Source organism: Amycolatopsis sp. lyj-346, from assembly GCF_046548975.1.
Lineage (GTDB): Bacteria > Actinomycetota > Actinomycetes > Mycobacteriales > Pseudonocardiaceae > Amycolatopsis.
Genome location: NZ_JAJPWT010000027.1, coordinates 1 through 56,076 on the forward strand (window position 1 = coordinate 1; position 56,076 = coordinate 56,076).

Consider the following 56,076-nt stretch of genomic DNA (forward strand, 5'->3'; position numbering starts at 1 on the left):
TCCCCAAGAAGGCCGGCGCGCTGATCAACCAGGCGTACCAGGCCGCGGCCGAGGTGTTCCGGCCGATCTCGCGGAAGTACGACCGCGCGGAGCACACGTACCCGGCCGAGCTGGACATGTTCGCGGCACTGCTGGACGGCCTCAACTCCTCCGGCGAGGGCGGCGCGGGCGCGGCCGGTGTCCGCCGCTCGAAGGACGAGAACGAGAAGGGAAACCGCAACGGCGCCAACCTGAACGTCGTCCTCGGCACGATCGAGATGTGCTGGGGCGACGTCGGCCTGCTGCTGTCGATGCCGCGCCAGGGCCTCGGCAACGCGGCGATCGGCTCGGTGGCGACGGACGAACAGCTCGAGCGCTTCTCCGGCATGTGGGCGGCGATGGCGATCACCGAGCCGGCCTTCGGTTCGGACTCGGCGGCGGTCAGCACGACGGCGAAGCTGGATGGCGACCACTACGTCATCAACGGCGAGAAGATCTTCGTGACGTCGGGCGAGCGCGCGGACGCGGTGGTCGTGTGGGCGACGCTGGACAAGTCCAAGGGCCGCGCGGCGATCAAGTCGTTCGTGGTGGAGAAGGGCACGCCGGGCTTCGAGGTGGTGCGCGTCGAGCACAAGCTCGGCATCCGCGCCTCCGACACGGCGGTCCTGCGCTTCGAGAACTGCCGCGTTCCCAAGGAGAACCTCCTGGGCACACCGGAAATCGACACCGCCAAGGGATTCGCGGGCGTCATGCAGACGTTCGACAACACCCGCCCACTGGTGGCGGCAATGGCGATCGGCGTGGCCCGCGCGGCACTGGACGAGACACGCCGCATCCTCACGGAGGCGGGCGTCGAGATCGACTACGACCGCCCGGCCCACACCCAGCACGCGGCGGCGGCGGAGTTCCTGCGCCTGGAGGCGGACTACGAGTCGGCGTACCTGCTGACGCTGGAATCGGCGTGGATGGCGGACAACCGCAAGCCGAACTCGCTGCAGGCGTCGATGGCGAAGGCCAAGGCGGGCCGGTCGGTGGTGGAGATCGCGCTGAAGTGCGTCGAGCTGACCGGGGCTTACGGCGAGGAGTCGCTGCTCGAGAAGTGGGCGCGGGACGCGAAGATCCTCGACATCTTCGAAGGCACTCAGCAGATCCAGCAGCTCATCGTGGCTCGCCGCGTGCTCGGGAAGTCGAGCGCCGAACTCAAGTGAGACCGCTGAAGGCCACCCCGGCCGGGGTGGCCTTCAGCGTGTTCAAGAGATCTGGTCGTCCAGGAACTCGTCCAGGTAGCGCCACGTCGTGCCGCGGGCCTTCCGGCCGGTCAGCACACCCAGGTGCCCGCCAGGGGCCGTCTTGAAGCGGACCTCCGGGGCCTTGTCCAGCAGCTGCACCACGCGCTCCACCGACGGACTTGGCGCGATCGTGTCGTTCTCGCCCGCCACCACCAGCGTCGGCACGCGGACCGCTGACAGCGAAATGATGCGGCCGTTCAGGTCCACCTTGCCCTCCGCCAGGTCGTTCGTGCGGAACAGGCGGTGGTACAGCTGGCCGAACGTGCGGCCCGGGTACGCGTACATGTTGCTCATGAAGTGGTCGACCGCCTCGATCTGGGCGAGGTAGTCGCGGTCGTCCAGGTTCTTCAGGATCGCGATCGGCTTCGTGATTTCCTTGCTGATGCCCGTCGCGCGGAAGACGCGGCTGACCAAATAGGACGGTGCGCCGCCGAAGGCGCGGTAGATCGGGGTCAGCAGGTGGCCGTTCGTGAGGTCGACCAGGGGGCGGAACGGCGCCACGATCGGGATGGCTGTGAAGTCCACCGGTGAGCCGATCGCGGTGATCGACGCGATCGGGAGGTCGGGCCGGTCGGCGTTCACCAGCAGTGAGAAGATCCCGCCCAGCGACCAGGACACCAGGTGGACGGCCTGGCCGCCCGCATCGGCACTCACCTTGCGGATCGCGCGCGGCAGCACCTCGTCGATCCAGTGCTCGATGCCCAGGCGCCGGTCGGAGAACGCCACCATGCCGTAGTCGACGAGGTAGGTGTTGCGGCCGCCCTCGATCAGGTGCTCGATGAGGCTGCAGCCGCGGCGCAGGTCGAAGCAGATCGCCGGCGCGGCCAGCGGTGGCACCAGCAGGATCGGCGGCCCGGACACCGTCCCGCCGCTGTGCGTCATCCGGTACAGCGAGCGGTTGGGGCCCTGGTCGATCAGCACCCGGGGCATCGGGCGCAGGTCGGCGACGCCGCCGTGCAGCAGCTTGCCGACCACGTTCGACGCCGCGGCGGCCAGCCGTGCGGGTGGTGAAACCATTTTGCTCGAGCCTCCCAAAAGCGGATCCGGAGGCAATCTTGCCGGGCCGGGCGGGCGGACTCAACATCAGCACACCCGCGGGCACCCGGCAAGCACGTCCAATTCGGACAGTCACTGGTCCGTCCGGGTTACCCCGGGCCCGCTCTCCGCGGCCCGTGCTTCGTACGCCGCGCGGGCCGGGGAATGGGCTGCCGAAGCCAAAAGCCGGTCCGCCTTCAACGCTCGCGCGAGCGTCTCGCCCGCCCGTCGCGGCAGCAGCCGCGTGAGCTTGCCCATAGTGCCCAGCGACCGGGGTACGAAAACGTCGAAACGGGGTTTGCGCAACGTGGCCACGATGGCGTCCGCCACCTCTTCCGGCCGCACGGACTTGAACATCTTCGCCTCGCCGAGGCCGCTCGCGAGTTCCGTCCGCACGATGCCCGGCATCACGCACGAGACGTGGACGCCGGTGCCGTGCAGTTCCAGGTGCACCGCCTCGGACAGCCCGACGACGGCGTGCTTGGTGGCGCAGTAGGTCGCGGCGCCGGGGAAGCCGGCCTTGCCCGCGAACGACGCGACGTTGACGATGTGCCCGCTGCCCCGCGGCCGCATCCGTTTCACCGCCTCGCGCGTGCCGTGGATGACGGCGTGCACGTTGATCTCCAGCTGACGCCGGGTCGTCGCGTCACTCTCGGTCTCCAGGTCGCCGAGCGGCATGATGCCGGCGTTGTTGATCAGCACGTCGATCCGGCCGTGGCGGCGTTCGACCTCGTCGAGGAACCCGGTGAACCCGCGGATGTCGGTGACGTCCAGCGGCAGCGCGTCGGCCCCCAGTTCGCCGGCGGTCTTCTCGGCCCGGACCTGGTCGAGGTCGCCGATCACCACCTTCGCGTGCAGGCGGGACAGCGCCGACGCGGTCGCCGCGCCGATTCCCTGCCCGCCGCCGGTGATGACGACGACCTTGCCCGCGAGTTCCTCGGCCACGGCGACTCCTTCGTCTGTTGGCACGACGTCAACAGTGTCGCCCGTCCTGCCGCGTCGCGCTACCCCACGCGCTGCTCCAGCACCTGCCCGACCCACTCGTCGACGGCGAACCGCACCGTCGGCTTGAAGCCGTGGTTCTCGTAGTACCGCTGCAGCTCGCCGTCACCGCCGGCCCAGCAGTCGACGCGCACGAGGTCGATGCCGCGCCGCCGCGCCTCGTCGAGGGCGTACTCGATCAGTCGCCCGCCGACGCGCCGCCCGGTGAACCGCCGCGACGTGATCAGCAGCCGGATGTATAGCTCACGCTCGTCGACCGGCGGCACGTGCGGGTCGTGTTCCTCCGAGACGATCAGCGCGCCGGCAGGCTCGCCGTCGACCACCGCGATGCGCAGGCCCGGGTCCGCGGCCATGCCCTTGACGCGCTCGATGCGCTTCGGGACGCGGCTCCACGGCTCGGTCCCCCACTGCTTCGCACTGCCGCGGGCCACCAGCCATTCGACGGCTTCGTCGAAGAAGCCCAACAGCGTGTCCCCATCCCCAGAATCACCCGATCGGATGACGGTGTTGTCCATGCTTCCTGTCTACCGCACAGTGAGCACGCGCGGGCCGTCTTCGGTGATCGCGATGGTGTGCTCGACGTGCGCGGCCCGGCTGCCGTCGGCGGTCAGGATCGACCAGCCGTCCTCGGCGTACCGGTAGGCGTCGCCACCCCGGGTGAGCATCGGCTCGATCGCCAGCGCGAGGCCCGGCTTGAGCCGCATTCCGCGCCCCGCGCGACCTTCGTTCGGCAGGTGCGGGTCCTCGTGCATCGCCCGGCCGATGCCGTGCCCGCCGTGGTCGTCGAGCATGCCGTGGCCCGCCGCCCGCCCGGCGACGCCGAGGGCGTGTGAGATGTCGCCGAGCTTCGCACCGGGCTGCGCGGCGGCGATCCCGGCGGCCAGCGCCCGCTCGGTCGCCTCGATGAGCGCGAGGTCGGCGGGATCGGCGTTGCCGACGACGAAGCTGATCGCGGCGTCCCCGTTCCAGCCGTCGAGGATGGCGCCGCAGTCGATGCTGACGAGGTCGCCGTCCTGGATGCGGTACGCCGTCGGGATCCCGTGCACGACGACATCGTTGACACTGGCGCAGAGGACGTTCGGGTAGGGCGTCGGCGCGGACCGCGGCTGGTAGTGCAGGAACGACGGTTTCGCCCCGGCTTCGCCGATGACCTGGGCGGCGACTTCGTCCAGCTCACGCAGCGAGACGCCGATCGCGGCCGCCTCCTTGACCGCGTGCAGGGTGTTCGCCACCACCCGGCCGGCTTCGCGCATCATCGCCAGCTCGGACTCGGTTTTGATCTCGACCATGACGATAACTATACCGGTATAGTTATCGCTGTCCAGTGAGGCCCCGGGGCTCAAGCCACCCCGAGGTGGCGCGAAATCAGCATCTTCTGGACCTCGCTGGTGCCCTCGCCGATCTCCAGGATCTTCGCGTCGCGGTAGAAGCGGCTCACCGGGAACTCGTTCATGAACCCGTACCCGCCGAAGATCTGCGTCGCGTCGCGGGCGTTGTCCATGGCCGCGTTCGACGCCACCAGCTTGGCGATCGACGCCTCCTTCTTGAACGGCTCGCCGCGCAGCATCTTCGACGCCGCCTGGTAGTACGCCAGGCGGGCCGTGTGGGTGCGGACCTCCATGTCCGCGATCTTGAACTGGATGGCCTGGTACTCGCCGATCCGCTTGCCGAACGCCACGCGGTCCTTCACGTACTTGAGGCTCTCGTCCACACAGCCCTGCGCGAGACCGACCGACAACGCGGCGATCGCGACGCGGCCTTCGTCCAAAATGGACAGGAACTGCGCGTACCCGCGGCCACGGACGCCGATCAGGTTCTCCGCCGGTACCCGGACGTCCGAAAAGGACAGCTCGTGGGTGTCCGAGCAGTTCCAGCCGACCTTGGAGTACTTCGGCGCCACCGCGAAGCCCGGCGTGCCGGACGGGATGAGGATCGCCGAGATCTCCTTGCGGCCGTTCTCCATCACGTCGGTGACCGCGGTGGCCGTGACGAACCGGGTGATGTCCGTGCCCGAGTTCGTGATGAACGCCTTGCTGCCGTTGACCACCCACTCGTCACCGTCCAAAGAGGCGCGCGTGCGCGTCGCCCCGGCGTCCGAGCCGCCGCCCGGCTCGGTCAGGCCGAAGCCACCCAGCGCCGTTCCTTCGCACAGCGAAGGCAGCCACTTCTCCTTCTGCGCCTGGGAACCGAAGCGGTAGATCGGCATCGCGCCGAGGGAGACGCCGGCTTCCAGGGTGATCGCGACCGACGAATCGACCCGCGCCAGCTCCTCCAACGCCAGGCACAGTGCGAAGTAGTCGCCACCCATGCCGCCGAACTCCTCGGGGAAGGGCAGGCCGAACAGGCCCATCTCCCCCATCTTCGCGACGATCGCGTACGGGAATTCTTCCTTCTCGTACAGGTCGCCGATCACCGGCGCGACCTCCGCGTGCGCGAAGTCCTCGACGGTCTTGCGGAGGGACTCGTACTCCTCGTCCAGGCGGAAGTCGATCACTGCTGCTCCTCTTGGGGCGTAACGACGGCAAGGGTTTCGTCCAGTGCGACTTGTTGGCCGGCCCGGACGGGGAGTTCGCCGACCACGCCGTCGATCGGCGCGGTGACCGTGTGCTCCATCTTCATCGCTTCGACGACCAGCAACGGCATCCCGGCCTGCACGACGTCACCCGCGGCGACCTTCACCACGAGCACCGTGCCCGGCATCGGGCTTTTGACCGGACCGGCCCCGGCGGCCTCGCCGCGCGATGCCAGCACGAATTCCTGCTCCCCGAACGGGAAGCTGAACCCGTTGCGCGCCAGCCAGACCGTCCGGTCCGGACCGCAGGCCTGGCGGTAGCGGTGGAACCCGCCGGCGTGCCGGATCTCGAGGACGTCGCCGTCGCGCCGGGCCGAAACGTGGACCGGAGCCTCGTCGTCCAGGAAAACCGTCGCGGCGGAAGGCGTGCCCTGGACCCGGACCACGGCGCGGGCGGCACCGGACTTCAGCCGGAACGTCACCCCGCCGGAACCACCCATCCGCCAGCCGTCCGGCACGTCCCACGGGTCCACCACCGGCCCCGCGGGCTGCAGCTCCAGGAACCGGTCCAGCGCGGCCGCGACGAAGAACTCGGCGGGCACGTCGGAGGAGACCAGGGTGGACAGCCGCCGGTCGACCAGCTCGGTGTCGAGCCGGCCGGCGCGGACGTCGGCGTCGGCCAGCAGCCCGCGCAGGAACGCCGTGTTCGTGCCGATGCCCAGCAGCGCCGTGTCGGCCAGCGCCAGGTCGAGCCGGTGCAGTGCCGCCGCGCGGTCCGGACCCCAGGCGATGACCTTGGCCAGCATCGGGTCGTAGTTCGAGCCGACCACCGCACCCGGCGTCATCCAGGAGTCGACGCGGACGCCGTCACCGGACGGCTCGTGCACCGCCAGCACCGTGCCGCCGGTCGGGATGAAGCCGCGCGCCGGGTCCTCGGCGTACACGCGGGCCTCGACGGCGTGTCCGTTGAGGACGACGTCTTCCTGGGCCACCGAAAGCTCTTCACCCGCCGCCACCCGGACCTGCCACTCGACCAGGTCGAGGCCGGTGACCAGCTCGGTGACCGGGTGCTCGACCTGCAGCCGGGTGTTCATCTCCATGAAGAAGAACTCGTCCGGATCGTGGGCCGACAGGATGAACTCGACGGTTCCGGCGCCGACGTACCCCACCGAGCGCGCGGCCTCGACCGCCGCCGAACCCATCTTCTCGCGGGTCGCGGCGTCCAGCAGCACCGACGGCGCTTCCTCGATGATCTTCTGGTGCCGCCGCTGCAGGCTGCACTCGCGCTCGCCGAGGTGGATGACGTTGCCGTGCGTGTCGGCCAGTACCTGGATCTCGATGTGCCGCGGGGTCGTGACGAACCGCTCCATCAGCAGCGTGTCGTCGCCGAAGGACCCCTTGGCCTCGCGCCGCGCGGACTCGATCGCGGCGGCCAGCTCCTCGGGTGCGTGCACCAGCCGCATGCCCTTGCCGCCACCACCGGCGGACGGCTTGAGCAGCAGCGGGTAGCCGACTTTCGCGGCGGCGGCGGCGAAATCGCCGTCGGGGATGTCCACATCGGATGCGCCGGGGACGACCGGGACGCCGGCCTCCGACACCGTCGCCTTGGCCCGGATCTTGTCGCCCATGGCGTCGATCGCCGCGACCGGCGGACCGATGAACACCAGCCCGGCGGCCTCGCAGGCCCGCGCGAACTCGGCGTTCTCCGCCAGGAAGCCGTAACCCGGGTGCACGGCCTGCGCACCCGACGACACGGCGGCGTCCACAATGGCCGGAATCGAGAGGTAGCTCTTCGCAGCTTCCGCGGGTCCGATGCGCACCGCCGCGTGCGCCTCGCGGACGTGCCGGGCGTCGGCGTCCGCGTCGCTGTACACGGCGACCGCCCGGATGCCGAGGGCCCGCAGCGTGCGGATGACCCGGACCGCGATCTCGCCCCGGTTCGCGACCAAAACTGAGTCGAACATGACCCTCACATCCGGAAGACGCCGTAGTTGACCTCGGACAGCGGCGCGTTGGCCGCGGCCGAGAGGGCGAGGCCGAGCACCGTGCGGGTGTCCGCCGGGTCGATCACGCCGTCGTCCCACAGCCGCGCGGTGGAGTAGTACGGGCTGCCCTGCGCCTCGTACTGCTCCCGGATCGGATCCTTGAACGCCTCTTCGTCCTCTGCAGACCATTCGCCGCCACGGGCTTCGATCGAGTCTCGGCGGACCGTCGAGAGCACCGACGCCGCCTGCTCGCCACCCATCACCGAGATCCGCGCGTTCGGCCACATCCACAGGAACCGAGGGGAGTACGCCCGGCCGCACATCGAGTAGTTGCCCGCGCCGAACGAGCCGCCGATCACGATGGTCAGCTTCGGCACCCGCGCGCACGCCACCGCCGTGACCATCTTCGCGCCGTGCTTGGCGATGCCACCGGCCTCGTACGCGCGCCCGACCATGAAGCCGGTGATGTTCTGCAGGAACAGCAGCGGGATCGAGCGCTTGTCGCACAGCTCGATGAAGTGCGCGCCCTTCATGGCCGACTCGGCGAACAGCACGCCGTTGTTCGCGATGATGCCGACCGGGTGGCCGTGGATCCGGGCGAAGCCGGTGACCAGCGTGGCCCCGTACTCCTTCTTGAACTCGCCGAACCGGCTGCCGTCGACGATCCGGGCGATCACCTCGCGGACGTCGTAGGGCACGCGCGGGTCGGTCGGCACGACGCCGTACAGCTCGGCCGGGTCGACCGCGGGCGCTTCGGTCGGCAGGACATCCCAGGGACGCGGCGCGCGCGGCCCGAGCGTCGACACGATCGAGCGAACGATCCGCAAGGCGTGCGCGTCGTCGTCGGCGAGGTGGTCGGTGACGCCGGACTGGCGCGCGTGGACGTCGCCGCCGCCCAGGTCTTCGGCCGTCACGACCTCGCCGGTCGCCGCCTTCACCAGCGGCGGGCCGCCGAGGAAGATCGTGCCCTGGTTCCGGACGATCACGGCCTCGTCGCTCATCGCCGGGACGTACGCGCCGCCGGCGGTGCAGGAGCCGAGCACGGCGGCGATCTGCGGGATGCCGCGCGCGGACATCGTCGCCTGGTTGTAGAAGATCCGGCCGAAGTGTTCACGATCCGGGAAGACCTCGTCTTGTCTGGGCAGGAACGCGCCGCCGGAGTCCACCAGGTAGACGCACGGCAGGTTGTTGTGCAGCGCGACCTCTTGGGCGCGCAGGTGCTTCTTCACCGTCATCGGGTAGTACGTGCCGCCCTTGACGGTGGCGTCGTTGGCGACGACCACGCACTCCCGGCCCGAGACCCGCCCGACGCCGGTGATGATGCCCGCCGACGGCGCTTCGTCGTCGTAGAGGCCGGTCGCCGCCAGCGGGGACAGCTCGAGGAAGGGCGAACCCGGGTCCAGCAGCGTGTCGACGCGGTCGCGGGGCAGCAGCTTGCCGCGCTCGACGTGCCGCGTGCGGGCCTTCTCCGGCCCGCCGAGCCGGGCGGCCGACAGGCGTTTGCGGAGGTCTTCCACCAGCTCCGCGTGGGAGGTGGCGTTGCGGGCGTAGGCCTCGCTGTCCGGGGCAGCCGTAGTCCCCAGTGCCGGCGTGTCCATGGGCTCCCTCGAAGTTAGCGGGCGTTAACCTCCGCTCCGATGTTAGCGACCGCTAACGTGGGTGTCCAGTCGCCGGAACGCGAACGGCCACCCCGGCGGACCGGGGTGGCCGTCACGGGGCCGATCAGCCGATCGCCGCCCGCAGCGGGGCGTAGTAGCCGCCCGACTGCCCGGCCGCGGTCGGGTGGTAGGACTCGATCACCGGCCAGGCCAGGCTGTGCAGGTAATCGCCGGCCGACGAGCAGATGTTGTGCCCGGCGAACGACGGCCGGACGTCGACGAACGTGGCGCCCGCCGAGCCCGCCCGCGACTGGATCACCGACGCCAGCGCGTCCGCGCCGGAGTTGATCGCCGTGCGCTTCGTGTCGCTCAGCCCCACCCAGCAGGAGCCGGGCACGGTGTAGAAGCGCGGGTAGGACAGGACGACGAGCTTGGCGCCCGGCGCCTTGGCCTTGATCGCGTTGTAGGTGTTGGTCAGCAACGGCGGCAGCGTGTTGTTGACGTAGGTCTTGGCCGTGTTGACCCGGTTCACGCAGTCGGAATCACTGCCCAGCGTGCAGGCCTGGATCACGTCCGCGAAGCCGGCGTCGTTCCCGCCGACGGTCACCGTGACAAGCGTGGCCGACGAGGGGATCGAGTTCGCCTGGTTGATCACGTCGCCCGTGCGGGCCCCGGAACAGGCCAGGAACGTGAACGAGGTTCCGCTGTGGGCGTTGGCCCACAGCTGCGGATAGGCCTTGGAGCTGCGGTAACAGCTCCCGGAACTGCCGTAGCTGCCGGCCCCGACCCCGGAGGAGTAGGAGTCGCCGAGCGCGGCGTAGACGGTCCCGGCGGCGTGGGCGAGGCCCGTGACGCCGAGCGTGGAAAGGACAACGGCCCCCAGGGCCGTGCTCAACCGTAGGAGGGATCGCCGGAAATTACGGGTGGGAACAGCCATGGGTCACTCCTTTGTGACAGGGCCGACCCGAATAGGACAGCAGGTAAAAGCCTGACAAGGAAGCCTTCGTTACCGGTAGGTACCCACTCGGCCCACACCGGAAGTGTGAAACGTCAGCGATCGGTCAGCCGCCGTTCCCCGCGCCGCAAGGCCGGCGGGACGTTAGCGCTCGCTAACCTGCCGCTCTAAACTGACCGGATGCCGGCCAACCCCACCCCTCTCGTGAACGGCGAGAAGGCGAGCAGGCGCGAACAGATCCTGTCCGCGGCCGCCGAGCTGTTCGCCCACCACGGCTTCCACGGCGTCGGCATCGACGACATCGGCGCCGCGGTCGGCATCTCCGGCCCGGCCCTCTACCGGCACTTCCGCAGCAAGGACGCGATCCTCGGCGAGATGCTGAACTCGATTAGCCGCTACCTGCTCGACGGCGGCACGGCACGGGCCGCCCGGCCGGGTGAGCCCGACGACACGCTGACCGGCCTCGTGCGGTTCCACGTCGATTTCGCGCTCGCGCACCCGGCCTTGATCACCGTTCAGGAGCGCAACCTCGCCAACCTCACCGACGCCGACCGCAAGCAGGTGCGCGCGCTCCAGCGCCAGTACGTCGAGGTGTGGGTGCGCGTGATTCGCGAAGCCGTCCCGGACCTGGGGGAACGGCAGGCGCGGTCGGCGGCACACGCCGTGTTCGGATTGATCAACTCGACCCCGTACAACCGCCATCTCGGTGACGACGAGCTCGCCGAACTGCTTTGCCGGCTCGCGCTGGGTGCCCTTCGCGCGGCCGGATGACCCTCCGCGGATCAAGGTATCCCGCCGAGCGCCCGCGTGGTGTTTGATGGGGCACGTGGACCCGGATTGGAGCGAGCAGGAGCGCCGGCTCGTCGAGAAGGCTCAGCGCGCGTTGACCGCGCTGAGCCTCGGCGACGACGCCGAAGCGCTGGGCGAGGTCGCCCCCTCGGCCGCCGAGCCGCAGGCTCGCGCGGACGAGACGAAGGCCCTCATGCTGCTGCTCTTCGGAGAGTGCAGCGCGATGGTGTCCACCCTCGGTGACGGGGGCAGCGCCCCGGTGAAGGTCCAGGTGTTCGACGAGGACGGTGAAGAGGTCTCGATCGACCAGGCCGACCCGCCGGTGCGGACCGCGGTCCGGACATTGCTCGCCGAGGTCCACGGCAACACCGAAGCCGCACAGGAGCAGGTCGAGATCGCCCTCGCCAACGCGGCCCCGGACGAGGTCGACAGCCTCGTCCTGCAGGCGCTGCGCTGGACCATCCGGCTGTCGGTGGAGTGCCTGGACCGCGACCTGCCGGTGGCCCCCTGGATCTCCGAGGCCGTCTCCGACTAGAGCCCCCATACGCCCCAATGTGGCCTTGGGTGCGTTGAACGCACCGAAGGCCACCTTGGGTGCGCTCAACGCACCGAAGGCCACATTGGGGCGCTTGGGCGCTAGCCGAGCAGGTGCTTCACCAGGGCCGCGATCTGGCCGGTTTCGATGAGGAACGAATCGTGCCCGTAGGGCGACGACACGACCGACGGCTCCGGTGCCCCGGCGATCCCGGCCGCGATCTCCGCCGACTGGTACAGCGGGTAGAGCCGGTCGCTGTCGACGCCGCCGATCACCGCCCTGGCCGTCACCCGGCCCAGCGCCGCCGCCACGCCGCCGCGGCCGCGGCCGACGTCGTGGGTGTTCATCGACTCCGTCAGCACCAGGTAGCTGTTCGCGTCGAAGCGGCGGGCGAGCTTGGCCGCGTGGTGGTCCAAATAGGACTCGACGGCGAACCGGCCGCCGTGCAGCGGGTCCTCCGCGTCCTGGTACCCCCGGCCGAACCGCTGGGCCAGTTCGGGTTCGCTGCGGTAGGTGACGTGCGCGATCCGCCGCGCGATGCCGAGTCCGCGGGACGGCCCTTCCGGCGCCGAGTAGTAGTCGCCGCCGTGGAAGAACGGGTCGCTGCGGATCGCGTGCAGTTGCGGGGCCGCCCAGGCGATCTGCTCGGCCGACGCCCGCGCGGTCGACGCCAGCACCAGCACCGAAGCCACCCGCGAGGGCCGCGACACCGCCCACTCGAGCGCGCGCATCCCGCCCATCGAGCCGCCGACGACGGCCGCCCAGCGGTCGATTCCGAGGTGGTCGGCCAGTGCCGCCTCGGAAGCCACCTGGTCCCGCACCGTCACCACCGGGAACCGGCTGCCCCACGGTCGCCCGTCGGGCGAAGGCGACGACGGCCCGGTCGAGCCCTGGCAGCCGCCCAGCACGTTCGGGACCACGACGAAGAACTCGTTCGTGTCCACGGCCTTCCCCGGCCCGATCAGCCCGTCCCACCAGCCCGCGCCGGGGTGCCCCGGTCCGGCGGGCCCGGCCGCGTGGCTGTCCCCCGTCAACGCGTGCTCGACGAGGATCGCGTTGGACGCGTCGGAGTTCAGCGTCCCCCACGTCTCGTACGCGAGCGAGAAGGCAGGCAGCACGCCCCCGGCCTCCAGCGCGAGCGCGCCGGGGCCGGTGACGAACTCCCGGCGGCCCGGCAGATCACCGATCCGCCAGGCGCCGGTGACGGGCTCAGCCGTCACAGTTCCGCCTTGGCCGCCCGGAATCCGGCCTCGAGGTCGGCCTTGAGGTCCTCGATGCCCTCCAGCCCGACGGCGAGCCGGACCAGCCCGGGCGTGACGCCGCTGGAGAGCTGCTCTTCCGGGTTGAGCTGGCTGTGCGTGGTCGACGCCGGGTGCACGATCAGGCTGCGGACGTCACCGATGTTCACCAGCTGGCTGTGCAGTTCGGTGCCGTCGACGAACTTCCGGCCCGCCTCGACCCCGCCGCGCAGGTCGAAGGAGAGGACCGCGCCGGCGCCGCGCGGGAGGTACTTCTGCGCGTTGGCGTGGTGCGGGCTCGACGGCAGGCCGGCGTAGTAGACCTTTTCGACCTCGTCGCGCTGCTCCAGCCACTCGGCCAGCGCCTGCGCGTTCGAGACGTGCCGCTCGAGGCGCAGCGACAGGGTTTCGATGCCCTGCAGGATCAGGAAGCTGTTCAACGGCGCGATCGCCGCGCCGGTGTCGCGAAGGATCTGTACGCGCGCCTTCGCCGCGTACGCGCCCGGGCCGAGCGCTTCCCAGTACTTCAGGCCGTGGTAGCTGGGGTCCGGCTCGTTGAAGCCGGGGAACTTCGCCGGGTCCTTGCCGAAGTCGAAGGTGCCGCCGTCGACCAGCACGCCGGCCACCGTCGTCCCGTGGCCGCCGAGGTACTTCGTCGCGGAGTGCACGACGACGTCGGCGCCGTGCTCGATCGGGCGCAGCAGGTACGGCGTCGGCACGGTGTTGTCGACGACGAGCGGAACGCCGGCTTCGTGCGCGACGTCGGCGACGCCCCGGATGTCGAGGACGTTGCTGCCCGGGTTGGCCAGCGTCTCGGCGAAGAACAGCTTGGTGTTCGGCCGGACGGCGGCGCGCCACTGCTCCAGGTCGTCCTGGTCCTCGATGAACGTGACCTCGACGCCGAGCTTCGGCAGCGTGTAGTGGAAGAGGTTGTAGGTGCCGCCGTAGAGCGACGGGCTCGAGACGAAGTGGTCGCCCGCGCCCGCGAGGTTGAGGATCGCCGCCGTGGTCGCGGCCGAGCCGGACGCGAACGCCAGCGCCGCGACGCCGCCTTCGAGCGCGGCGAGCCGCTGCTCCAGCACGTCCTGGGTCGGGTTCATGATCCGCGTGTAGATGTTGCCGGGCTCGGCGAGGCTGAACAGGTCGGCACCGTGCTGGCTGTCGCGGAAGACGTACGACGTCGTCTGGTAGATCGGCGTGGCCCGCGCCCCGGTGGCCGGGTCCGGCGCGGCACCCGCGTGGATCTGCTTGGTCTCGAAGGACCACGCCGAAGTCTCGGCCATCGGTTTTCTCCTTGCGGTTCAAGGGTTCGCGGAGGGGGCTGCCGGGCCGAAACTACTTGCGCCGAACGGCCCACCCAACCCTTCCCACCTCCTGGGAGACACGTTGCCCTGTCCCGCTAACCGCGCTGCTGCAGCGCGAAGCGGTTCCCCTCGGAGTCGGCGAACATCGACCACCAGCCCCACGGCTGCTTCTCCGGCTTCGCGGGAAACTCCACGCCCTTCGCCGACAACTCCTCGTACGTCTTCTCGACGTCGTCGGCGTACAGGAAGAAGTTCGACGTCGGCAACTGGTCGCCGGCGCCGCGGGGGCGGTCCTCGGGGTTCTCGCTGAGCACGAGGATCGTCCCGTCCGGCGCGGTCACCTCGACCCAGCGGCGGCCCTGGTCGTCGTAGGGCACATCGGTCGTCACCGCGAAGCCGATCACCTCGGACCAGAACCGCTTGGCGCGTGCCTGGTCTTCGACCCCGACCACGACCTTGCCGACTCCCCGGATGGGCATGATCCCGCCTCTCTATATCCACCATGGATATAACCAGGCTGGAGTGTAGGCTCGGTCCATGGCCGACGGCAACCCGCTGACCCCCGCGGCGTTCCAGGTGCTGCTGGCCCTGGCCACCGGGCCGGGCGGGCGCGCGCACGGCTACGGGATCATGGGGTTCGTCGCCGAGGTCACCGGCGGCGCCGTCCAGCTGGGGCCCGGGACGCTCTACCGGACGCTGGCCCGGCTGGCCGCCGACGGCCTGGCCGAGGAGCTCCCGGGCGAGGACTCGCGCCGCCGCTACTACCGGATCACCCCGGCGGGCCGGGCCGCGGCCGCGCGGGAGACGGCCCTGCTGGCCCGGCTGGTCGCCGCGGCCGGGGACGCGGGGCTGACCGCCCGCCCGGAGTCGGCGTGAGCCGCCCGCTCGGCCTGGTGCCGCACCTGTTCGTGCGCGATGTGGACCTCGCCCTTTCCTTCTACACCAAGGCGTTCGGCGCGGTGGAGCTGTTCCGCACGGTGCTGCCGGACGGCACGGTGCTGTTCGTCGAGCTGGCCGTCGGTGACGCGCGGCTGCTGGTCAGCCAGGAGATCGCCGCGCTCGACGCACTGGCGCCGTCGACGATCGGCGGCACCCCGATGCTGCTCACGCTGGAGACGGCCGACCCGGACGACCTCGCCCGCCGCGCGGTCTTCGCGGGCGCGACGGTCGAAGCACCGGTCTCCGAAATGTTCTTCGGCGAGCGTTACGGCCGCGTCGTCGATCCCGACGGGCACCGCTGGGCCCTGACGACCAAGCGCGAGCAGTACACCCCGGAGGACATCGACGCGCGCAAGCCGGCTTTCGGAGGTCCGGGTGGCGAGGCCCCCGGCTCGGGGCGGAGCCCCGGCTGACACCGGCCTGATCACCCGGCTCACCCCTGGCTTCCCGGTGACGGGCCGCCTGCCGGCCCCGGGGAACCGCTCGCGCACGTGCTGCGCCCAGAACAGCCCCTGTCGTAGCCGTTTCCACGATCCGCCGGGCATCGCCCACCCCGCCGACCCTAGCGAGCCTTCCAGGGGTTTCTCGGCAAGAATGCTGTCGTGGTTTCGGTGCGCAGCGTGGTCGACCGGGTGGGGCCGACGCTGCTCCATGCGCTCCAGGTACCCGACGACTCGCCCGCGGTCGCCGACGTCGTCATCGCCGAACCCGGCGGGGCGCTCACGCTGTCCGCCGGCGACCTGGTGCTCGGCGTCGCCACCACCGGGCCCGAAGACGCCGCCGAGCTGGTGAAGCAGAGTGCCGGGCAGGGCGCCGCCGCCGTACTGCTGAAGCCGCCGCTGGCCGCGAAACCGGCGGTGAAGCGGGCCGCGAAGGCCAGCGGGATCGCGTTGGTCCAGGTGCACGCCGCGACGTCGTGGGCGCAGCTCGTCTGGCTGCTCCGGACCGTCCTGGACGCCCTCGCCGACGAGTCCGAGGACCTCGACCCCGGTTCCGGCGACCTGTTCCGGCTGGCCGACGCCGTGGCCAGCGTCGTCGACGCGCCGGTGACCATCGAGGACACCAACTCGCGCGTGCTCGCCTACTCCGCGCGCCAGGACCTGACCGACCCCGCCCGCGTCGCCACCATCATGGGCCGCCGCATCCCCGACGACGTCCTCGCGCGGTTCCGGTCGCGCGGGGTGTTCCGCGAACTGTCGCGCGGCCGGCAGACGATCTTCGTCCCCGCCCAGCGCGACGGCACGCTGCCGCGGCTGATCGTGCCGATCCGGATGGGCGGCGAGCTGCTGGGCTCGATGTGGGCGGTGGTCTCCGGGCCGGTGTCCGACGAGCGCGCGGCCGCGTTCGCCGACGCCGCCCCGGTCGTCGCGCTGCACCTGCTGCGCCGCCGCGCGCACACCGACGCGCAGCGGCGCGCGTCGGCCGAACTGCTGCGCGCGGTGCTCGAAGGGCGGGCGAACCCGCGGAAGGCGATGGCGGAGCTGGACCTGTCCGACGAGCCGCACCGCGTGGTCGTCATCGAGGTCACCGGCGGCGACGGGCGCGACGCCGAGGGCCTGCGGCTCGCCCTGCTCGAACGGATCTCCCAGGGCATCGGCAGCCGCCCGGTGGCGACCGAGCTCGCCGGGCTGCTCTACGCCGTGGTGCCCGACCGGCCGGGCCCGGGTGGCTGGGCCGAGCTGCGGCAGGCACTGGCCGCGCAACCGGCGTCCCGGCGCGGCGGTGCGCCGCGAGCGGCGGCGGGCTCCCCCAGCGGGATCGGCGACCTCGCGGCCTCACGCGCCCAGGCCGACGAAGCCCTCGGCCTGCTGCGCGCCGAAATCCTCGCCGAGCGCGTGATCGCCTTCGACGAGGCCTGGACGGCGCTGACGCTGCACCGCGGCGCGACGGCGGCGGCCGCGGCGCGGGTCGCCGACCTCGGACCCCTGCACACCCTGCGCGCGCACGACGAAGCGGGCAAGGCCGGCTACGTCGAGACGCTTTACGAGTGGCTGCGGCACCCCGGCGACCCGCGGGCGGCGGCGCGGGAGCTGCGGATCCACCCGAACACCCTGCGGTACCGGATGCGGAAGCTGCTCGAACTGGTGCCGCTGGACCTCGACGACCCCGACGTCCGGCTGGCGCTGCTGACCCAGCTCGTCGCCGTGCGCTGGAGCTGATGGGCCGTTCGGCCCAACGCCCGGCTTATGCACTACTCCGCATGGATGGCGCCGATCGTTCCGATTGTCTTTTTCAGCCGAAAGACGGTGGATTTCCAAGATCGCTTGCCGCATTTTCTCCTGACCACCCGGAGTAGCCGGGTCGTGGCAAGAGGAGTTCGTCCATGAGCAGTTCGGAGCGGTTCGGTCGGGCCGTCAAGCTGGGTGCGGTGTCCGCGCTCTCCCTGGTCGCCCTGGTCGTCCCGGCCGCAGGAGCCGGGGGCGCCGTCGCGGCGCCGGGCAGCGACTGCTTCACCCCCACGCACGCCGCGGACCGCAGCCGGGACGGCCACGCCGGCACGGTGTCCCCGGCCGAGGCGGCCCGCATCGAGGCCGACATGCAGAGCAAGCTCGCCGGCAAGCGCACGGCGTTCTCCGCCCAGGCGGCCGCGGTGTCGATCCCGGTGTACTTCCACGTGATCACCAGCGGCTCGACCGGCAACCTGCCGTCGTCGACGATCAGCAAGCAGATCTCGGTCCTGAACAGCGCATACGCGTCGAGCGGCTTCAGCTTCTCGCTCGTCAGCACCGACTACACGAACAACTCGACCTGGTACAACGGCATCACCGACGGCACTTCGGCCGAGCGCGCCATGAAGAACACGCTGCGCAAGGGCGGCAAGAACGCGCTGAACATCTACACCGCCAGCCTCGGCGACGACCTGCTCGGCTGGGCGACGTTCCCGTCGAACTACAGCAGCCAGCCGAAGCTGGACGGCGTGGTGCTGCTCGACGAGTCCCTCCCGGGCCGTTCGGCCACGAACTTCAACGAGGGCGACACGGCCACCCACGAGGTCGGCCACTGGATGGGGCTGTACCACACGTTCCAGGGCGGCTGCTCGGGATCGGGCGACTACGTGTCCGACACCCCGGCCGAAGCCACGGCCACGTCGGGTTGCCCGGCGGACAAGGACACCTGCACGTCGACGGGCAAGGACCCGGTGCACAACTTCATGGACTACAGCCACGACAGCTGCATGAACGAGTTCACGGCGGGCCAGACCACGCGGATGAAGAACGCTTGGTCGGCCTACCGCGCCTGAGTGTCCGCGTCCCGCGGCGGAAACCGTGAAGGCCTCCTCGAGCTCATCGAGGAGGCCTTCACGGCACTCGGTAGCTGAGGTCGTTCATCACCAGCCGTGAAGGCCGCAGGTACACCCAAACCGCGCCGACCTCCCCGTGCAGGTACTCGCGGAACCGCGGATCCCACCGCTCCTCGTCCACCCCCAGGTATCGCACCAGCTTCCGCCGGCCACGCGCGACGTCGAACGGCCGCAACTCCGCATCGCCGCTCGCCAGAACCTGCTGAACGACCCCCGTGCCGAGTTCGCACACGTCCACGGTCAGCGCGATCCGTGGCCGCTCGCGAAGCCGCGACGGCAAGCGGGACCACGGGCCGCTGAGGATCCAGAACGCGCCGTCCTCCCAGAGGTACCAAGTCGGCCGGACCGTCGGCCCGTCCGTGGCCACCCGGGCCGTCAACGGCCGCGCGAGGAAGTCGTCGATCATGCGACCAGCAACGTCTTCCCCACCGCGGTGCGCGACTCGATCGCCGCGTGGGCGTCGGCCGCCTTCTCCAGCGGGAAGCGCTGCCCGATCACCGGCACCAGCTTTCCCGCCGCCGCCGAGGCCAGTGCCGATTCCGTGAAGGCCCGCAGCTCCGCCGGGTCCCCGATCGACCGCACCAGCGAAACTCCCCGCGCCGCGGCGTCCTCTTCGGACACTTCGGCCCACGATCCGCCCGCCAGCCCGTACACCGCCATCCGGCCGCCCGGGCGCACCAGGCCGAACGCCGCCGTGCCGATCTCGCCGCCCACGCCGTCGAAGACGACGTCCACCGGGCCGGCCGCGGACGTCCAGTCCGGCCGCAGGTAGTCGACCACCGCGTCGGCTCCGCGCACGTGCGCCACCTTCGCCGGCCCGCCCGCCGCGCCGATCACGGTGGCGCCCGCCGCCTTCGCCAGCTGGACGAGCAGGCCGCCGACGCCACCCGCCGCCGCCTCGACCAGGACTCGATCGCCCGGGCGGACCCTGGTCGCCTGCACCAAGCCGGTTGCCGTCCGGCCGTCCGCGAGGAGTGCCACCGCCGCGTCGAGCGGCAGCGTGGGCGGCACCTCGAACACCGCCGCCGCGTCCACCGCGACGCGCTCGGCGTACCCGCCCGAGCCGCCGGTCGACGTGACGACCCGCCGCCCCACCAGCCCTGGGTCCACCCCCGCGCCGACCGCGCCGATCACCCCGCCGACGCCGTTGCCGGGGATCACCGGCAGCGAAGCCCGGAACGGCCCCGGAGCGCCCGCCCGGAACTGCGTCTCGACGAACGTGATGTTCGCGAACGCCACCTCCACCAGCACCTGCCCCGGCCCGGGGACCGGATCCGGCGCCTCCCCCGGTACGAGGACTTCCGGACTGCCGAACTCTCTCAACCACACCGCACGCATGCCGCAACGGTGCAACTTCAAGTGAAGTCGAGGTCAAGACCCTTGTCGCGGCAGCACCATGAATACCGTCCAGATCTGTCGGGACAGCACGATGACACCGCCGTCCGGGTGGTTCACCGTGAGTGGCAACACCGCACCGATTCCGGACGCAGACCGACCCAGGAGGCCGACCGTGCGTATCGCCGTTCCCCGTGAGATCAAGAAGCACGAATACCGGGTCGCGCTGACCCCGGCCGGGGTGCACGAGCTGGCCGGCCGCGGGCACGACGTCTTCGTCGAGACCGGCGCCGGCGTGGGCTCGTCCATCACCGACGAGGAGTACGTCGCCGCGGGCGCGAAGATCCTCGCCACCGCCGACGAGACCTGGGCCGAGGGCGAGCTCGTCCTCAAGGTCAAGGAGCCGATCGCGGAGGAGTACCCCCGGCTGCGCGCCCACCAGGTCCTCTTCACGTACCTGCACATCGCCGCCGACCGGCCGCTGACGGACGCGCTGCTGGCCGCCGGCACCACCGCGATCGCCTACGAGACGGTGCAGAGCGCGAACGGCGCGCTCCCGCTGCTCGCTCCGATGTCCGAGGTCGCGGGCCGGCTGGCCCCGCAGGTCGGCGCGTTCTCCCTGATGAAGCCCAGCGGCGGCCGCGGTGTGCTGCCCGGCGGTATCCCCGGCGTGCACCCGGCGCGCGTCGTCGTCATCGGCGGCGGTGTCGCGGGCCTGAACGCCGCCCGCGTCGCGCTCGGCCTCGGCTCGGACGTCGAGATCCTCGACACCAACGTCGACCGCCTCCGCCAGATCGACAACGACTTCGGCGGCCGCATCCGCACGGTGACGTCGAACCGGCTGTCGGTCGAGGAGTCCGTGCTGCAGGCCGACCTGGTCATCGGCGCGGTGCTCGTCCCCGGTGCGAAGGCGCCGAAGCTGGTCTCGAACGAACTCGTCGCCCGCATGAAGCCGGGCAGCGTGCTCGTCGACATCGCGATCGACCAGGGCGGTTGCTTCGCCGACTCGCGCCCGACCACGCACGACGACCCGACCTACACCGTGCACGAGTCGCTCTTCTACTGCGTCGCGAACATGCCGGGCGCGGTGCCCCGGACCTCGACCTACGGCCTCACCAACGTCACGCTGCCGTACGCGGTCCAGCTGGCCGAGCACGGCTGGAAGGCCGCGCTGCAGGCCGACGCGGCGCTGGCCAAGGGCCTCAACACGCACGCCGGTGCCCTGACGAACGGCCCGGTCGCGGTCGCCCACGACCTGCCGCACACGTCACTGGACACCGTCCTCGCCTGACCAACCTCACCCGAGCGGGTTCCTGTCGCACCACGACAGGAGCCCGCTCCCCCTTTTTCCAGCAGCAGCAGCAGCAGCCGCCCGCCCGAACACGACGCTCCGAAGAGGACACGAGCTAAGCACCCGCAGTCACCACGTGGTAACCGGCACCGCGAACGGTCCGAATGGTCTCGGCCCCGAACGGAACATCGATCTTGCGCCGCAGCGCGCTGACGTGCACCTCCACCAGGTTGGCGGTCGCGGAGGCGGCAAAGTCCCAGAGGTTGTCGAGCAGCTCCACCTTGGTGACAACCTGCCCCGGCCGCTGCATCAGGTACGCGAGAAGAGCGAACTCCTTACTGGTGAGCGCGATGCCGACGGACCCGCGCCGACAGGTCCGGCCGGCTTGGTCAAGCTCCAGATCCCCCAGTCTGAGCACCCCGGCCCGGACAGCACCCCCACGCCGAATGAGCGCGCGAAGCCGCGAAAGCAGCACCCCATAGGAGAACGGCTTGGGCAGGAAGTCATCAGCCCCGGTATCAAGGGCTTCGATCTCATCATCCTCCCCATCCTTGGCGGTGAGCATCAGAATGGGCGTCCGGTCCCCCTGTTCCCGCAGCCGCCGACAGACCCGATACCCGTTCAGCCCAGGAAGCATGATGTCGAGCACAATGGCGGCATAGCGATGTTCCCCGGCATACCACAGCGCATCCCGCCCATTGCGGGCAACATCAACGGCATACCCCTCAGCCCCCAACCCAGCCCGAAGAGCCTCGGCAAGCCGCCGTTCATCTTCAACAAGCAAGATCCGCACCAACCAACGGTGCCACAAGGCCCCCAGAGCAGAGCCACGGCAACCCCACACGACCAGCCGGCGGGGAGGGGAGGAGGAACCACGGCAGGGCTGGAAGCCGCGCAGGAGGCACCGTGGGGGTCCGGGGGGCTCGGCCCCCCGGGAGATACGACGGAGTCGACATGAGCGGCGAAGCCGCGATGAGAGACGAAGGGGCGACCCGCTCAACCAGCCTGGGGGTCACTGGGAGCGGGCCGCCGGTTCCTAGCTTAGAGGGGTTGGGCGGAGTTCGCTGCACCGGGTCGGCAAGTCGCGCGAATTCTTTACCAAGTTGATCTGGTCGAAGATCGCGAATCCTCTGGTCAGCCGCGTCGGGCCGCCATCGGCCGGTAGCGCAACGTGACGAAGGTCGCTCTCGGGTGTTCCGTGGGCGCGGGCGGCGCCGGTAGGGCAGGATGACGCCGCATCAGCGGGGAACGTTAGGGGACGGTATGCACGACGGCAGTGGCCGGATTGTGGTGCAGAACCTGAGCAAGCAGTTCGGTGCGGTGAACGCCGTGCAGAACCTCAGCTTCACGGTCGAACCGGGTTCGGTGACGGGCTTCCTCGGCCCGAACGGGGCGGGCAAGACGACGACGTTGCGCATGTTGCTCGGGTTGGTGACGCCCACGTCGGGGTCGGCGACGATCAACGGGCGGCCGCACTCGCAGCTGGGGAATCCGGCGCGGGTGGTGGGCTCGGTTCTGGAGAACGAGGGGTTCCACCCGGGCCGGACGGCGCGCAATCACCTCCGGGTGTACGCCGCGGCCATCGGGGTGCCGGATCGGCGTGCGGACGAGGTGCTGGGCCTGGTGGGTCTGGGTAGTGCCGCGGACCGGAAGGCGGGCGGGTTCTCGCTGGGGATGCGGCAGCGGCTGGCGCTGGCGACGGCGTTGCTGGGTGATCCGCAGGTGCTGGTGCTGGACGAGCCGACGAACGGTCTCGACCCCGAGGGCATCTTGTGGCTGCGCAACTTCCTGCGGTCCTATGCGCGGGAGCAGCGGCGGACGGTGCTGGTGTCGAGCCACTTGCTGAACGAGGTCGAGCAGCTGATCGACCAGGTCGTCATCATCAGCCAGGGCGTCACGCGGTACTTCGGTCCGCTGGAGCAGTTGCGCAAGAGCCAGCAGTCGCGGGTGCTGGTGCAGCCGGCGGATCCGTCGGCGCTGGTGAAGGCGATGCAGGACAACGGCATCACCGGGGTTTCGCCGACGCCGGACGGCCGGGTCGCGGTTGCCGGGTCGAGTGTGCAGCAGATCGGGGACATCGCGGCGAAGGCCGGGATCGCGGTCTACGGGATGCAGGAGGAGCACGCCGATCTGGAGCGGATGTTCTTCCAGCTGACGCAGGGTCAGTACGCCGGCGCGCCGGGTCATCCGCCGCCGGGTTATCCGCCGCAGCCGCAGTTCCAGGGCCCGCCGCCCGGTTATCCGCCGCAGCAGCACTACCAGCAGGGCCCGCCGTCGGGTCCGCAGCAGCAACAGCAGCACTGGGGAGGACCGCAGCAGTGATGGGGAACCTGATCAAGGCGGAGTTCCGCAAGACGCTGTCGCTGAAGACGTGGTGGGTGCTGCTGATCCCGCTGGCGCTGGTGGCGTTCTGGCTGACGTTCGTCTGGGGCAAGATCACGAACGATTTCGCGGACTACATCGGCGGTTCCGACGCCCGCGAGATCGCGGGTGCGGTCGGTTTGGACGCGAGCAAGCTGCCGGTCGGGCTGCTGGCGTTCGCGCACGGCGTGAACATCGCGCAGCTGATCCCCGGCCTGTTCGGGGTCTTCGCGCTGGCCGGGGAGTACCGCAGCAAGACGATCACGACGACGTTCCTGACGGCGCCGAACCGGATCACCGCGCTGACCGCGAAGATGCTGACGTACGTGGCGTGGGGCGCGATCTACGGCCTGGTGAGCTTCGGGGTCTCCGCGATCGCGGTGATGGCGTCGGTCGATTCCGGCCGGTGGCCCAGTGCGGGCCAGTGGCTGGCCGCGCTCGGCGGGACGATCCTGGCTTCGGTGCTGGTGACGTTGTTCGGCATCGGGTTCGGCGCGGTGCTGCGCAGCGTGCCGCTGGCCGTGGTGCTGTTCCTGGTGTGGTTCCTGATCGTGGAGAACGTGCTGGTCATCGCGTTGTGGGGGCCGGCCGACATCTTGGGCGGGATCCTGCCGAACGGCACCGCCAACGGGATCGTGGGCGGGATCGCGGCGGACGCGTTCGGGATCAACTCGCTCAACCTGCCGGGTGGCGTCGACCACTGGTCGGCGCTCGGCCTGCAGCTCGCGGCGGGCGCGCCGGGCGTGATCTCGTGGTGGGCGTCGGCGCTGATCTTCTTCGCGTGGACGATGCTGTTCTTCGGCCTCGGCTGGGCGGGCAACCAGAAGCGCGACATCACGTAGTTTTCGCTGTCCACGAAGGCCACCTCGAGCTGCTCGAGGTGGCCTTCGTCGCGTTCGCGGAAATATTTTGTCGGTGGTGGCGCTTACTGTCACAACGTGACCACCGCTCCGCCCCGCTCCCGTCAAGAGCTCCCACGTGCCGAGACAGCCGGCTGGATCCGCCGGCTGTCCGCCGCGGCGTGGGAGCACCGCGTGCTCGTCGTGCTGTCGCTGCTCTCCGCCGCGTTCGGCGTGGGTGTGCAGGCCGCGAGCCCGTTGCTGGTGCGCACGGCGGTGGACGACGCGGTGGCCGGGCAGACCGGCGGGTTGCCCGGGATCGCCGTTTTCCTGGTCGTGCTGCAGCTGGTCGCCTTCGGCACCGCGTTCGCGCGCCGCTACCTCGGCGGGAAGCTCGCTCTCGACGTGCAGCACGATTTGCGGCAGCGCGTCTTCAACGCCGTTTCGCGGCTGGACGGCGGCAAGCAGGACGCCCTGCGCACCGGCCAGGTCGCCTCGCGCGCGATCTCCGATCTGCAGCTGGTCACCGGGATCCTGATGCAGGTCCCGTTGTCGTTCGGGTCGGTGGTCTTCGCGCTGCTGTCGTTCGTCGCGATGCTGTGGCTGTCCCCGGTGCTGACGTTGATCGCGCTGGTCGTCACGCCGGCGGTCGGCATCATCGTGGCGCGCAGCCGCAAGCGCCTCTTCCCGGCGACGTGGTCGGCGCAGCAGCGCGCGGCCGACGTCGCGCAGCAGGTCGAAGAGACCGTCACCGGGGTCCGGGTGGTCAAGGGCTTCGGTCAGGAGGCGCGGGAAGTCTCGAAGCTGGAAGCGACCGCGCGCAAGCTGTTCGGGGAGCGGCTTCGCGCGGCGAAGCTGTCGGCGGTCCCGACGGCGACCACCGCCGCCCTGCCGGCCGCCGGCCAGGTCGCCGTGCTCGGCATCGGCGGTGTCCTCGCGCTGAACGGGTCCATCACGCTCGGTACGTTCCTGGCCTTCGCCACCTACCTCGCGACGCTGATCGGCCCGGCCCGGATGCTGTCCGGCCTGGTCGTGCAGGCCCAGCTCACCCGGGCCGGCGCCGAGCGGGTGTACGAGCTGATCGACGCGCAGCCGGAGGTCGTGGACGCCCCGGACGCGCGGCCGCTGCCGGACGGCCCGCTCGGCGTGGAGCTCGACGGCGTCCGGTTCGGCTACACCCGCAGCGAGCCGGTGCTGGCCGGCCTTTCGGTCACCGCGAACCCGGGCGAAACGCTCGCGCTGGTCGGTACCGCGGGCTCGGGGAAGTCGACGATCTCGCTGCTGCTGCCCCGGTTCTACGACGTGCACGAGGGCGCGGTGCGGGTCGGCGGCCTCGACGTCCGTGACGTTCCGCTGCGGCAGCTGCGGCAGGCGATCGGCGTCGTGTTCGAAGAGGCGTTCCTGTTCTCCTCGTCGATCCGGGACAACATCGCCTACGGGCGTCCGGACGCCACCGAGGAGGAGGTCGTCGCGGCGGCCAGGGCCGCGGAGGCGGACGGCTTCATCCGCGCGCTGCCGGACGGCTACGACACGCTGGTCGGGGAGCGCGGGCTGACGCTCTCGGGCGGGCAGCGGCAGCGGCTCGGGCTGGCCAGGGCCCTGATCACCGACCCGCGGATCCTCGTCCTCGACGACGCGACGTCGGCCATCGACACCGTCACCGAAGCGGCGATCCACGACACCCTGCGGTCGGTCACCGCAACCCGGACCACCCTGCTGATCGCGCACCGGCGGTCCACTCTCGCACTGGCCGACCGGATCGCGGTGCTGGACGAAGGCCGCGTCGTCGACGTCGGCACCGAAGCGGAGCTGATGGCGCGTTGTCCCCTGTTCCGCGAGCTGGTGGCGGGCCCGGGCGACGACGTCGAAGAGAAGCACCGCTGCGAAGGCCTGGACTGCGGCCAGGACGGTGTCACGCCGTCGCTGTGGCCGCGTGACGAGAGCCGCGACGAAGCCGAAGCACTGGCCGAAGCCGCGCGGATGCGCAGCGGAGACCCGAACAACAGCGGGTTCGTCGGCGGGGGCGGCGGCCTGGACGTGCCGCCGACGCCGGAGCTGATCGAGGGTGTGCGCAAGCTGCCTGCCGCCGTCGACGAGCCGCGGCTGCCCGGTGTGGACGTCACCGCGCCCGACCCGAAGTTCCGGCTGGCCGGGCTGCTGCGGCCGGTCCGCCGCCCGCTGGCACTGGTGATCGCGTTGGTGGCGGCGGACGCGCTGGCGTCGATCGCGCTGCCTGGGCTGTACCAGTTCGGCGTCGACCACGGCGTGCGGACCGGCGTCGAGTGGATGGTGTGGCTCGCCGCCGGGATCGGCGCCGTGGTGATCGCGGCCGACTGGCTGGTGGTCTTCGCGCAGACGCGGGTGACGTCACGGGTGGGCGAGTCGGTGCTGTACGCGCTGCGCGTCCGCAGCTACGCGCACCTGCAGCGGCTCGGGCTCGACTACTACGAGCGGGAGCTGTCCGGGAAGATCATGACCCGGATGACGACGGACGTCGACGCGCTCTCGACGTTCCTGCAGACCGGGCTGGCCACCGCGGTGGTCAGCGCGCTGACGCTGGCCGGGATCACGGCCGCGCTGCTGGTGACCGACGCCGGGCTGGCGCTGTACGCGCTGGCGATGGTGCCGGTGCTGGCGGTGGCCACGGTGATCTTCCGGCGGTCGGCGTCCAAGGCGTACAACGAGGCTCGCGAGCGGGTCAGCGTCGTGAACGCGGACATGCAGGAGAACGTGAGCGGGTTGCGCGTCGCGCAGGCGTACACCCGCGAAGATCGCTCCGCGGCGGCGTTCGCTTCGCGCAGCGACGACTACCGGCGCTCGCGGCTGCGGGCCCAGCGGTACGTGGCGACGTACTTCCCGCTGGTGGCGCTGCTGTCGGACCTGGCGACGACGACGGTGCTGGTGGTGGGCGCGAGCCGCGTCGCGGCGGGCACGCTGTCGGCCGGCGTGCTGCTCGCGTTCCTGCTCTACCTGCAGCAGTTCTTCTCGCCGATCCAGCAGCTGTCGGCGGTGTTCGACGGCTACCAGCAGGCGAGCGTCGGCCTGAACCGGATCGGCGACCTGCTGCGCACGCCGACGTCGGTGCCGGCGGCGGAGAACGCCGTGGCGGTGCCGCCCCGGCTGCGCGGCGAAGTCTCGTTCAAGGAGGTCGACTTCTCGTACACCGGCGCCGAGACGCCGGCGCTGGCCGAGTTCTCGCTGGACGTCGCGGCCGGCGAGACGATCGCGCTGGTCGGCGCGACCGGCGCGGGCAAGTCGACGGCGGTGAAGCTGGTGGCGCGCTACTACGACGTCACCGGCGGCGAGGTCCGGATCGACGGCACGGACGTCCGGGAGTACGACCTGGCAGGGCTGCGGCGCCGGATGGGCGTGGTGCCGCAGGAGGCCCACCTGTTCTCGGGCACGGTGGCCGACAACGTCCGCTACGGCCGCCCGTCGGCGACGGACGCGGAGGTGGAGGCCGCGGTCCGGGCGGTGGGCGCCCTCGACGGTGTCGCGGCCCTGCCGTCGGGCTTCCTGCAGCCGGTGGGCGAGCGCGGCCGGTCGCTTTCGGCGGGCCAGCGCCAGCTGGTCGCCTTGGCGAGGGCGGAGCTGGTGGACCCGGACGTCCTCCTGCTCGACGAGGCCACGGCGGCCCTGGACCCCTCGACGGAGGCGGCGGTCCTGCGCGCCACGGAGACGGTGGCCCGCCGCCGCACGACGTTCGTGGTCGCCCACCGCCTGGCGACGGCGGCCCGCGCGGACCGCATCGTGGTCCTGGACCACGGCCGCATCGCGGAGACCGGAACCCACGAGGAGCTCCTGGCCGCCAACGGCCCCTACGCCCGCCTCTGGGCCCTGGGCTGAAGCCGTAACTCGCGTGATCCAGGCCGGAACTCGCGTGATTGAAGCCGTAACTCGCCAGTTCCGCCTTCGATCACGCGAGTTACGGCCCTGATCACGCGAGATCCGGGTTGGCGGGGCTGGAACCTGGGAGGATGGCGGGCATGTTCGAAGAGCAGCGGGTCCCCGACCGGCAGATCCGGGCAGCGCGGACCGAGACAACCGTCCGGGTCTACCAGGCCTGCTCGCCCGCGGTCGCCGACGCCGCACTCGGGAAGCAGGCTTTCGAGCGGGGCGGGACGGTGCAGGTCACGCCGTCGTTCCGCGGTGCGGCCCACCGCAGCGGCAACGGGCGCGAGCCCGGCCACGAGCGCATCCTCGCGGTCGACCTCACCCGCGAAGGCTTCGAGTGGGCGCTGGCCCATCCAGGGCCGGTGCTCGTCCAGTGGGAGCCCGAGCGAGATCTCGACCACACCGCGCTGAACTTCCAAGCGATCCAGCTCACCCTCAGTGGCGAGGCCGTCGACCACTACGTCGACGAGTGGACCACCGCCGTCACCGACGTCACGCCGGTCATGCGGGACATCGCCGGCCTCCTGGCCACCGACCAGCTCCACCTGGCCGTCAAGCTCGTGCCGTACGAGCCGCCGTACCCGCTCGGCGAAGAACTCGCCAAGGCCATCGGCGCGACGGGCTGAAACAGTGCCCGCACCAGGCCCGGAAACCCTGTACCGGGTCCAGAGCTTAAGGTTCCCTTAGCACATCTTGATCGAGTCAGTGACCGATACCCTAGTGCGCCTCGCCTCACACAAGCCGGTTCCATCACATCGCGGTCACCGAGGGGGTTAGCCTGGTAGACGCATCAGCGGATTCAAGATCGAGATCGAGACGGATAGAGGCGAGCCCCAGCCGTGTCCAGCAGCAGCCCTGCGTCACAGTTCGGCCCCAACGAGTGGCTGGTCGAAGAGATGTACGACCAGTTCCTCGCCGACCCTTCTTCAGTCGATGCCGCCTGGCACGACTTCTTCGCGGACTTCAAGCCGACGCAGAACGCGCAGGCCAAGGCGGACACCGCCCGGCAGCAGCAGGCCGACGCCAAGCCCGCCACCAACGGCCAGGCCTCGCAGCCGTCGGCCACGGCGGTGCGCAACGCGGAGTCTGCGGCCAAGCAGGCCTCGCCCGCCAAGCCGGAGGAGAAGGCGGCGCCGAAGCCCGCGGCCAAGGCCGCGCCGAAGCCGGCGGCCGCGAAGGCCGAGCCCAAGGCCGACGCGAAGAAGGACGAGCCGGAGTCGAAGCAGCTGCGCGGCGCCGCGGCGGCCATCGCCAAGAACATGGACGCCTCGCTGAGCGTCCCGACCGCGACCAGCGTGCGCGCGGTCCCGGCGAAGCTGATGGCGGACAACCGCATCGTCATCAACAACCACCTCAAGCGCACCCGCGGCGGCAAGATCTCGTTCACGCACCTCATCGGCTACGCCATGGTGCGGGCGCTGAAGAACTTCCCGAACATGAACCGGCACTACCAGCTGATCGACGGGAAGCCGTTCGCGGTCACGCCGGACCACGTCAACTTCGGGCTCGCGATCGACATGAAGGGCAAGGACGGCTCGCGCAACCTCGTCGTCGCCTCGATCAAGGGCGTCGAGGACATGTCGTTCCTGCAGTTCTGGCAGGCGTACGAGGAGATCGTCAAGAAGGCCCGCAACAACAAGCTCACGGCCGACGACTTCTCCGGCACCACGATCTCGCTGACCAACCCGGGCGGCATCGGCACCAACCACTCGGTGCCGCGCCTGCAGGCCGGCCAGGGCGCGATCATCGGCGTCGGCGCCATGCAGTACCCGGCCGCGTTCGAGGGCACCAGCGAGAAGACCCTGGTCGACCTCGGCATCAGCAAGATCATGACGCTGACCTCGACCTACGACCACCGCATCATCCAGGGCGCGGAGTCGGGCGAGTTCCTCAAGCGCATCCACGAGCTGCTGCTCGGCGAAGACGGCTTCTATGACGACGTCTTCACCAGCCTGCGCCTGCCGTACGAGCCGATCCGCTGGGTCGCCGACATCCCGGACGGCCCGGTCGACAAGACCGCCCGCGTGATCGAGCTGATCGACGCGTTCCGGATGCGCGGCCACCTGATGGCCGACACCGACCCGCTGAACTACCGCCAGCGCAGCCACGCCGATCTCGACGTGCTGTCCCACGGCCTCACCCTCTGGGACCTCGACCGCGAGTTCCCGGTCGGCGGCTTCGCCGGCCAGGAGCGGATGAAGCTGCGCGACATCCTGGGCGTGCTGCGCAACTCGTACTGCCGCACGGTCGGCATCGAGTACACCCACATCCTCGACCCCGAGGAGCGCCGCTGGATCCAGGAGCGCGTCGAGGTCCCGCACGAGAAGCCGGACCCCGCGGTCCAGAAGTACGTGCTCTCGAAGCTCAACGCCGCCGAGGCGTTCGAGACGTTCCTGCAGACCAAGTACGTCGGCCAGAAGCGGTTCTCGCTGGAAGGCGGCGAGACGGCGATCCCGCTGCTCGACACCATCCTCGACAAGGCCGCCGAGCACGAGCTCGACGAGGTCGTCATCGGCATGCCGCACCGCGGACGGCTGAACGTGCTGGCCAACATCGTCGGCAAGCCGATCAGCCAGATCTTCCAGGAGTTCGAGGGCAACCTCGACCCGGGCCAGGCGCACGGTTCCGGTGACGTGAAGTACCACCTCGGCGCCGAGGGCAAGTACTTCCGGATGTTCGGCGACGGCGAGACGAAGGTGTCGCTGACGGCGAACCCGTCCCACCTGGAGACGGTCGACCCGGTGCTCGAGGGCATCGTCCGCGCCAAGCAGGACATCCTGGACAAGGGCGGCGAGGGCTACACCGTGCTGCCGGTCCTCATGCACGGCGACGCGGCCTTCGCGGGCCAGGGCGTCGTCGCCGAGACGCTGAACCTGTCGCTGCTGCGCGGGTACCGCACCGGCGGCACCGTGCACGTCATCGTCAACAACCAGGTCGGGTTCACGACCGCGCCGGAGCACTCGCGCTCGTCGCAGTACGCCACCGACGTCGCGAAGATGATCGGCTCGCCGATCTTCCACGTGAACGGCGACGACCCGGAGGCCGCGCACTGGGTGGCCAAGCTGGCCGTCGAGTACCGGCAGGCGTTCCACAAGGACGTCGTCATCGACCTGATCTGCTACCGCCGCCGCGGCCACAACGAGGGCGACGACCCCTCGATGACGCAGCCGGCGATGTACGACATCATCGACACCAAGCGTTCGGTGCGGAAGACCTACACCGAGTCGCTGATCGGCCGCGGCGACATCTCCGTCGAGGAGGCCGAGGCCGCGTTGCGCGACTTCTCGAGCCAGCTGGAGCACGTCTTCAACGAGGTCCGCGAGCTGGAGAAGCACCCGGCGAAGGCGAGCCCCTCCGTCGAGGAGGAGCAGCAGGTGCCGGCCAAGGTCGCGACGGCGATCACCAGCAAGACGCTGGAGCACATCGGCGACGCGTTCGTGAACGTGCCGGACGGCTTCACCCCGCACCCGCGCGTCAAGCCGGTCATGGAGCGCCGCCACAAGATGTCCCGCGAAGGCGACATCGACTGGGCGTTCGGCGAGCTGCTGGCGTTCGGGTCGCTGGCGATGGAGGGCCGGCTCGTCCGGCTGTCGGGCCAGGACTCCCGCCGCGGCACGTTCACCCAGCGGCACTCGGTGTTCATCGACCGCAAGACCGGCCAGGAGTACTCGCCGCTGCAGAACCTGGCCGACGGCCAGGGCCGCGTGATGATCTACGACTCGGCACTGTCGGAGTACGCGGCCGTCGGCTTCGAGTACGGCTACTCGGTGGCCAACCCCGAGTCGCTGGTCATGTGGGAAGCGCAGTTCGGCGACTTCGTCAACGGCGCCCAGACGGTCATCGACGAGTACATCTCCTCGGGCGAGGCCAAGTGGGGCCAGCGTTCGGACGTCGTGCTGCTGCTGCCGCACGGCCACGAGGGCCAGGGCCCGGACCACACCTCCGGCCGCATCGAGCGGTTCCTCTCGCTGTGCGCGGAGGGCTCGATGACGGTGGCGGTGCCGTCCACCCCGGCGAACTACTTCCACCTGCTGCGCCGCCACGCCCTCGACGGCATCCAGCGTCCGCTGGTCGTCTTCACGCCGAAGTCGATGCTGCGCAACAAGGCCGCGACGTCGGGCGTCGAGGACTTCACCGGCGAGAGCCGGTTCAAGTCCGTCATCGACGACGTCACGCCGGACCCGGCGAAGATCCGGAAGGTGCTGCTGACCTCCGGGAAGCTGTACTGGGAGCTGGTCGCTGAGCGAACGAAGCGCGAGGCCGACGACGTCGCGATCGTGCGGATCGAGCAGTACTACCCGCTGCCGAAGAAGAAGCTGCTGGCGGCGCTGGAGCGGTACACGAACGCGACGCAGGTCGCGTGGGTCCAGGAGGAGCCGGAGAACCAGGGTGCGTGGCCGTTCTTCGGCCTGAACCTGCCCCGGAAGTTCCCGGAGGTCCTCTCGGGCCTGCAGGTCGTGTCCCGCCGCCCGATGGCGGCCCCGTCGGCGGGTTCGTCGAAGGTGCACGAGGTCGAGCAGAAGGCGCTGATCGCGAAGGCGTTCGAGTGATCGCTTGAGCACGAAGAAGGCCTCCTCCCGGTTCGCCGGGAGGAGGCCTTCTTCGTGTGTGTCCTTACTCGAGGGATTCCGACGCCGCTTTGGCCAGGCTGTGGGCGTTGCGCCGGCACCGTTCGACGTTGCGGTCCGTCGTGTCGGCCGCCGTGACGATCACGGTCACGTCGACGTTGCCCTGGTAGAACCGCACACCGCACTGCAGGGCGCCGCTCTGGTCGTAGTCGACGTCCGCCGCCTTCGTCGCCTTCCCGATCTTCTCGGTGATCGGCTTGGCGCCGTCGTCCACCGCGTTCTCGTAGCCCGCCTTCGCGTACCCGGGCCCGTCCCCCGAACCCGGCTGGTTCGACTTGGCCAGGAACATCGAGAGCGTGCCGGAGGAGGAGCCGGACTTCATCCACGAGCAGCTCAGCTGCGACAGCTGGATCTTGTCGTCCGACGTGCTCGCCGGTTCGGCGGGGGAATCACTCGACAGCGGCGGCAGGTTGTTCATCCGGCTCCCGACCTCGCTGCACCGCGGCAGCGACGAGTACTTGTCGGGTTCGCCGGCCGGAGCGGTCGAGGACGGCGCGGCGGCGGACCGCTTCTGGTCGGCGGTCAGCAGGAAGAACGCACCGACGCCCGCCCCGGCCAGTACGAGGACTCCGAGCACGACCAGCACGACGACCAGCGCGGTCTTCCCGCCGGACTTCGGCGGCGGGTAGCCCGGGTACTGCGGCTGGTACGGCTGGTACGGGTACTGAGGTCCTTGTTGCACGAATCGTGACACTAGGCCATTCGCGCGGCCGGGGCGGGCCTTTCAGTGCAAATCACTCAGCGGGGCAGTCTGGCTCAGACGGTCAGCGACCAGGTGTCGATGCGGCCCGTGTCGATCGCGGCGACGTCCTGGACCCGCAGCGTCCAGGTGCCGTTCGCGGCCTCACCCGAGACGTTCGCGCTGTACGTCGTGTTGATGTCGTTGCTCGAGTCGCTGCTGGAGTTCTTCAGCCGGTAGGCCGAGCCGTCCGGCGCGACCAGGTCGATCACCACGTCACCGACGTAGGTGTGGACGATGTGGACCTCCACGGCCGTCGTCGCGGACGCGTTGCGGGCGCAGCCCGAGACGCTCACGGTGCTGGTGACGGCGGCGCCGTTGTCGGGGATGGCGACATCGGTGCCGTTGGTGACGGTGCCGCAGGTCGGCGGCGGCGGGGTCGTGCCGGTGCCCGTGTAGAGCAGGACGTTCGGCGAACCGCTGCCGGCGTTGGTCACCTTGCCGGGGGTGCCGTTGGCCACGAGGGCGTCGCGGACCTGCTGCGGCGTCGCACCCGGGTTCGCGGCCAGGTACAGCGCCGCCGCGCCGACGACGTGCGGGGTCGCCATCGACGTGCCGCTGATCGAGTTGGTGGCGGTGGTGCTGCCGATCCACGACGAGGTGATGCTGCTGCCCGGCGCGAAGATGTCGAGGCAGGAGCCGATGTTGCTGTAGCTGGCGCGAGCGTCGGTGGACGTCGTCGCGCCGACGGTGATGCCCGCCGCGACGCGGCCCGGCGAGCCGTTGCACGCGTTGGCGCCGTTGTCGTTGCCCGCCGCGAGACCGTAGGTGATGCCCGCGTTGATCGAGCGCTGCACCGCGGAGTCGAGCGTGCTCGAGGTGCCACCGCCGAGGCTCATGTTCGCCACGGCTGGCTTGACCGCGTTCGCCGTCACCCAGTCGACGCCGGAGATGACACCCGCCGTCGTGCCGGAGCCGCTGCAGTTGAGCACGCGCACGGCGACCAGCTTGACCTCCTTGGCCAGGCCGTACTGCGAGCCGCCGATGGTGCCGGCGACGTGCGTGCCGTGGCCCTGGCAGTCGGTGGCGTTGCTGTCGTTGTCGACGAAGTCGTAGCCCGACGTCGCCCGGCCGCCGAAGGTGCTGTGCGTCAGGTTGATGCCGGTGTCGATCACGTACGCACGCACGTTCGACGCCGTGGTGCTGTAGCTGTACTTCTGGTCGAGCGGCAGGTTCCGCTGGTCGACCCGATCCAGCCCCCACGAGGGCGGGTTCAGCTGATCGGCGGTCGCGCGCACGACCTGGTTCTGTTCCACATAGGACACCGTGCGGTCGGCCGCGATGCGCTTCGCCTGCGTCTCGGACATCGTGCCGGTGAAGCCGCGCAGAGCCGCGGAGAACGTCCTGGCGATCGTGCCGCCGTGGCGGCTCGTGACGTCCTTCGCCGCGCTCTCCACCGCGGTGCCGTCCTTGAAGACGACGATGTAGCTGTCCTTGACGGCGTCGGCACTGCCGGCGCCGACGATGCTGCCTTCGCTCGCGGTCGCGACGGCGTTGCCACCCAACACGGTCAGTGCCGAAACGGCCGTCAGGACACCGACTCTGCTCAACAAGCCCCGAGAATTGCGCAAGGTTCGTCCCTTTCTGGGCAAGGTCGACCGGGCGGCAGCGCCGCCGGATCGCCAGGGGGTGAGACGTGAAGCGCGTTCACGTGGAACGTGACGGCACTGTAGGTCGCAGTCCGCTGACCTCGGTAGATCGTCTGGTTTGCCCTGTTCGAGAACCACTCGAACGGTCCCCTACCAAAGTCGGCCCGGGAAAACGATTTCCATCGGACGCCGGTTCACGGCAAGGTGACAGTCATGCTGATCCGCCGCGAGACGCCCGCCGATCGGTCGGCGATCCACGCCGTCCACAGTGAAGCGTTCCGACGCGAAGCGGGCGTCACCCCTATCGAAGCGCCTCTCGTCGACGAGCTCCGCGCCGAAGGCGATCTGATCAACGCACTGTCGCTCGTGGCCGTCCGCGACGGCGAAGTCGTCGGGCACGTGTGCTGCAGCCGGAGCCGCCTCGGCGAAGACACGGCGGCCGCGGTCGGGCTCGGCCCGCTCGGCGTGCTGCCCGCGCACCAGGCCGTCGGCGTCGGCTCGGCGCTGGTGCACGCCGTGGTCGCCGCGGCGGACGCGCTCGGCCACGGCCTGGTCGTCCTGCTCGGCGAGCCGGCCTACTACTCGCGGTTCGGGTTCGTCACGGCGTCGGACCTGTCGATCACCGCCCCGGACCCGCAGTGGGGCCGGTACTTCCAGGCGCGGACGCTGGCCGCCTACGAGCCCACCCAAGCAGGCGCGTTCGAGTACGCGCCCGCGTTTTCCCGGATCTGAACAGGAGCCGCGCGTGTACACACCGACCTCGTCCGTGGGTGTCCGGATCAACCGCGAGCAGCCGCCGTCGAAGCTGCGCGACCTCGCCCGCCAGGCCGAAGACGCGGGTCTCGACGAGCTGTGGCTGGTCGAGGACTGCTTCTGGGCGGCCGGCGTCGCCACGGTCGCGACGGCGCTGGCGGTGACGTCGACGATCAAGGTGGGCGTCGGCGTGCTGCCGGCGGTGGCGCGCAACCCGGCGATCGCGGCGATGGAGGTCGCGGCGCTGGCCGAGCTGCACCCGGACCGGCTGATCGCCGGGTTCGGCCACGGCGTCGCGTCGTGGATGCGGCAGATCGGCGCGTACCCGGAGTCGCCGCTGGCGGCGCTGGAGGAGACGCTGCTGGCGGTCCGGCGGCTGCTGGCGGGCGAGCGCGTCTCGATGGACGGCAGGCACGTCCACCTCGACGGGGTCGAGCTGGTGTTCCCGCCGTCATCCCCGCCCCCGCTGGTGGCGGGCGTCCGCCGCCCGAAGTCACTCGCGGTGGCGGGCGCGGCGGCGGACGGCACGATCCTGGCCGAGCCGGCCCCGCCGGAGTACGTCCGGACGGCGCTGGCGGGCATCGCACCGGGCCGCGCGGCGACGGGAGCGCCACCCCACCACGCCGTGGTGACGTACAACTGGCTGGCCCTGGGCGACCGCGAGCGGGCCCGCCGGACGGTCGCGGAGTCCCTGAACCCGGGCTCGCGGGTGCAGCTCGAGGGCTTGCCGTTCGCCGGCGAGCTGCTGGCCCTGCTGGATTCGACGTCCACAGTGGACGAGCTGGCGGCTGGCCTGCGTCCGGAGTGGATCGACCGCTTGGCCATCTGCGGAGACGTCGGCACCTGCGCGGCGGCGGTCCGCGCCCTGCACGAGGCCGGCAGCGGCTCGGTGGTGCTGCTGCCGCTGCCGGAGGAGCCCCCGGAGCGCGGCATCGAGGACGCGGCCCGCGTGGCCGCGGCCGTCCGGAGCTGAGGACGGCGCACCGGTTGCCCACAACCAGGCCGGGGTGTGGGCAACTCGGCCTCCGGCCCCGGCGATCCGGAGGTTTCGTCGGAAGTCGCCGATACGCTGGACCCGGGGGGCGCCCCCGGCGGGCGCGAACGTCGACAGCCCCAACTCCTCGCGGTCACCGCAAAGGATCGAGGCTTGACGGCTCCAGCCGTCAGCGGGTCCCGCGTGAGCGGCCGATGACAGGACGGGCTGCGTACCCGGAAAAGGAGTTCGTGCGGGGCGGCCGGCGTGTCAGGATCGGCCCATGCCGGTCGACCAGCACCTCCTTCTGGCCTTCCTCGTCACCACCGCCATCGCGATGGTGACCCCGGGTCCGGACATGCTCTTCATCCTCGGCTGTGGCATGCGCGGCGGCCCGAAGGCCGGCCTGCTCGCCACCGCCGGGGTCGCCACCAGCGAGGCCATTCACGTCGCCGTCGCCGCGGCCGGGCTGGCCGCGCTGTTCGCCGCCGTTCCCGTTGCCTTCACCGTTGTCCGCGTTGCCGGCGCCGCCTACCTCGTCTACCTGGGCGTTCAAGCCATCCGGAACCGCAAGCCGCTCGTCGAACGGAAAAGCGACCGCGCCTACCTCAGCGGCCTGCTCACCAACCTCCTCAACCCGAAGATGGTCACCTTCACCATCGCGTTCCTGCCGCAGTTCATCGACCCGGCGAGAGGCCACGTGTGGCTGCAGTTCGCCGTCCTCGGGGCGATCATGATCGTGTTCGAGTTCCTCGTCGACGGCACCGTCGGCGTGCTCGCCGGCCGCGTCGGTGGGTGGGTGCGGCGGGAGAAGAACCAGCGGCGGATCGAAGTCGCCACCGGCGGCATCTTCATCGGCCTCGGCATCAAGCTGGCCGCCGACCGCTAAGCCCGCGCGAGGAAGTCCTCCGCGATGTCCAGCGGATTCCGCTTCTCCTCGGTGAACTCGACATTGAGCCGGGTGAGTTCCGAAGTCGTCAGCGCCGCCGACACGCGGTTCAACGCCGCCACCTCCGCCGGGGACAGCGTTCCCCGCGCCACCAGCGGCACGATGTTCTGCGCCGGGAACATGTTCTTGTCGTCGACCAGGGGCACGAACCCGTTCGCCGCGATCGTCGACGACGTGCTGAACAGGTCCGCCACCTGCACGTCACCCGACTTCAGCGCCGCCACCGTCACCGGGCCGCCCGTGTCCGTCGTGCGGATCTCCTTGAACTCGCAGCCGTACAGCGACTTGATCTTGTCCTTCCAGCGGCTGCTCCACTGGCCCGGCCCGCCGAACACCAGGTCGCGGCAGCGCGGCCCCAGGTCGGAGAACGTCTTCACCCCCGCGGCCGCCAGCTGCGGCCCGACGACGAGCAGGTCCTTGTCCTCCGCCGGCGCCTGGTCCAGTACCTCGAACCCCGCCGGGATCTTCCGGCGGAGCTGCGCGTAGACGTCCTGCGACGTCGTCGCGGTGGTGTCCTTGTCGAAGTACCGCAACAGGTTCCCGCTGTAGTCCGGCACGACCGACAGCGACTTGTCCTGCAGGGCCTTGACCACGACCTCGCGGCTGCCCACCGGCGGCCGCACGGTCACGTTCGTCGCGCCGGCCTCCCGCAGTGCCCCGGCGTAGATCTGGGCCAGCAGCAGGCTTTCGCCGACGTCCGACGCCCCGATGATGATGTCCCCCGAAGCGCCACCTTCGCCGCCGCCCGCCAGGGGGTTGCCGCAGCCGGTGGTCAGCACCAGAACCACCAGCAAGACCAGCCGCTTCACGCCGCCACCTTCTTCACGGCCGCGGCCAGCCGGACGCCCCGGGGCACCAGTGCCCGGTTCAGCACCGCGAAGAGCAGATCCAGGACGATGGCCAGCAACGTCGTCAGCAGCGCGCCCGCGATGACCTCGGCGTAGTCCAAAATGGCCAGTCCGTCGAGCAGGAACCGGCCCAGGCCGCCGAGTCCGACGTAGGCGGCCACCGCGGCGGTCGCCACCAGCTGGAGCACGGCGTTGCGGATGCCGCCGAGCACGAGCGGCAGGGAAATCGGCACCTCCACCTGCCACAGCCGCTGCCAGCCGGTCATCCCGACGCCCTCGGCGGCGTCGACCACCCCGTGGTCAGTCGCCTGCAGCCCGGCGTACGTGCCGGCCAGGATCGGCGGCACGGCCAGCACGACCAGCCCGATGATCGTCGAGGTGACGCTCTCGGTGAAGAGCAGGAACAGGAACGTGACCAGCCCCAGCGTCGGCAGCGCGCGGATCGCGTTGCCGGCGCTCACCAGCGCGACCCCGCCGCGGCCGGTGTGGCCGACGAACAACCCGAGCGGCACCGCGATGACCAGGGCGATCACCAGCGACAACGCCGTGTAGCCGAGGTGTTCCAGCAGCCGCTGCGGGATGCCGCCGGGCCCGGACCAGTGCGCCGGGTCGCCGAACCAGCGGACGAGATCGGTGATCACGCGGCACCTGCCCGGGTCCACGGCGTCAGGAGGTTTCGCGAGCCCACCAGCGCCAGGTCGACGATCAACGCCAGCAGCAGCGTCAGCACGATGCCGACCACGATCGGCGAGAAGTACTCGCGCTGGAAGCCGTCGGTGAACAGCACGCCGAGGCCGCCGGTGCCGATCAGCGCGCCGACGCTGACCAGGCTGATGTTGCTGACCGACGCGACCCGCACGCCGGCCGCCAGCACCGGCACCGACAGCGGCAGTTCGACGGCGAAGAAGCGCCGCGCCGGCTTGTACCCGACGGCGGTGGCGGCGGCGATCACCGGCGGCGGCACCGCGTCGAGGGCGTCGAGCACCGGGCGGACCAGCAGCGCCGTGGTGTAGATGGTCAGTGCGACGACGACGTTGGCGCTGTCCAGGATCTTCGTCCCGATCAGGCCGGGGATGACGACGAACAGCGCGAGCGACGGGATCGTGTAGAGCAGGTTGGCCAGCACCATCAGCACCTGCCGGGCGGGCCGCCACCGATGGCCGAGCCAGCCCGCCGCGATCGCCAGCACGATGCCGAGCACCAGCGGGAGCAGCGCCAGGTAGACGTGATCGCCCAGGTCACCGAGGATCTGGACGCGGTTGTTCGCGCTGCTCAAGTAGCGTCCGAGCTCGTCGAAGAAGCTCATGACGCCTGGGGCGTGCCCTCGATGACGTCCAAGACCTGCCGCGCGACCACGGCGCCGAGGACCCGGTGTTCTTCGTCCACGGCCACGCCGAGGCTGGCCGGCGACGACAGCGCCGCGTCGAGCGCGCCGCGGATCGGCGTTCCCCGCACCCACAGGGAACCGCCGGCCACGAGGTCGTCCTCACCGAGCGGGCCGTCCACAGTGGAGTTCGGCGGGAGCCAGCCGCGGGGTTGCTTCTCGGTGTTGACCGCCAGCCGCCAGCCGTCGCTCGCCGGGACGGCCGAGCCGACCTCGACCAGCTCCAGTTCCTTGACCTCGACGCCTTCGGCGGAGAGGAACGACAGGCCGCGGTAGCCGCGGTCGCGGCCGACGAACGAGGCGACGAAGTCGTCCACCGGGTGCCGCAGGACGTCGGCGGGGGTGCCGTACTGGGCGAGCTTGCCGCCGACCCGCATCACCGCCACCTTGTCGCCGAGCCGGACGGCCTCGTCGATGTCGTGCGTGACGAACACGATCGTCTTGCCCAGCTGCGACTGCAGCCGCAGCAGCTCGTTCTGCAGGTCTTCGCGGACGATCGGGTCGACGGCGGAGAACGGCTCGTCCATCAGCAGCACCGGCGAGTCCGCGGCGAGCGCGCGGGCGACGCCGACGCGTTGCTGCTGACCGCCCGAGAGCTGGGCCGGGTAGCGCTTGCCGAGTTCGAGCGGCAGGCCGATGATCTCGAGCAGCTCGGCGGCCCGCTTGCGTGCTTTCGCCTTGTCCCAGCCGGAAAGCAGCGGCACGGTGGCGATGTTGTCCAGCACCGTCCGATGTGGAAAGAGGCCGGCGTGCTGGATGACGTAGCCGATCCCGCGGCGCAGCAGCGCCGGGTCGCCCTCGGCGACGTCCTTGCCGTCCAGCAGCACCTGCCCGGCGGTCGGCTCGACCATCCGGTTGATCATCCGCAGCGACGTCGTCTTGCCGCAGCCGGACGGGCCGACGAACACGGTGATCGTGCCGTCTTCGACCGTGAGGTCCAGCTTGTCGACGGCGACGGTCCCATCCGGGTACTGCTTGGTCACGTCGCGGAATTCGATGGTCACTGCCACTCCCCATGTCCCGGTCGGTTCGACCGTAGCCGAGTTGGCGGTGGTTGGCACGGCGTTCCGGTACGTGGTGACTAGGCTCGGAGTCCGTGAACGCCCTCGACGACGTCCTCGCCGCGCACGGCGTCGGCGTCCGCCCGCTGTACCGCGTCCTCGACCTGCTGCGCACCGGCGACCACGACCTCGGTGAGCTGGTGCGGCTGAGCACGGCGCCGCGGCGCAGCGTGGAGGCCGTCCTCGCGGCGCTCGGCGACGACCTGGACCGCAGCGGCGACCGCCTGCGCATCGCCCCCGGCGTCGCGGCGTCGTACCTGCAGTACCGCGCGCCGCGCTACGCCGACCCGCTCGACGAAGCCGTCGCGACGCACGAGCTGCTGCCGAAGATCGCCGAGTGGGTGGCCGAGGTGCCGTCGCCGCTGGCCGCGCTCGACCACGTGCAGGCCACCCCGGAGACCGTGCTGCGCCGCGCACTCTGGCTGGACGCGCAGTACGACCTCGCCTCGACGCGGCTGCTGTTCCTCGGCGACCACGACCTGACGTCGCTGGCGGTGCGGGCGGTCTGCCCGTCGGCGTCGTTGACGGTCGTCGACCTGGACGAGCGCGTGCTCGCCTACCTCGACGAGCGGAGCGGCCGCGAGATCCGGGCCGTGCACGCGGACCTGCGCGTCGGCCTGCCGCCGTCGCTCGCGGGTGGCTTCAACCTCGTGTTCAGCGATCCGCCGTACACGCCAGAAGGCATGGGGCTGTTCGCGGCGCGCGGGGTGCAGGCGCTGCGCGAGCCGAGCGAGGGACGGCTGCTGCTGGCGTACGGCTACAGCCCGCGTCACCCGGCACTGGGCGCGCAGGTGCAACGCGCGCTGGCGACGCTCGGGCTGACGTTCGAGGCGATCCTGCCGGGCTTCAACCGGTACTTCGGGGCGCAGGCGATCGGCAGCGCGGCGGACCTGTACGTCTGTCAGCCGACGGCGAAGGCCAAGAAGATGCGCAGCGCCAAGGCGATCTACACGCACGGGCCGCAGTCGGTGGAGGCCGCCGGGACGAAGCCGGGCCTGCTGGAGAAGCTGAAGGAGATCGCGGGTGCGGGCGGGCTCGCGCTGGAGTCGCGGCCGGTGGACTGGTCGATCTCCGGCCCCGAGGGCGACGCCGTCGCGATGGACCTCTCGGCCGACCCGGGCCCGTGGCTGCTGCGGACGCTGCTGGGCACGAACGCGCGGCGCCTGGCGCTGCTGCTGCCGAACGCCCACCCGGACCTGGCGGACCAGGCGTCCCAGGAGTCGCTCGCGTCACTCGTCCGGGGGAAGTACGCGCTGCGGTACCTGCGAAGCACGCCGGACAACCGCCACGCGGTGGTGGTCGCCGAAGCGGTGGAGCACCAGGACGAGGTCCTCACCCGCGCCCACGCCCGCCTGGCGAACGTCTCCCTCGCCGTCCCCTCGGACCTGGTGGACCTGCGCCTGGTCGACGTCCCCCGCCACCGCCTCCCCGACCTCCTGAGCTGAAAGCGCCCCAATGTGGCCTTGGTTGCGTTCAACGCACCCAAGGTGGCCTTCGGTGCGTTCAACGCACCGAAGGCCACATTGGGGCGCTGGGGGTCAGTTCGTGACGCCGTCGGCTTCGGCGGCCTTCGCCACCGCGGCCGCGACCTCGGGGGCCACGCGCGGGTCGAGCGGCGACGGGACGATCCGGTCCGGGCCCAGGTCGTCCATCGCCACCGACACGATCGCCTCGGCGGCCGCCAGCTTCATGTTCTCCGTGATCGCCCGGGCACCCGAGTCGAGCGCACCGCGGAAGACGCCGGGGAACGCCAGCACGTTGTTGATCTGGTTCGGGAAGTCGCTCCGCCCGGTCGCCACGATCGACGCGTACCGCGCGGCCGCGTCCGGGTGCACCTCCGGATCCGGGTTGGACAGTGCGAACACGATGCCGCCGCCCGCCATCCGGGCCAGCAGCGACTCGTCGATCGTCGCGCCCGACAGGCCGAGGAACACGTCCGCGCCTTCCAGCGCCTCCGCCAGCCCGCCGCGCAGGCCCGCCTTGTTCGTCGTCGCAGCCAGCCGCTCCTTGACCGGGTTCAGGCCGTCGCGGCCGGCGTGGATGATGCCGCGGGAGTCGAGCACCGTGACGTCGCCGATGCCGGCCTCCTGGAGGATCTTCGCGCAGGCCACGCCCGCCGCGCCCGCTCCGGAGACGACCACGCGCTGGTCGGCGATCGCCCGGTCGAGGACCAGGTTGGCGCCGCGCAGCGCGGCCAGCGTCACGATCGCCGTGCCGTGCTGGTCGTCGTGCATGACCGGGCAGTCCAGCGCTTCCTTGAGCTTGTCTTCCAGCTCGAAGCACCGCGGCGCGGAGACGTCCTCCAGGTTGACGGCTCCGAACGACGGCCGCAGCCGCACCAGCGTCTCGACGATCTCGTCCACGTCGGTCGTGTCCAGCACCAGCGGGATCGAGTCGAGCCCGCCGAAGGTCTTGAAGAGGACCGACTTGCCCTCCATGACCGGCAGCGACGCGCTGGCGCCGATGTCGCCGAGGCCGAGCACCGCCGTCCCGTCGCTGACCACGACGACCAGCCGGTCCGCCCACGTGTAGCGCTTGGCCTTGGCCGCGTCCTCGGCGATCGCGCGGCTCACCTTCGCCACACCCGGGGTGTACGCGATCGAAAGGTCACGCGGGCTGGCGATCGGGCGAGTGGCCGCCACCGAGAGCTTGCCGCCCTCGTGCCCGGTGAAGATCTCTTCGTCGGTGACCGGCGCGACGGCGCCGGTGGGGTCGGTCATGGGGTTTCCTGTCGTCGTTTCCGTCATTCCCCCAGTGGGAATGACGGAACTCGCGGTTCGAACGTGCGTCACTGGAATTTCTCCTGGGCATGCGGGCTGGGACCACGGTCGGCAGGGGAAACCGTGGGGGATCCCGGCACGGCAGCCCAGCGCGGTAGCGCCGGCCTGTCGGCGAGGCGTCACGTCGGCCATCGATGCCTTGGGTCTGGCGATGGCCGCGGACGCGGCGGTTCGTTCATTGTGACAGGTTCCCCGCCGCCGATGACCCCTCGGTGCGGTTGATGTCACACCGGGCCCGATTCCCCGGCAATTCCCAAGACGTCCGTCCGGTTTTGTTGGCGCCCGATAAGGTGACACCATGCAATTCCGCCGGCTGAGCGTCCCGGACGCCTTCGAGTTCTCCCCCCGGACGTTCCCCGACGACCGGGGCCTGTTCGTCGCCCCCTTCCAGGAAGACGCCTTCCTCACGGCGGTCGGCCACCCGATGCGGCTCGGCCAGTCCAACCACAGCGTGTCCCGGCGCGGCACGATCCGCGGCATCCACTTCGCCGACACCCCGCCCGGCCAGGCCAAGTACGTGTACTGCCCGCGCGGGTCGCTGCTGGACGTCGTCGTCGACATCCGCGTCGGGTCGCCGACCTTCGGCCAGTGGGACACCGTCGTGCTCGACTCGCGGGAGTTCCGCGCCATGTACCTCGCCGAAGGTCTCGGCCACGGCTTCGTCGCCCTCGAGGACGACACGGTGATGACGTACTTCTGCTCGGAGCCGTACAACCCGGCGGGCGAGCACGGCATCACCCCGCTCGACCCCGCGCTGGACCTGCCCTGGCCCGCGGACATCGAACAGGTCCTCTCCGACAAGGACCGCACCGCGCCCACCCTGGCCGAAGCCCAGGAGCAGGGCCTTCTCCCGATGTACGCGGACTGCCTCGCCTACTACGACAAGCTGCGCTCGGCGAACTGACCACCACCACGGCCACCAGGCAGGCAGGCACGATGACGAATCCCGGGTCTTCCTTGGGGGCGATCCCGGATGTCACGGCGTCGCCACGCGAGCAGGCTCACCGCCATGAAACTTCTCGCACTGGGGGCGGCCGCGGCCGCGGTGGCGCTGACGCCCGGAACCGCGTCCGCCGACGAGCTGCCGACGTTCGGCTTCACCGATTGCCCGGCAGCGCCCGCGAACGCCGACCCGGGCACGTGGCGCTGTGAAGCCTTTGTCTCACAAGGAAAGCTGACGATCGGCGGGCAGGAGATCCCACTGGGAGAGCTGCGGCTGACGTTCAGCGAAGGCCGGGTGAACGGCCAGTACGCGCAGGTCTTCGGCGCGCTGCGGCACGAGCCGGTGCGCGTACCCGGCCTGGCCGGCACGACGCTCCAGCTGCGCTACGGCGGCTATTCCGACTTCCAGGGCAACGACGTGCGCCGCGGTGAGCTCGACGTCTACGCCGTGCTGCGGCACCCGTTGCTGGGCAAGGACTGCAGCGTCGGCACGGCGGCCGCGCCGATGCACACCGTCGTCCACGACGACCCGGCGCTGCCGCCGACGGTGCTCTCCAGGAACCCGCCGACCTTCCACTTCGGTGTCGTCGACCCGGATCTCGCGGTGCCGGCCACGCAGGGCTGCGGCCCGCTCGGCAGGCTCGTCGACCGGAAGCTGGGCCTGCCGTCGCCGTCCGGGGCGAACACGTTCCACCAGAACACGTACGTGCAGTACAAGCAGCTTTAACGCTTCTTCGGCGTCACCCAGACGGTGATCGTCCCGGTGACCACGGGCCTGCCGTTCGCGTCCGAAATGGTCACCGGGACTTCGAGGTCGAAGCCGTCGTCGCCGAACTCGGGCAGCTCGGGCAACGCCGCGACCGCGCGCAGGCCCGTCTCCGCCTTCGCGACGTACTGGACGCTCATGCCCTTCGGCAGCCAGCGGTGCGTGGCGGGGACGGTCGCCTCGGCGAGCATGCCCATCGCGATCTCCGCGAGGTTGCAGGCGGCGATCGCGTGGAACGTGTGGATGTGGTTGTAAACACCCCACCACTTCGGCGCGGTCACCTCGCAGTGGCCGGGGCGCAGCTCGCGCACCGAGGGCAGCACCGTGCGGAAGTAGGGCACCCGGAGGCAAATAGCGGCGCTGAACAGCTGTTTACCGCCCGGCTTGCCGGCCAGCTTCTGCCACATCGCGAACGTCGGCGTCACGGACACGGTCGTCTCCTCGAACTAAGCTACTGTTCAGTAGCTAAGCAGACGGCCAGCCGCCGCGCAAACCGCCGGATATATTCGGGCCGTGACCAACCGTCTCTTCCTCCTCCGGCACGGGCAGACCGAATGGTCGCTGAACGGGCGGCACACCGGCCGCACGGACATCCCGCTGACGCCGGCGGGCGAAGGCCAGGCCCGCGCCGCGGGCGGCACCCTCCGCAGCCTGGTGGGCGGCCCGTCGCTGGTGCTTTCGAGCCCGCGCGCCCGGGCGCTGCGCACGGCCGCGCTGGCCGGGCTGCGCGTCGACGACGTGACCGAGGACCTCGCCGAGTGGGACTACGGCGACTACGAAGGCGTCACCACGCCGAAGATCCGCGAGACCGTGCCGGGCTGGACCGTCTGGACCCACCCGAGCCCCGGCGGCGAAAGCGCTTCGGACGTCTCCGCCCGCGCGGACCGCGTGTTGGCGCGGGCCCGGCGTGACATCGAAGCCGGTGACGTGATCCTGGTGGGCCACGGGCACTTCAGCCGGGTGCTGGTGGCCCGCTGGCTCGGCCTGCCCGCCACCGCCGGCGTCCACTTCGGCCTCGACGCGGCCGGCATCGCGGTGCTCGGCGACGAGCGCGGCGAACCCCAGATCGAACACCTCAACCTGCTGCCCGCGGAGGACTGACGTGCCCGACGACCGCATCCGCCGGATCCGCCCCGAAGACGTCGAGGCCGCGGTCGGCCTGGTGTACGACCTGGCGGAGTTCGAGCGCGCGCCGGACGAGTGCCACCTGACGACGGCGCAGCTGCACGAGGCCCTGTTCGGCGAGGAGCCGAAGCTGTTCGGGCACGTGGCCGAAGTGGACGGCGAGATCGTCGGCTTCGCGGTCTGGTTCCTCAACTTCTCGACCTGGCGCGGGGTGCACGGGATCTACCTGGAGGACCTGTACGTCCGCTCGTCCCAGCGCGGCTCGGGCCTGGGCAAGGCCCTGCTGGCGGCCCTGGCGGCCGAGTGCGTCGCGAACGGCTACGCGCGCCTCGAGTGGTCGGTGCTGGACTGGAACCCGGCGACGGAGTTCTACAAGGCCCTCGGCGCGGTCCCGATGGACGAGTGGACCGTCAACCGCCTCACCGACGCTCCCCTGCACGCCCTGGCCGCCCAGGCCTAGACGTCAGGGCGAGGCTGAGTCAGTCCTCTTCGTGGCCTTCGCGCTCGGCGCGGCGGCCGGCGAGGCCGCCGCGTTCGGCGGCCTCCGTCTCGGTCTCGCCTTCGCGCAGGCCCAGTGCCCAGGCCCGGGAGGGCCGCCGGAACAGCAGGACCAGGGCGGCGATGCCGAGCAGCGCGATCGGCACCCCCCACAGCGGCTCACCGGACGGGCCCAGCAGGTACCAGCCGAGCCCGATCACGATCAGCGCGATCACCACCCCGGGCGAGCGCGCCCACGTCTGGCCGAGCACCAGCCCGGCCGACGCGGCCAGGAACCCGAGCGCCACCACGATGAACGTGCCCGACTCGACGAAGATGTTGTTGCCCGGCTGGGCCGGCGACCGCAGGCCGTTCACCAGCACGATCACCCCGAACACCAGCAGGGCGAGCGACGGCACCGCGGTGACGGCACCGGCCAGCCGGACCTCGCGGGGCGCGGGCGAGAGCTTCACGGCGGCGGCCTTCCGGAGCGACTTGGGCGGTGGGCGACTGGGCGCACAGCGGACTCGACCAGGGCGGGTCACCGTGCGTGAGCCTCTTTTGATCGTATGCCACCCGGTCGGCCGTTTTCCCGGGACCGCCCGTGCGTCGAAAATTCAGGTGTCGTCGATGAGCGGGCGGTCGGCCCGGGTGCACTTGTCACGACGAGCGAACACTCGTGGTGTGAAGGAGGACCGCCCGGCACAGGGTCTCGAAGGTGCTGTTCCCCGGGGTTGCGCCCGTCACCATGCGGCGCCGGAAGGTTTTCGGGCCGCCGGAAGTCACTTACTCTGCGGTAATGCGCGCAATCCTCGTGGTGAACCCCCAGGCCACCTCGACCACCGCCGGTGGCCGGGACGTCCTGGCTCACGCGCTCGCCAGCCAGGTCAAGCTCGACGTGGTCGAGACGGACTACCGCGGCCACGCGATGGCCGTCGCGCGCTCGGCCGCGCGGGACGGCATCGACCTGGTCGTGGCGCACGGCGGTGACGGCACGGTCAACGAGGTCGTCAACGGCCTGCTGGCCGATTCCGACGGGGATCCCGCCGAGATCGGGCCGGTACCCGCGCTCGGTGTGGTGCCCGGCGGATCGGCCAACGTGTTCGCGCGTGCCCTCGGCATCTCCGCGGACCCCGTCGAGGCCACCCACCAGCTGCTCAACGCGCTGGAAAACGACCGCTCACGCCGGGTCGGGCTCGGCCTGGCCGACGGCCATTGGTTCACCTTCAACGCCGGTCTCGGCTGGGACGCCGACGTCGTCGGCCGGGTCGCCAAGCGCCGCGGCAAGCAGACGACCGCCGGCCTTTACCTGCGGGCCGCCGTCCGCTCCTACTTCCGGCCGCCGCTGGGCCGCCCGGCCCTCACGATCCGCATCCCGGGCGAGGAGCCGGCGGAGGCGTTGACCGCTTTCGTGTCGAACACCGATCCGTGGAGTTACCTGGGCGAGCGTGCCGTCCACCTCAACCCGGGTTGCTCGTTCGAGACGGGATTGGGTTTGTTCGCGTTGAACGGTCTGGGGTTGCCCACGGTGTTCAAGCATGTACGCCAAGCTTTGACCACGAAGAGCAACCAACGCGGGCGACGTCTCGTGCGTCACGATGACCTGCCGATGATCCGCATCGACGCAGCTGAACCGGTAAACTTCCAGGTGGACGGCGACCTCGTCGGCCAGCGGACCCGAGTGGAATTCTTCAGTGTCCCGAACGCACTCACGGTAATCGTGTGACGACGGGACCACTGATCGCCTGCGGACAAGTACCAGGTGCCGTTCGTCGACGGAGAAGCTCCACTCAGCGCATCAGCCTTCCCTTCCGGCGGCAGTTTCGGAGAGAAACCGCAGGTCAGAGGGGTCGCTCGGCCGGGTGACCTGACTCACCGATCTTCCGGAAACCCTTGTCGAAAGCGGTGCTTCGTGAAAGCATTCACAAGCACCCAAGAACACGACCGCCATTGACGACTGTGGCGCGGCCCTCCCGCGCCATATGAAGGAGCTCACGAACATGGACTGGCGCCACGACGCGGCCTGCCGAGACGAGGACCCCGAGCTGTTCTTCCCGGTGGGAACCAGCGGTCCTGCTCTGTCGCAGGTAGCTCAGGCGAAGGCCGTGTGCCACCGCTGCCCCTCCGCTTCCGACTGCTTGGCCTGGGCTTTGGCCAGTGGTCAGGACGCCGGCGTGTGGGGCGGCATGAGCGAGGACGAGCGACGCGCGCTCAAGCGCCGCCGTACGCACATCGGCACGCGTACCAACGCCTAAGTTTCTCGAGATCCACCCGAGCCGAGCAGGAATTTCACCCGGCAGGCATTTGTCATGCCCACGCCATCTGGGGTAATACCTACCCGGCTCAAGCTTAACAACCGAGGCGAAACCCCCCGGCAACGGGTGCGGCGAAACCTCACCGGGACTTCAAGTCCCCGCGATACGTTGAACGGCCCGGCACCACGCACCTGGTGCCGGGCCTTCAGCGTGTCCGGAGCCGGACCAGCCGACCCTCCAGGTACGCGAACCGACCCGCCAGGTACGCAAGCCGACCGCCCGGGTACGAGCCCAGCGGTCAGAGCCGGCGCGAGAGCGGGATGCGCAGCGCGGCTTCCGTCCCCGTCACGCGGGTCGACGACGCCTCCGTGCGCACCTTCCGCAGCGACAGCGAGCCCCGCAGCTCGGACTCCACCAGCGTCCGCACGATCTGCAGCCCCAGGCCGTCCGACCGCTCCAGCGAGAACCCCGCCGGCAGGCCGCGCCCGTTGTCGCGGATCACGATGTCCAGCCAGCGGGCCGAACGCTCCACGATCAGCTCGACCTTGCCCGACCGGCCCGCCGGGAACGCGTGCTCGATCGCGTTCTGCACCAGCTCGGCCAGCACCATCACCAGCGGCGTCGCGATCTCCGCAACTACCACCCCGAACGAGCCCGTCCGCGACAGCCCGACCTGCGACTCCGCGGTGGCGACCTCGCCGACCATCGGCAGCACGTTGTCGAGCAGCTTGTCGAGGTCGACGCGCTCGTCCACGGAAATCGACAGCGCCTCGTGCACCAGCGCGATCGACGTCACCCGCCGCACCGACTCCGCCAGCGCGAGCCGCGCCTCCTCCGACGACGTCCGCCGGGACTGCAGCCGCAGCAACGCGGCCACCGTCTGCAGGTTGTTCTTCACCCGGTGGTGGATCTCACGGATCGTCGCGTCCTTCGACAGCAGCGCCCGGTCCCGCCGCTTCACCTCGGTGACGTCGCGGACCAGCACCAGCGCGCCCGCCGCCTGACCGGCCGGCCGCAGCGGCAGCGCGCGGAACAGCACCACGGCGCCGCGTCGCGAGTCGGCTTCCGTGCGGCTCGACGGCTTCCCGTCGAGGGCCTCGATGATCCGGTGGGACACCTCGGTCGCGTCGAACGGGTCGCGGATCAGCGAGCGCGTCAACGGCGCCAGCCGCGTCCCGACCAGGTCGGACTCGTGCCCCATCCGGTGGTACGCGGACAGCCCGTTCGGGCTGGCGAACACCACCGTGCCGCTCGAATCGAGGCGGATCAGCCCGTCACCCACCCGCGGCGACGTGTGCGTGTCGGTCGCGTTGGTGCCGTTCGGCGGGAACGTGCCGTCGACGATCATCTGGCACAGGTCGCCGGCGCTGCCCAGGTAGGCGATCTCCAGCGGCGAGGGCACCCGCGGCGCGGCCAGGTTCGTCTCGCGGCTCATCACGGCGATGACCTCGTCGTGGAAGCGCACCGGGATCGCCTCGCGCCGCATCGGCAGGTCGCGGTACCAGTGCGGGTCCTCCTCGCGGCAGATCCGCACCTCGCGCATGGCCTTCGCCAGCTGCGGGTGCTCCTGGACGGTGAACCGCGTGCCGACGACGTCCTCGGGGTGCGCGGTCGGCGCCGTCGTCGGCCGCGCGTGCGCGACGCAGACGAAGTCACCGCCGTCCGGCTGCAGCTCCTCGGTCACCGGGACCCAGAGCAGGAAGTCCGCGAAGGACAGGTCGGCCAGCAGCTGCCACTCCGCGACGACGGTCTGCAGGTGGTCCGCCGCCTCCCCGGGGAGGCCGGTGTTGTCGGCGAGCAGTTCGGCGAGCGTGGACACGCACCCCATCCAACCAGAGGGGGGCGCCATGACACACTTGACCAGGAACCTTTGACGACGAGGAGTGAACATGTCGAAGCGCGCCCGCAAGCGTCGCGACCGGAAGAAGAACGGCGCGAACCACGGCAAGAAGCCCAACGCCTGATTCCCGGCGTCGGCATGACGAAGGCCCCCACACCGATGCGTGGGGGCCTTCGTCGTGCTCAGGTGCGTTATTCGGAGCGCTGCTCGAGCGTGATCTCGGTGCGTTCCACGGTGACGCCGCCGCGGGTGGCGACGGTCTGGCGGATCGACGCGCGCAGCCTGCTCTTCAGCTCGGCCGGGGCGTGGTCGCCACCGCACTTGCGGGCCAGCAGCTGCTTGATGTGCTCGTCGATGCCGTACTCCTCGAGGCACGGCGGGCAGTCCTCGATGTGCGCGCGCAACGCGGCGTCACGCTCGGGGCTGCACTCGCGGTCGAGCAGCAGGTAGATGTCGTGGAGCGCCTCTTCGCAGCGGACCTTGTCGGACGCGCCTTCGCACATGTCGTTCATCGCCCGGCCACCTCCTCCCGGGCACCCCGGATGAAGCCGCGCTCCCGCGCCACGTCGGCGAGCAGGTCGCGCAGCTGGGCGCGGCCGCGGTGCAGGCGGGACATCACGGTGCCGATGGGCGTGTCCATGATCTCGGCGATCTCCTTGTACGCGAAGCCCTCGACGTCGGCCAGGTAGACGGCCAGCCGGAACTCCTCGGGCAGCTTCTGCAGGGCGGCCTTGACGTCGGTGTCGGGCAGGTTGTCCATCGCCTCGACCTCGGCCGACCGCAGCCCGCTGGAGGTGTGGCTCTCCGCCTTGGCGATCTGCCAGTCGGTGATCTCCTCGGTGGGCGCCTGCACCGGCTGCCGCTGGCGCTTGCGGTAGCCGTTGATGTAGGTGTTGGTCAGGATGCGGTACATCCAGGCCTTGAGGTTCGTGCCGGCCTTGAAGGACGCGAAGGCGGCATACGCCTTCAGGTAGGTCTCCTGGACCAGGTCCTCGGCATCGGCGGGGTTGCGGGTCATCCGCATCGCGGCCGAGTACAGCTGGTCGAGCAGCGGCATCGCGTCCCGCTCGAAGCGCTCGGCGCGCTCGGCCTCGGTCGCTTCTTCCGGCGCTGAGTTCTGCGTGCTCGGCAAACCGTTCCCTTCCCGCTCGGCGTCGATGCGCGTGCGCGCATACGGCGGACCCGAGTTTACGCGGGGACCGGGCACGCCGCGGTTCGCCGGTGCCTCGGGACGGCGGCGGCTGCGTGAGCGTGTGGTGGCGAGCGTTGGTGTCACGTCCCGTACAACCGTTCGGGTCTATCCGGCATTCCCTAGACTTCCGCCATGGCTGGCAAGGGCACCCCGGCAACGGCGTTGCTGGTGAAGCAGAAAGTGGCGCACACGCTGCACGCTTACGACCACGACCCGCGCGCGGAGTCGTACGGGCTGGAGGCCGTGGAGGCGCTCGGCCTGGACCGGGCACGGGTGTTCAAGACGCTGGTGGCGGAGGTCGACGGCCGGCTCGTGGTGGGCGTGGTGCCGGTCACCGGGCAGCTGGACCTGAAGGCGCTGGCGGCCGCGGCGGGCGGCAAGAAGGCGAAGATGGCGGATCCGGCGGCGGCCCAGCGGGCGACGGGGTACGTGCTGGGCGGGATCTCGCCGCTGGGCCACCGGAGCCGGCTGCCGGTGGTGATCGACGCCTCGGCGCAAGCGTTCGAGACGGTGTTCTGCTCGGCCGGGCGGCGCGGGCTGGAGGTGGAGCTGGCACCGGGCGAGCTGGTCCGGCTGACCGGCGCCGTGGTGGCGCCGATCGGGGCCTGAGCTGCGGAAATACGGCCTAGAGGAAGCCCGGGCAGCCCCCACCCGTCCCGGGGGGCGGCCCCTGTCCAGCGTATCGCCCGTGGGGCTGAAAAACGGGCAGGCCGCAAATCTGTGGACAACCCACCCCGTTGTGGACAACTCAGGCCAGTGGCCGCAGCACGCGCGCCAGCCACTCGGTGGCCGCGCGCGAGACCGTCTCGAGGTCCTTGCCGAGGTTGTGGTCGCCGTCGACCAGGACGAGCTCCTGGTGGGGTCCGGGCTTCGGACATCCGAACGGATCGCGTTCCCCCTGGATCACCAAGGTCGGGACGTCCACGGCGGCGAACTCCGGCTGACGTGTCTTCTCCGGTCTGCCCGGCGGGTGCTCCGGGAACGACAGGCACAGCACCGCCACCGCCTGGCCCGCCGCCGCCGTCCGGCACGCCACCCGGGCTCCCGACGATCGCCCGCCGAACACGAACGGCAGGCCGTCGAAGCGCTCCGACAGCTCGTCCGCCACCGTCAGCCACGCCGTGTCGAGCTGGTTCGCCGGGGCCGGCGCCCGGCGGCCCGCCACCCGGTAGGGCTGCTCGACCAGCGCCACGTGCACGTCGGCCGCCTGCGCCGCGCGCGTCACCGCCACCAGGTCCTTCGCCCCGAGGCCGCCGCCCGCGCCGTGGCCGAGCATGAGCACCGCCACGCCCTCCTCGGCGCAGTGCAGGTACACCCGCGCCGGGCCGTAGGCGGTCTCGATCGGGAGGGCCGTCATGACTTCGGCGCGTCGAACAGGGCGCCCTCTTGCGCCGGATCGACCCGCTCCAGCAGCTCGGGCCCGTTGTTGCGGACGTTGTTGACCCGGCTCGAGACCGGCCGCAGCTCCAGCGACGCCACGATGTCCTCGGGCGTCGGCACCAGCAGGTCGGTGACGTCTTCGCGGTCCGGGTCCAGCCAGCCGTCCCAGTGCGCGCGCGGCACGATCAGCGGCATCCGGTGGTGGACGTCGGTGAGCCGGCCGGCGGCGTCGGTCGTGATGATCGAGAACGTGATCAGCGGCGCCGCCTTGTCGTCGTCCTTCGGCCGCCAGCTCTCCCAGATGCCGCCGAACGCGAGCGACGAATCGTCGGGCGCCGTCATGTAGAACGGCTCCTTCTCTTTGCCCGTGCGGCGCCACTCGAACCAGCCGTCGGCCGGCACCAGGCAGCGGCGCGTCACCAGCGCGCGGCGGAAGGCCGGCTTCTCGGCGGCCGTCTCGGCGCGCGTGTTGATCATCCGCGAGCCGACCGAAGGGTCCTTGGCCCAGAACGGCACCAGACCCCACTTCATCATCCGCAGCGAACGCTCGGCGGGTTCGTCCTCGAGGACCTGGCCGTCTTCGTCACGCGGGTGCCGCTGCACGACCGTGACGACGTTCTTCGTCGGCGCCACGTTGTGATCCGTCCGCGCGTGTCCTTCGGTGAGGTCGATCGCGTCGAACTCCTCGATCAGCTTCGCCGGGTCCTTCGTGGCGGCGTAGCGGCCGCACATGGCCAACCTCCTCGTGCCTGCCGGAACAGTCCGGGACGCCATCGTTACACGCAGGCCAGGGCCGTGGCGAGCGGCGTGGGATCATTCGGGTGGGCACCGGTGCACGAGAGGACGACGGGTTTGGCGCGCAACGACTGGAGCAAGCTGGACGAGTCCGACGTCCGCGTGCGTCCGAGCAAGGGCAGCCGGCCCCGCAGCAAGCGCCGTCCCGAGCACGCCGACGCCGTCACGGCCATGGTCATCGGCAAGGACCGCGGCCGCTGGACCTGCGCGATCGACGCCGATCCGGCCCGGGCGATCACCGCGATGCGGGCCCGCGAGATGGGCCGGACCCCGGTGGTCGTCGGCGACCGGGTCGGCATCGTCGGAGACGTCTCCGGCAAACCGGACACCCTCGCGCGGATCGTTCGCGTCGACGAGCGCACCAGCTCCCTGCTGCGCACGGCCGACGACACCGACCCGTACGAGCGGCTGGTCGTCGCGAACGCCGAGCGCCTGCTGATCGTCACCGCGCTGGCCGATCCGCCGCCGCGCACCGGCTTCATCGACCGTTGTCTCGTCGCCTGCTACGCCGGCGGCGTCGAGCCGGTCCTCTGCCTGACGAAGGCCGACCTGGCCAGCCCGGACGAGCTCCTGGCCGGCTACGCGGGCCTCGACATCCCGGCCATCGTGACCCGCTTCGACGAGGAGCCCGAAGGCCTCGCCGAGATGCTGAAGGACCGCGTGACGGCACTGGTCGGCCACTCCGGTGTCGGTAAGTCGACATTGGTCAACCGCCTGGTCCCGGACGCCGACCTGGCCGTCGGCGTGGTGAGCGGAGTCGGGAAGGGGCGGCACACGTCCGTCGCCGCGGTGGCGCTGCCGCTGCCGGACGGCGGCTGGGTGATCGACACGCCCGGCGTGCGGTCGTTCGGGCTGGCCCACGTCACCGCCGACCACATCGTCGACGCCTTCGAGGAGTTCGCCGAGGCCGCCGAGGAGTGCCCGTCGGGCTGCGGGCACCTGGGCGCGCCCGAGGACCCCGACTGCGCGCTCGACGACGTCGTCACCGAAGGCAAGGCCGGCCCCGAGCGGCTGGCGTCGCTGCGGCGCCTGCTGGCGTCCCGCGGCGGCCACGACATGACCCGCCCCTCCGAGTCCTGAGGCCCCCGGGAACCGATCGCGGGCCGTCACCGTCCCACTGGCAACCAATCACCCGATCAGGCGATATGCCCGACTCCGAGGGGAACTGAATGCGCAAGACCACCCTGGTCGCCGCGGGCGCCGCACTGGTGCTCACGCTGACCGCGTGCGGCGGCAACTCCACCACCGGTACCGCCGAGCCGGCCGCCGCGGGCGGGCAGGCCCAGTCCCAGGGCCTCGCTTCGCCGTTCACCGACGCGGTCCAGCTGGCGTCGGCGTCCAAGCAGAACACCGTGAAGTCGAAGTCGGCGAAGTTCACCATGGAGGGCTCCGTCGCCGGCCAGACCATGACCGCGAGCG

At 70.7% G+C, this 56,076-nt stretch carries 55 protein-coding genes (1 of these 55 only partly in view); 27 read left to right on the plus strand and 28 right to left on the minus strand.

The window, feature by feature from the left end; translation table 11 throughout:
* A partial coding sequence (locus ACLJQE_RS42830) for an acyl-CoA dehydrogenase family protein (protein WP_410645597.1) occupies positions 1 to 1,187 on the plus strand: 1,187 nt, incomplete at its 5' end.
* A 42-nt stretch (positions 1,188 to 1,229) separates the two neighbouring features.
* Here ACLJQE_RS42830 and ACLJQE_RS42835 read toward each other — a convergent pair.
* From ACLJQE_RS42835 to ACLJQE_RS42870, 8 genes are all read right to left on the minus strand, one after another.
* On the minus strand, positions 1,230 to 2,285 hold the full coding sequence (locus ACLJQE_RS42835) for an alpha/beta fold hydrolase (protein ID WP_410645598.1): 1,056 nt from the start codon (positions 2,283 to 2,285) through the stop codon (positions 1,230 to 1,232).
* Positions 2,286 to 2,396: 111 nt separating this feature from the next.
* Positions 2,397 to 3,248, minus strand: a complete 852-nt coding sequence (locus ACLJQE_RS42840; RefSeq protein WP_410645599.1) for an SDR family oxidoreductase — start codon at positions 3,246 to 3,248, stop codon at positions 2,397 to 2,399.
* Between the two features lie 59 nt (positions 3,249 to 3,307).
* The gene (locus tag ACLJQE_RS42845; RefSeq protein ID WP_410645600.1) at positions 3,308 to 3,820 is read right to left on the minus strand and encodes a GNAT family N-acetyltransferase; all 513 of its coding nucleotides are present in this window, start codon (positions 3,818 to 3,820) and stop codon (positions 3,308 to 3,310) included.
* 9 nt (positions 3,821 to 3,829) lie between these two features.
* Positions 3,830 to 4,594, minus strand: a complete 765-nt coding sequence (map, locus tag ACLJQE_RS42850) for a type I methionyl aminopeptidase (protein ID WP_410645601.1) — start codon at positions 4,592 to 4,594, stop codon at positions 3,830 to 3,832.
* Between the two features lie 50 nt (positions 4,595 to 4,644).
* Positions 4,645 to 5,799 carry an acyl-CoA dehydrogenase family protein gene (locus tag ACLJQE_RS42855; protein WP_410645602.1) on the minus strand — a complete coding sequence of 385 codons (1,155 nt, stop codon included), beginning with the start codon at positions 5,797 to 5,799 and terminating at the stop codon, positions 4,645 to 4,647.
* Positions 5,796 to 7,781, minus strand: a complete 1,986-nt coding sequence (locus tag ACLJQE_RS42860; protein WP_410645603.1) for an acetyl/propionyl/methylcrotonyl-CoA carboxylase subunit alpha — start codon at positions 7,779 to 7,781, stop codon at positions 5,796 to 5,798. Before ACLJQE_RS42860 ends, ACLJQE_RS42855 begins: the two co-directional genes overlap by 4 nt.
* A 5-nt stretch (positions 7,782 to 7,786) precedes the next feature.
* On the minus strand, positions 7,787 to 9,400 hold the full coding sequence (locus ACLJQE_RS42865; protein ID WP_410645604.1) for a carboxyl transferase domain-containing protein: 1,614 nt from the start codon (positions 9,398 to 9,400) through the stop codon (positions 7,787 to 7,789).
* A 124-nt stretch (positions 9,401 to 9,524) separates the two neighbouring features.
* A complete protein-coding gene (locus ACLJQE_RS42870; protein WP_410645605.1) occupies positions 9,525 to 10,295 on the minus strand; it encodes an SGNH/GDSL hydrolase family protein in 771 nt (256 codons plus the stop codon).
* A gap of 240 nt (positions 10,296 to 10,535) precedes the next feature.
* Here ACLJQE_RS42870 and ACLJQE_RS42875 point away from each other — a divergent pair, with 240 nt between their 5' ends.
* Together ACLJQE_RS42875 and ACLJQE_RS42880 are read left to right on the plus strand one after the other, a co-directional pair.
* Positions 10,536 to 11,126 carry a TetR/AcrR family transcriptional regulator gene (locus tag ACLJQE_RS42875; protein WP_410645606.1) on the plus strand — a complete coding sequence of 197 codons (591 nt, stop codon included), beginning with the start codon at positions 10,536 to 10,538 and terminating at the stop codon, positions 11,124 to 11,126.
* Between the two features lie 46 nt (positions 11,127 to 11,172).
* On the plus strand, positions 11,173 to 11,679 hold the full coding sequence (locus ACLJQE_RS42880) for a hypothetical protein (protein WP_013229665.1): 507 nt from the start codon (positions 11,173 to 11,175) through the stop codon (positions 11,677 to 11,679).
* 101 nt (positions 11,680 to 11,780) lie between these two features.
* Here ACLJQE_RS42880 and ACLJQE_RS42885 read toward each other — a convergent pair whose 3' ends face one another.
* From ACLJQE_RS42885 to ACLJQE_RS42895, 3 genes are all read right to left on the minus strand, one after another.
* Positions 11,781 to 12,899 (minus strand): homoserine O-acetyltransferase, encoded by a 1,119-nt coding sequence (locus tag ACLJQE_RS42885; protein ID WP_410645607.1) that lies wholly within the window; start codon positions 12,897 to 12,899, stop codon positions 11,781 to 11,783.
* Complete coding sequence (locus ACLJQE_RS42890) at positions 12,896 to 14,200, minus strand: bifunctional o-acetylhomoserine/o-acetylserine sulfhydrylase (protein ID WP_410645608.1); 1,305 nt, start codon at positions 14,198 to 14,200, stop codon at positions 12,896 to 12,898. The genes ACLJQE_RS42885 and ACLJQE_RS42890 overlap by 4 nt, the downstream gene beginning before the upstream one ends.
* Before the next feature lie 116 nt (positions 14,201 to 14,316).
* Positions 14,317 to 14,700, minus strand: a complete 384-nt coding sequence (locus ACLJQE_RS42895) for a glyoxalase superfamily protein (RefSeq protein WP_410645609.1) — start codon at positions 14,698 to 14,700, stop codon at positions 14,317 to 14,319.
* A 58-nt stretch (positions 14,701 to 14,758) separates the two neighbouring features.
* Here ACLJQE_RS42895 and ACLJQE_RS42900 point away from each other — a divergent pair, with 58 nt between their 5' ends.
* The 4 genes from ACLJQE_RS42900 to ACLJQE_RS42915 all read left to right on the plus strand — a co-directional run bounded on the left by ACLJQE_RS42900 (position 14,759) and on the right by ACLJQE_RS42915 (position 18,401).
* A complete protein-coding gene (locus ACLJQE_RS42900) occupies positions 14,759 to 15,097 on the plus strand; it encodes a PadR family transcriptional regulator (protein WP_410645610.1) in 339 nt (112 codons plus the stop codon).
* Entirely contained in the window at positions 15,094 to 15,573 is a 480-nt protein-coding gene (locus ACLJQE_RS42905) for a VOC family protein (protein ID WP_410645611.1), read from the plus strand. Before ACLJQE_RS42900 ends, ACLJQE_RS42905 begins: the two co-directional genes overlap by 4 nt.
* A 189-nt stretch (positions 15,574 to 15,762) precedes the next feature.
* Positions 15,763 to 17,319, plus strand: a complete 1,557-nt coding sequence (locus ACLJQE_RS42910) for a PucR family transcriptional regulator (RefSeq protein ID WP_410645612.1) — start codon at positions 15,763 to 15,765, stop codon at positions 17,317 to 17,319.
* Positions 17,320 to 17,483: 164 nt separating this feature from the next.
* On the plus strand, positions 17,484 to 18,401 hold the full coding sequence (locus tag ACLJQE_RS42915) for a zinc metalloprotease (protein WP_410645613.1): 918 nt from the start codon (positions 17,484 to 17,486) through the stop codon (positions 18,399 to 18,401).
* 58 nt (positions 18,402 to 18,459) lie between these two features.
* Here ACLJQE_RS42915 and ACLJQE_RS42920 read toward each other — a convergent pair whose 3' ends face one another.
* Positions 18,460 to 18,867 (minus strand): pyridoxamine 5'-phosphate oxidase family protein, encoded by a 408-nt coding sequence (locus ACLJQE_RS42920; RefSeq protein ID WP_410645614.1) that lies wholly within the window; start codon positions 18,865 to 18,867, stop codon positions 18,460 to 18,462.
* The gene (locus ACLJQE_RS42925; RefSeq protein ID WP_410645615.1) at positions 18,864 to 19,799 is read right to left on the minus strand and encodes a zinc-binding dehydrogenase; all 936 of its coding nucleotides are present in this window, start codon (positions 19,797 to 19,799) and stop codon (positions 18,864 to 18,866) included. Before ACLJQE_RS42925 ends, ACLJQE_RS42920 begins: the two co-directional genes overlap by 4 nt.
* A gap of 172 nt (positions 19,800 to 19,971) precedes the next feature.
* Between ACLJQE_RS42925 and ald the strand changes: the two genes are divergently transcribed.
* The gene (gene ald, locus ACLJQE_RS42930) at positions 19,972 to 21,087 is read left to right on the plus strand and encodes an alanine dehydrogenase (protein WP_410645616.1); all 1,116 of its coding nucleotides are present in this window, start codon (positions 19,972 to 19,974) and stop codon (positions 21,085 to 21,087) included.
* 115 nt (positions 21,088 to 21,202) lie between these two features.
* On the opposite strand, the gene ACLJQE_RS42935 is transcribed toward ald, so the two are convergent.
* A complete protein-coding gene (locus ACLJQE_RS42935; RefSeq protein WP_410645617.1) occupies positions 21,203 to 21,880 on the minus strand; it encodes a response regulator transcription factor in 678 nt (225 codons plus the stop codon).
* 470 nt (positions 21,881 to 22,350) lie between these two features.
* Between ACLJQE_RS42935 and ACLJQE_RS42940 the strand changes: the two genes are divergently transcribed.
* The 5 genes from ACLJQE_RS42940 (at position 22,351) to ACLJQE_RS42960 (ending at position 32,731) form a co-directional block, all read left to right on the plus strand.
* Complete coding sequence (locus ACLJQE_RS42940) at positions 22,351 to 23,409, plus strand: ABC transporter ATP-binding protein (RefSeq protein WP_410645618.1); 1,059 nt, start codon at positions 22,351 to 22,353, stop codon at positions 23,407 to 23,409.
* Entirely contained in the window at positions 23,409 to 24,290 is an 882-nt protein-coding gene (locus ACLJQE_RS42945) for an ABC transporter permease subunit (RefSeq protein WP_410645619.1), read from the plus strand. The genes ACLJQE_RS42940 and ACLJQE_RS42945 overlap by 1 nt, the downstream gene beginning before the upstream one ends.
* Positions 24,291 to 24,386: 96 nt before the next feature.
* Complete coding sequence (locus tag ACLJQE_RS42950) at positions 24,387 to 28,133, plus strand: ABC transporter ATP-binding protein (protein ID WP_410645620.1); 3,747 nt, start codon at positions 24,387 to 24,389, stop codon at positions 28,131 to 28,133.
* 140 nt (positions 28,134 to 28,273) lie between these two features.
* Complete coding sequence (locus ACLJQE_RS42955; protein WP_410645621.1) at positions 28,274 to 28,807, plus strand: DUF4291 family protein; 534 nt, start codon at positions 28,274 to 28,276, stop codon at positions 28,805 to 28,807.
* A 213-nt stretch (positions 28,808 to 29,020) separates the two neighbouring features.
* On the plus strand, positions 29,021 to 32,731 hold the full coding sequence (locus ACLJQE_RS42960; RefSeq protein ID WP_410645622.1) for a multifunctional oxoglutarate decarboxylase/oxoglutarate dehydrogenase thiamine pyrophosphate-binding subunit/dihydrolipoyllysine-residue succinyltransferase subunit: 3,711 nt from the start codon (positions 29,021 to 29,023) through the stop codon (positions 32,729 to 32,731).
* A 64-nt stretch (positions 32,732 to 32,795) separates the two neighbouring features.
* Here the strand turns inward: ACLJQE_RS42960 and ACLJQE_RS42965 are convergent, their stop codons facing one another.
* Positions 32,796 to 33,491 (minus strand): hypothetical protein, encoded by a 696-nt coding sequence (locus ACLJQE_RS42965; protein ID WP_410645623.1) that lies wholly within the window; start codon positions 33,489 to 33,491, stop codon positions 32,796 to 32,798.
* A 74-nt stretch (positions 33,492 to 33,565) separates the two neighbouring features.
* Complete coding sequence (locus ACLJQE_RS42970; RefSeq protein ID WP_410645624.1) at positions 33,566 to 35,119, minus strand: S8 family peptidase; 1,554 nt, start codon at positions 35,117 to 35,119, stop codon at positions 33,566 to 33,568.
* Positions 35,120 to 35,350: 231 nt separating this feature from the next.
* Between ACLJQE_RS42970 and ACLJQE_RS42975 the strand changes: the two genes are divergently transcribed.
* From ACLJQE_RS42975 to ACLJQE_RS42985, 3 genes are all read left to right on the plus strand, one after another.
* Positions 35,351 to 35,869, plus strand: a complete 519-nt coding sequence (locus ACLJQE_RS42975; protein WP_410645625.1) for a GNAT family N-acetyltransferase — start codon at positions 35,351 to 35,353, stop codon at positions 35,867 to 35,869.
* Between the two features lie 13 nt (positions 35,870 to 35,882).
* Positions 35,883 to 36,863: an LLM class flavin-dependent oxidoreductase gene (locus ACLJQE_RS42980; RefSeq protein WP_410645626.1), complete on the plus strand. Its 981-nt coding sequence runs from the start codon at positions 35,883 to 35,885 to the stop codon at positions 36,861 to 36,863.
* Positions 36,864 to 37,146: 283 nt separating this feature from the next.
* The gene (locus ACLJQE_RS42985; RefSeq protein ID WP_410645627.1) at positions 37,147 to 37,752 is read left to right on the plus strand and encodes a LysE family translocator; all 606 of its coding nucleotides are present in this window, start codon (positions 37,147 to 37,149) and stop codon (positions 37,750 to 37,752) included.
* Here ACLJQE_RS42985 and ACLJQE_RS42990 read toward each other — a convergent pair.
* Genes ACLJQE_RS42990 through ACLJQE_RS43005 form a run of 4 tightly spaced genes read right to left on the minus strand, consistent with a single transcriptional unit; the run spans position 37,749 to position 41,048 of the window.
* The gene (locus ACLJQE_RS42990) at positions 37,749 to 38,621 is read right to left on the minus strand and encodes an ABC transporter substrate-binding protein (protein ID WP_410645628.1); all 873 of its coding nucleotides are present in this window, start codon (positions 38,619 to 38,621) and stop codon (positions 37,749 to 37,751) included. The two genes, ACLJQE_RS42985 and ACLJQE_RS42990, sit on opposite strands and share 4 nt — an antisense overlap.
* Positions 38,618 to 39,301 carry an ABC transporter permease gene (locus ACLJQE_RS42995; protein ID WP_410645629.1) on the minus strand — a complete coding sequence of 228 codons (684 nt, stop codon included), beginning with the start codon at positions 39,299 to 39,301 and terminating at the stop codon, positions 38,618 to 38,620. Before ACLJQE_RS42995 ends, ACLJQE_RS42990 begins: the two co-directional genes overlap by 4 nt.
* Positions 39,298 to 39,966 (minus strand): ABC transporter permease, encoded by a 669-nt coding sequence (locus tag ACLJQE_RS43000; protein WP_410645630.1) that lies wholly within the window; start codon positions 39,964 to 39,966, stop codon positions 39,298 to 39,300. Before ACLJQE_RS43000 ends, ACLJQE_RS42995 begins: the two co-directional genes overlap by 4 nt.
* Positions 39,963 to 41,048 carry an ABC transporter ATP-binding protein gene (locus ACLJQE_RS43005; RefSeq protein WP_410645631.1) on the minus strand — a complete coding sequence of 362 codons (1,086 nt, stop codon included), beginning with the start codon at positions 41,046 to 41,048 and terminating at the stop codon, positions 39,963 to 39,965. The genes ACLJQE_RS43000 and ACLJQE_RS43005 overlap by 4 nt, the downstream gene beginning before the upstream one ends.
* A 92-nt stretch (positions 41,049 to 41,140) precedes the next feature.
* Here ACLJQE_RS43005 and ACLJQE_RS43010 point away from each other — a divergent pair, with 92 nt between their 5' ends.
* Positions 41,141 to 42,550: a bis-aminopropyl spermidine synthase family protein gene (locus tag ACLJQE_RS43010; protein ID WP_410645632.1), complete on the plus strand. Its 1,410-nt coding sequence runs from the start codon at positions 41,141 to 41,143 to the stop codon at positions 42,548 to 42,550.
* Positions 42,551 to 42,643: 93 nt separating this feature from the next.
* On the opposite strand, the gene ACLJQE_RS43015 is transcribed toward ACLJQE_RS43010, so the two are convergent.
* Positions 42,644 to 43,825, minus strand: a complete 1,182-nt coding sequence (locus tag ACLJQE_RS43015; RefSeq protein ID WP_410645633.1) for an NADP-dependent malic enzyme — start codon at positions 43,823 to 43,825, stop codon at positions 42,644 to 42,646.
* A 358-nt stretch (positions 43,826 to 44,183) separates the two neighbouring features.
* On the opposite strand from ACLJQE_RS43015, the gene rfbC reads away from it, so the two are divergent.
* Positions 44,184 to 44,789 carry a dTDP-4-dehydrorhamnose 3,5-epimerase gene (rfbC, locus tag ACLJQE_RS43020; protein ID WP_410645634.1) on the plus strand — a complete coding sequence of 202 codons (606 nt, stop codon included), beginning with the start codon at positions 44,184 to 44,186 and terminating at the stop codon, positions 44,787 to 44,789.
* A gap of 105 nt (positions 44,790 to 44,894) precedes the next feature.
* The gene (locus ACLJQE_RS43025; protein WP_410645635.1) at positions 44,895 to 45,554 is read left to right on the plus strand and encodes a hypothetical protein; all 660 of its coding nucleotides are present in this window, start codon (positions 44,895 to 44,897) and stop codon (positions 45,552 to 45,554) included.
* On the opposite strand, the gene ACLJQE_RS43030 is transcribed toward ACLJQE_RS43025, so the two are convergent.
* Complete coding sequence (locus ACLJQE_RS43030; RefSeq protein WP_410645636.1) at positions 45,551 to 46,024, minus strand: hotdog fold domain-containing protein; 474 nt, start codon at positions 46,022 to 46,024, stop codon at positions 45,551 to 45,553. The two genes, ACLJQE_RS43025 and ACLJQE_RS43030, sit on opposite strands and share 4 nt — an antisense overlap.
* Positions 46,025 to 46,106: 82 nt before the next feature.
* Between ACLJQE_RS43030 and ACLJQE_RS43035 the strand changes: the two genes are divergently transcribed.
* Together ACLJQE_RS43035 and ACLJQE_RS43040 are read left to right on the plus strand one after the other, a co-directional pair.
* A complete protein-coding gene (locus tag ACLJQE_RS43035) occupies positions 46,107 to 46,694 on the plus strand; it encodes an acid phosphatase (RefSeq protein ID WP_410645637.1) in 588 nt (195 codons plus the stop codon).
* 1 nt (position 46,695) lies between these two features.
* Positions 46,696 to 47,178 carry a GNAT family N-acetyltransferase gene (locus ACLJQE_RS43040; protein WP_410645638.1) on the plus strand — a complete coding sequence of 161 codons (483 nt, stop codon included), beginning with the start codon at positions 46,696 to 46,698 and terminating at the stop codon, positions 47,176 to 47,178.
* A 19-nt stretch (positions 47,179 to 47,197) separates the two neighbouring features.
* Here the strand turns inward: ACLJQE_RS43040 and ACLJQE_RS43045 are convergent, their stop codons facing one another.
* On the minus strand, positions 47,198 to 47,668 hold the full coding sequence (locus ACLJQE_RS43045) for a hypothetical protein (protein WP_410645639.1): 471 nt from the start codon (positions 47,666 to 47,668) through the stop codon (positions 47,198 to 47,200).
* A 326-nt stretch (positions 47,669 to 47,994) separates the two neighbouring features.
* On the opposite strand from ACLJQE_RS43045, the gene ACLJQE_RS43050 reads away from it, so the two are divergent.
* Positions 47,995 to 48,921, plus strand: coding sequence for a diacylglycerol/lipid kinase family protein (locus tag ACLJQE_RS43050; protein WP_410645659.1), 927 nt, complete (start codon positions 47,995 to 47,997; stop codon positions 48,919 to 48,921).
* Between the two features lie 274 nt (positions 48,922 to 49,195).
* Positions 49,196 to 49,450, plus strand: coding sequence for a WhiB family transcriptional regulator (locus ACLJQE_RS43055; protein ID WP_043777259.1), 255 nt, complete (start codon positions 49,196 to 49,198; stop codon positions 49,448 to 49,450).
* Positions 49,451 to 49,748: 298 nt separating this feature from the next.
* Here the strand turns inward: ACLJQE_RS43055 and ACLJQE_RS43060 are convergent, their stop codons facing one another.
* Positions 49,749 to 51,269: a sensor histidine kinase gene (locus ACLJQE_RS43060; protein WP_410645640.1), complete on the minus strand. Its 1,521-nt coding sequence runs from the start codon at positions 51,267 to 51,269 to the stop codon at positions 49,749 to 49,751.
* A 70-nt stretch (positions 51,270 to 51,339) separates the two neighbouring features.
* Between ACLJQE_RS43060 and ACLJQE_RS43065 the strand changes: the two genes are divergently transcribed.
* Entirely contained in the window at positions 51,340 to 51,414 is a 75-nt protein-coding gene (locus ACLJQE_RS43065; RefSeq protein WP_098515123.1) for a 50S ribosomal protein bL37, read from the plus strand.
* 67 nt (positions 51,415 to 51,481) lie between these two features.
* Here ACLJQE_RS43065 and rsrA read toward each other — a convergent pair whose 3' ends face one another.
* Entirely contained in the window at positions 51,482 to 51,802 is a 321-nt protein-coding gene (gene rsrA, locus ACLJQE_RS43070) for a mycothiol system anti-sigma-R factor (protein ID WP_410645641.1), read from the minus strand.
* On the minus strand, positions 51,799 to 52,422 hold the full coding sequence (locus tag ACLJQE_RS43075; protein ID WP_091317658.1) for a sigma-70 family RNA polymerase sigma factor: 624 nt from the start codon (positions 52,420 to 52,422) through the stop codon (positions 51,799 to 51,801). The genes rsrA and ACLJQE_RS43075 overlap by 4 nt, the downstream gene beginning before the upstream one ends.
* A gap of 192 nt (positions 52,423 to 52,614) precedes the next feature.
* Between ACLJQE_RS43075 and ybaK the strand changes: the two genes are divergently transcribed.
* Positions 52,615 to 53,091, plus strand: coding sequence for a Cys-tRNA(Pro) deacylase (gene ybaK / locus ACLJQE_RS43080; RefSeq protein WP_410645642.1), 477 nt, complete (start codon positions 52,615 to 52,617; stop codon positions 53,089 to 53,091).
* A 139-nt stretch (positions 53,092 to 53,230) separates the two neighbouring features.
* Here the strand turns inward: ybaK and ACLJQE_RS43085 are convergent, their stop codons facing one another.
* Positions 53,231 to 53,839, minus strand: coding sequence for an alpha/beta family hydrolase (locus ACLJQE_RS43085; protein WP_410645643.1), 609 nt, complete (start codon positions 53,837 to 53,839; stop codon positions 53,231 to 53,233).
* Complete coding sequence (locus ACLJQE_RS43090; protein ID WP_410645644.1) at positions 53,836 to 54,594, minus strand: SOS response-associated peptidase; 759 nt, start codon at positions 54,592 to 54,594, stop codon at positions 53,836 to 53,838. Before ACLJQE_RS43090 ends, ACLJQE_RS43085 begins: the two co-directional genes overlap by 4 nt.
* Before the next feature lie 120 nt (positions 54,595 to 54,714).
* Here ACLJQE_RS43090 and rsgA point away from each other — a divergent pair, with 120 nt between their 5' ends.
* Both rsgA and ACLJQE_RS43100 read left to right on the plus strand, forming a co-directional pair.
* A complete protein-coding gene (rsgA, locus tag ACLJQE_RS43095) occupies positions 54,715 to 55,737 on the plus strand; it encodes a ribosome small subunit-dependent GTPase A (protein ID WP_410645660.1) in 1,023 nt (340 codons plus the stop codon).
* A gap of 89 nt (positions 55,738 to 55,826) precedes the next feature.
* A protein-coding gene (locus ACLJQE_RS43100) for a hypothetical protein (protein WP_410645645.1) crosses the window boundary here: on the plus strand, positions 55,827 to 56,076 show its beginning. The gene runs 635 nt beyond the window's last position; 250 of the gene's 885 nt are visible here — the first part of the coding sequence; its start codon is at positions 55,827 to 55,829; the stop codon falls past the right edge of the window.

Excerpts from the sequence above, each read along its gene's own strand:
- ACLJQE_RS42835 (WP_410645598.1), bottom strand. The coding sequence starts at position 2,285 with ATGGTTTCACCACCCGCACGGCTGGCCGCCGCGGCGTCGAACGTGGTC.
- ACLJQE_RS42845 (WP_410645600.1), bottom strand. The coding sequence starts at position 3,820 with ATGGACAACACCGTCATCCGATCGGGTGATTCTGGGGATGGGGACACG.
- map (WP_410645601.1), bottom strand. The coding sequence starts at position 4,594 with ATGGTCGAGATCAAAACCGAGTCCGAGCTGGCGATGATGCGCGAAGCC.
- ACLJQE_RS42860 (WP_410645603.1), bottom strand. The coding sequence starts at position 7,781 with ATGTTCGACTCAGTTTTGGTCGCGAACCGGGGCGAGATCGCGGTCCGG.
- ACLJQE_RS42865 (WP_410645604.1), bottom strand. The coding sequence starts at position 9,400 with ATGGACACGCCGGCACTGGGGACTACGGCTGCCCCGGACAGCGAGGCC.
- ACLJQE_RS42875 (WP_410645606.1), top strand. The coding sequence starts at position 10,536 with ATGCCGGCCAACCCCACCCCTCTCGTGAACGGCGAGAAGGCGAGCAGG.
- ACLJQE_RS42880 (WP_013229665.1), top strand. The coding sequence starts at position 11,173 with ATGGGGCACGTGGACCCGGATTGGAGCGAGCAGGAGCGCCGGCTCGTC.
- ACLJQE_RS42890 (WP_410645608.1), bottom strand. The coding sequence starts at position 14,200 with ATGGCCGAGACTTCGGCGTGGTCCTTCGAGACCAAGCAGATCCACGCG.
- ACLJQE_RS42895 (WP_410645609.1), bottom strand. The coding sequence starts at position 14,700 with ATGCCCATCCGGGGAGTCGGCAAGGTCGTGGTCGGGGTCGAAGACCAG.
- ACLJQE_RS42900 (WP_410645610.1), top strand. The coding sequence starts at position 14,759 with ATGGCCGACGGCAACCCGCTGACCCCCGCGGCGTTCCAGGTGCTGCTG.
- ACLJQE_RS42915 (WP_410645613.1), top strand. The coding sequence starts at position 17,484 with ATGAGCAGTTCGGAGCGGTTCGGTCGGGCCGTCAAGCTGGGTGCGGTG.
- ACLJQE_RS42920 (WP_410645614.1), bottom strand. The coding sequence starts at position 18,867 with ATGATCGACGACTTCCTCGCGCGGCCGTTGACGGCCCGGGTGGCCACG.
- ACLJQE_RS42925 (WP_410645615.1), bottom strand. The coding sequence starts at position 19,799 with ATGCGTGCGGTGTGGTTGAGAGAGTTCGGCAGTCCGGAAGTCCTCGTA.
- ACLJQE_RS42940 (WP_410645618.1), top strand. The coding sequence starts at position 22,351 with ATGCACGACGGCAGTGGCCGGATTGTGGTGCAGAACCTGAGCAAGCAG.
- ACLJQE_RS42945 (WP_410645619.1), top strand. The coding sequence starts at position 23,409 with ATGGGGAACCTGATCAAGGCGGAGTTCCGCAAGACGCTGTCGCTGAAG.
- ACLJQE_RS42955 (WP_410645621.1), top strand. The coding sequence starts at position 28,274 with ATGTTCGAAGAGCAGCGGGTCCCCGACCGGCAGATCCGGGCAGCGCGG.
- ACLJQE_RS42975 (WP_410645625.1), top strand. The coding sequence starts at position 35,351 with ATGCTGATCCGCCGCGAGACGCCCGCCGATCGGTCGGCGATCCACGCC.
- ACLJQE_RS42985 (WP_410645627.1), top strand. The coding sequence starts at position 37,147 with ATGCCGGTCGACCAGCACCTCCTTCTGGCCTTCCTCGTCACCACCGCC.
- ACLJQE_RS43000 (WP_410645630.1), bottom strand. The coding sequence starts at position 39,966 with ATGAGCTTCTTCGACGAGCTCGGACGCTACTTGAGCAGCGCGAACAAC.
- ACLJQE_RS43015 (WP_410645633.1), bottom strand. The coding sequence starts at position 43,825 with ATGACCGACCCCACCGGCGCCGTCGCGCCGGTCACCGACGAAGAGATC.
- rfbC (WP_410645634.1), top strand. The coding sequence starts at position 44,184 with ATGCAATTCCGCCGGCTGAGCGTCCCGGACGCCTTCGAGTTCTCCCCC.
- ACLJQE_RS43025 (WP_410645635.1), top strand. The coding sequence starts at position 44,895 with ATGAAACTTCTCGCACTGGGGGCGGCCGCGGCCGCGGTGGCGCTGACG.
- ACLJQE_RS43050 (WP_410645659.1), top strand. The coding sequence starts at position 47,995 with ATGCGCGCAATCCTCGTGGTGAACCCCCAGGCCACCTCGACCACCGCC.
- ACLJQE_RS43055 (WP_043777259.1), top strand. The coding sequence starts at position 49,196 with ATGGACTGGCGCCACGACGCGGCCTGCCGAGACGAGGACCCCGAGCTG.
- rsrA (WP_410645641.1), bottom strand. The coding sequence starts at position 51,802 with ATGAACGACATGTGCGAAGGCGCGTCCGACAAGGTCCGCTGCGAAGAG.
- ybaK (WP_410645642.1), top strand. The coding sequence starts at position 52,615 with ATGGCTGGCAAGGGCACCCCGGCAACGGCGTTGCTGGTGAAGCAGAAA.
- ACLJQE_RS43085 (WP_410645643.1), bottom strand. The coding sequence starts at position 53,839 with ATGACGGCCCTCCCGATCGAGACCGCCTACGGCCCGGCGCGGGTGTAC.
- ACLJQE_RS43090 (WP_410645644.1), bottom strand. The coding sequence starts at position 54,594 with ATGTGCGGCCGCTACGCCGCCACGAAGGACCCGGCGAAGCTGATCGAG.